The following is a 57,671-nucleotide window of genomic DNA, read 5'->3' as shown; positions in this document are numbered from 1 at the left end:
AAAATTATATACATCCGATAATTCTCAGATTCCCCCATCCACACCGATTAATTTTTACGGGAATATTGACTTGCACCTTGGCCACCATCAATTGGAATCGTAACACCATTAATGAACGCTGCTTCTCCAGAAAGGAGGAATGCAACAAGGAGTGCCACTTCTTTCGGCCTCCCTAACCGTTTAGCTGGAATTCCATCTGCATGTTGAGCAGCTGCAACTTCCCAATTTTCCGGATTAATATTTTTAAAATTATTGATCAACATATTCGTTGCAATTGGACCTGGTGCTATTCCATTGACACTAATGCCGAATTCAGCATATTCGATTGCAGCTGCTTTTGTTAGACCTACCACTCCATGTTTTGATGCTACGTACCCTGGCTTATGGTAAAGTCCCCGAAGGCCTGCAACCGACGCAGTATTCACCACAAATCCTTCTTTCTGCTTTTTCATCACAGCAAGAACATGCTTTAGACCATAGAACACGCCAGATAAGTTAATATCAATTAGCTTGGAAAACAGATCGCTATCATACTCCTCGAATGGCGCACTTGTGTCGACAATCCCTGCATTATTAAAGAAACCATCAATTCTCTCAAAACGACGAATAGTATGATCAACGTATTTCTTCACTAACTCTTCATCGGAAACATCTGCTGTTAAAAGGAGTACCGGGGATTGCTGCGTCTTTTCGGTAATGAGGCTTCTTGTTTCCTCAAGTGCCTCGATGTTTTTGTCAACAAGGGAAAGCATAGCCCCTTCAGATGCTAAATGAATGGCTGTTGCACGGCCTAAGCCAGACCCTGCACCCGTAATTAACACTACCTTTTTTTCAAAACGTTTATACATCTTAGCCTTCCTTTCTAATTTCTTAAACAGAAGAATATTCTGTTGGTCAAAAGACCTTCTTATTCATAAAAGAGTGAACTAGTCACTACTCAGAGGTTACCCCTCCATCAATACTTATCGTTTGACCTGTCATGAAGTTGGAAGCATTGGATGCTAGGAATACTGACATCATGGCAATATCTGAGGGCTGACCTAGCCTTCTAAGTGGAATCAAATTCAGCATCTTCTTTAAGAGTCTTTCATCTGCTATTTCTCCTGTATTGATATCCGTACTGATGAGCCCTGGTGCAATTCCGTTTACTAATATTCCATGACGAGCCCATTCTGAAGCAAGCGACTTTGTCAACTGAATGACCGCCGCCTTGCTGGCCCCATACGGAGCAATCCGTTTAAAAGTTTTGATTCCCCCAATGGAAGATATATTAATGATTTTCCCGCTCCCTTGTTCTATCATGATTTTTGCTGCTTCCTGACAGGCAAAGAACAAGCCCTTAATATTAATATTAAACATCGCATCCCAATCTTCGCTTGTAACTTCAATGGAAGGTTTGGTAATACTGATACCTGCGTTATTTACTAATATATCTAGCCTTCCAAATGTATCCGCTACCATTTGGAACATATTTTGAATTTCGTCTAAATTCGCTATATCGCAGCCAATGGCCAGTGCTTGCCCTCCCTCCCGGATCACATCTTCTGCCACTTCGTTACAATGTTGAATGTTTCGGCTCACAATGACAACGATTGCCCCTTGGTTTGAAAACGCTTTCACTATTTGCTTTCCAATCCCCCTACTCCCTCCTGTAATAAGGGCCACTTTTTCATTCAAATCAAAGAGAGAGTCCAATCTCTTTACCTCCTTAAAAAATAGCAGTTTTCCCTTTTTGATAAAACTCTTATGGGATTGCCACCACTGAGATGGATGTGACTATCTATCCAGCAATGTACTTATTAAAATTTCTTTGTCTCGATAATTTCATTGGCATATTGCATCAAACTATATATAGACTGATCCAATGTTGCAAACCGTTTGTCCTTTGTCTGGCCAAGAGACCATCTATAATAAATTTGCTGCATCACAACCGCAATTTTAAAATAAGTAAACGCCATATAGAAATGCAGTGGAGGGATATCTTGCCCGGTCTTTAAAGAGTATCGGTGTATATATTCATCGCGAGTGATAAATCCAGGTGAGGTCGTCAAGGATGGTAAACTCTGTTTAACAGATTCCCAATCATTCGTTTGGGTCCAATAACCCAAGGCAGCAGCTAAGTCGAATAAAGGATCAGCAATCGCAGCCAATTCCCAATCAAAAACTCCAACTACTTCCCCGACATTTTGTTTGGAGAACATCATATTATTTAGTTTATAATCATTGTGAATAACTGTTGCTCCTAGTGAATGAGGAATGTTCTCAGTGAACCATTTTCCTATTTTATCAAAATAGGGTATATCATGCGTTTTACTTCGCTCAAACCGAGTTAACCAATTGTTAACTTGTCTCTCAACAAAGCCTTCAGGGCGTCCAAAGTTTTCTAATCCTATAGCCTTGTAATCGATTTGGTGAAGCTGTGCCAGCGTATCAACCGCCGCATAGGAAATTTGTTTGGATTTTTCGTCTGTAGCTGTAAAATCTGTCGGGAATTTCGCATCGAATACATAACCCTCTTTCCGTTCCATAATATAAAATGGGACTCCTATTATCGACTCTTCTTCACATAAAAGGTAGGTTTTTGGTACATAAGGGAAAGCTGGATATAATTTCTCTAATAAAGAGAACTCCCGTTTCATGTCGTGTGCTTTAGGAGGAAGAGGTCCTAAAGGGGGACGCCGCATAACAACTTCTGCCTCCCCACATCGAATTAAATAAGTTAAATTGGAATACCCGGCTGAAAATTGAGTCACTTCAAGCGGTTCATTTGGCCACCAATTTAAATGTTTAAGCATATAGGAGTGAAAAGCTTCCCGATTAAAATCTTCCCCTTCACGAACGACTGATATCACATCGCTTTCATGGGATTTCATCTTATTACCGCCTTTCCGCCAATTCACTAGTTTATTTCCATTACTTGAAAACGTTTATGATAGGTGCACCTTACGACTTTATTAATCATTCTAATGATTTAAAGTATACTTAGTCTCTTTTTGATTAAACTGTTTTAATTCTTGTTTTGCCACAGCTTCCCTGTGTACCTCATTGGGTCCATCCGCCAGTCGAACAATACGTGCATATGCCCAGTTTCTAGCAAGAGAAAAGTCTTGGCTAACTCCGCCTCCTCCGTGAACCTGAATGGCTCGGTCGATTATTTTCGTTGTCACTTCTGGTGCAATGATCTTTATCATCGCTATTTCTTTCTTCGCTTCTTTATTCCCTAATTTATCCATCATATATGCTGTTTTTAGAGTTAGTAGACGTGCTTGGTCAAGTTCAATCCTTGAATCCGCTATCCATTGCCGGATAACCCCTTTATCGGAGATAGCGCTTCCAAAAGCGACCCGAGTTTGTGCTCTCTCAATCATTGATTCCAATGCTCTTTCTGCCAAACCAATTAGGCGCATACAATGGTGAATTCGACCAGGCCCAAGTCTTCCCTGAGCAATCGCAAAACCTTTTCCTTCTCCCAATATCATATTTGAAGCAGGTACCCTTACATTTTCAAATAATACTTCTCCATGCCCATGAGGTGCATCGTCGTATCCATACACGTTGAGGCTTCGAAGAACTTTTACTCCTGGAGTATCAATCGGGACCAAAATCATGGATTGTTGCTCATAGGTTGGGGCATTGGGGTTGGATTTCCCCATAAAAATAAGAATTTTACAGCGTGGATCCGGGGCGCCCGATGTCCACCATTTGCGCCCATTAATAACGTAATGGTCTCCATCTCTTTCAATACTTGATTCAACGTTTCTCGCATCAGAAGAGGCCACTGCAGGTTCTGTCATCGCAAAGGCAGATCTGATTTTCCCCTCCAATAAAGGAATCAGCCAATCCTTTTTCTGTTGCTCCGTACCGTATCGTACCAACACTTCCATATTCCCTGTGTCAGGTGCACTACAATTAAAAGCTTCCGGACCAATGAAGGGAGAGCGGCCCATTATTTCACATAAAGGAGCAAACTCCGAATTAGTTAGTCCTGCTCCGTACTCACTTTCTGGAAGAAATAGATTCCATAGGCCCTTTTCCTTTGCTTTAATTTTCATTTCCTCAATGATTGGAGGGATTTCCCACCTCGATGTGCCTTCATTTAACTGTTGCTCATATACGGTCTCATTTGGATAAACATATTGTTCCATAAACTCCGTTACCTGATGTTGCAGATCCTTTACTTTATCCGAGAACTCGAAATTCATCCTAATACATCTCCCTTATTATTAAGATATTTACCTCCTAAACTGCCTTTCTTTCCTGTTAAATTGATACATTTATTAACTTTTTATCAATTAAATCTTACGGGCAATTCGATGACCCTCTAATATTGCATGACTTATCCGCCGAGGTGAGATGGCATCGCCAACTAAGTGAGCCGGAATAGCTACATCCCTAAGTTGCTTGGCAAGAGTGTTTTCTTGACGTCTTCCCGCATCTATGACAAGTAAGTTTGATTCTATGAGTGTTTCTTCCCCACTTAAAACATTACGAACTTTAATATTATTTCCATTAGCTTCTGCGATTTGGTGTAAAATCATAAATTGTACCCCAGCTGTACTCAGTCGATTAAGAAGCAGTTGAATGCTTTCATGCGGAATGCTTGCTCCAATTGTTCGTGACGGTGTCACATATATCACCTTATAACCCTTCGCAGCAAGACATCCTGCCGTACTTAATGATGGCCAAAATCCTGTCCCATCATCTACGACAACCGCAGTTTCACCTACGCCTTTTGACAAATCGTCAGACTTTAGCACATCATAAACCGTCAATACCTTACCTTTAATAGAATCATGAACCTTAGGTTGTTCTGGCACCGCTCCAGTTGCGAGGATAACCGTATCAAAACTGTTTAAGTCATTAACATCTACGGCTTGATTTAAATTTACAGTAACCTCAAGTCTTCGAACCTCTGATTCTAAGTAATGAATGACGTCGATCAGCTCCCGGCGGTTTGGTTCCCTTGCTGCTATTCTCACCTGTCCGCCTAAGGTCGCTTCTTTTTCAAATAGTTCGACTGAATGCCCTCGTAAAGCTGCTACCCTTGCTGCTTCTAAACCCGCTGGCCCTCCTCCGACAACGGCAACCTTTTTTATGTTATTGCTCTTAGGTATTATTCTATCTAACTCATTTTCGCGGCCTGTAGTCGGATTAACAGCACAATATAAAAACGGATCAAATGATCGGCAATCCTGGTTACAGCCGATACAAGGAATAATTTCATAACTGCGACCTGTTTCTGCTTTGAGTGGCCACTCTGGATCGGCAATGAGGGCTCGGGTAATCCCGACTAAATCTGCTGCTCCTTCTGCCAAAATCTTCTCTGCCATATTTGGGTCTTTAATACGTTGACTAACAAGAATGGGTATATTAGTAGCTGAGCGAATTTCCCTTGCTGCGTCTACCGTGACTCCTTGAGGAATGGTCAAATCCTTTACATATCCTCCTCTAATCCCCTTCGTAATGTTCAAATAATCGACAGGACTAATTCCAGACAGCACTTTGACAATTTGAAGTGTGTCAGCTAACTGCATGCCGCCGCTTACCTCTTCCTCCGCACTCAACCGAACACCTATAACAAAATCACTTCCCGTTTCCTTGCGAATGGCTTCCAGTAATTGAAGTAAGAACCGCATTCTTCCTTTTAGGGAGCCGCCATATTCGTCATTACGTTTATTGGTTCCAGATGAAAGAAATTGAGCGACCAAATAGCCATGCGCAGCATGAATTTCAACCCCGTCATACCCAGCCTTTTTTAAATTTAATGCCGATAGTACAAAGGCATCGATGATCTCGTTAATTTCTATATGTGTTAGCTCAATCGGCCGGTAAAGAGCACGAGGTGATTGAATGGCAGATGGTGCTCTTAAAGGATAATCGGATTCTCCTCCAATCATCTCTCTGCCTAAGTGAACCAATTGACCAATCACCTTAGCTCCGTTGGCATGAATCGCCTCAGCCCTGCGTCGAAACATCGGAACAGCTTCTTCCAAATATGCCTCATTTAGCATTCGTCTCCGAAGTCGAGAACTTGGATGAACAATGGTTCCTCCCGTAATTAGGAGTCCTGCACCGCCTCGTGCTCGTTCCTCCCAATACTTAATGTCCTCTTCCATCGGAACACCGTCTGTAATCATTGCTGTACCATGAGCAGTCCCAACAATTCTATTCCTCAAGGTAATACGTCCAAGAGTAAAAGGAGAAAATAAATGTTGGTGCTTCGTCATCGTTTAACATCCTCTCAAAAAATTAGGAATTCAAAAAACGAGTGCCTTAAAAAAAATAATTTACCAATACATGAATCACCTTTCAACATCAATTGTAATAGACCGACTTTTGATTAGTCAATATATTTAGAATATTTTTACAAATAAATATTATATCTTGAGGCTTCCTGTTGAAGTATTCCTTGACTCGGCTACATTTCTTAAACATGAAACATTATAACGTTCTAAATACTTTTACCCTTCTAATTTCATACGACTGTTTTTACTGGTCTAACATCCCGCCATCAACGGTATATAATGATCCTGTTACGAAAGATGATTCCTCCGATAAAAGAAAATTCATTACAGCTGCTACTTCTTCCGGTTCCCCATACCGACCTAAAGGTGTAGACATCTCATTAAGCGTTTTTTGTTTCCTTACATTACCGGAGCTCTCCTCAATCCTCCTCATCATTTGTGTATTTATCGTACCAGGACATACAGCGTTTACTCGAATTCCATATGGTGCTGATTCTTTAGCCACGGAGCGCGTTAACCCTATAACTGCATGCTTAGACATATTATACGCTGAACTTCCAGGTACCCCCATTAGACCTGCAAGTGAAGAAGTATTGAGGATTGCACCTGATTCCTGTTTTTTCATTACGGGAATGACATATTGTAGTCCAAGAAATACCCCTCTTACATTTACTTTATATACTAAATCTAAATCCTCTACTGCTAGGTTTTCAATTACCCCTCTTGGTCCTTCAATCCCAGCATTATTGGCAAAGTAGTCTATCCTTCCAAATTTCTCAACTGTTTTTTGAACAAACATTTTAACATCTTGTTCTCTAGATACATCTGCTTTTACAACTAGAACGTTTGCTTTCTCTAATCCAGTCTCAAACACAATTTCTTGAAGCATTTCTTCTGCCAAGTCCACAAGCACTAAATTTAATTCTCGTTTTGCCAGCCGTTTGATTAAAGCCTTTCCAATTCCTCCAGCAGCACCTGTAACAATGGCTGTAGTTGAATAATTATGAACCATATCAACTTCCCCCTCTTTAAAAGATTCTTTCTACTGACTAACTTAGAATATTAAAAACTATAAATCAAGTAAAATTAGAATCTTTTTAATTTTCTGTTAATTCTTTTGGCGTTATGATACTTTTAATATAACAAACATTAGGAGATGATAGTGTGGGGAAACTGGACAAAAAAGTAGCTATCGTAACGGGGGGAGCTTCAGGAATTGGACTTGCAACTGTAAAAGCATTGATTGAAAAAGGGGCCACAGTTGTAATCTCTGATTTAAATGAGCCCTCAGGAGTATTTACCGAACAAGAGTTGAGGAAGAATGAAGCAGAGGTTCTATTTATAAAAGTTAATGTTGCTGAAGAAAATTCCGTTGAAAATCTAGTAACAGAAACGGTAAATAGATATGGGAAAGTTGATATTTTAATAAATAATGCTGGTATTGGCGGGTTAAATCCAACGCATACACTCACTTTTGAGCAATATAATAAAATTATATCAGTGAACCAACACGGTGTATTTTTTGCGGCAAAACATGTCATTCGTGAAATGCTAAAAACTGGGGGTGGTTGCATAGTAAATACTGCTTCTATCCTAAGTACTGTCGGCCTTCCTGAAACGTTTGCTTACACAGCTAGTAAAGGAGCAGTATTAAATTTAACCAAGACTCTTGCACTCGAATACGCTGATAAAAATATTAGGGTCAATGCCATAAGTCCCGGTTTCCTCGAGTCCGGAACCGTAAATAGGGAAGCTAATAATCTTTCCTATAAGGAGCTTATCGCTAAACACCCGATTGGAAGACTTGGAAAACCGGAGGAAATTGCTCATGCCATTATTTTCTTATGTGAAAATGATTTTGTAACAGGAACTTCGCTAATCGTTGATGGAGGCTATACTGCGAGATAATGATGCTAGCAATTACTTGGGTAATTGGGGCTCTTCTAGAGCTCCCAAAAATTACTCAAGCAAGTGCATTAATCTCATTTCCCCTTACTATTTCAAAAACACAAGGAATAGTATACTAATATTTTTTCACTATAATAGCTCATGCTCCCATACAAACTACTCCCAATATATATATTCATACTTTCATCCCTTAAACCTTCCACAAAAAATTAGTGTTATTTTAAAAATTCTGCTGGTACTTCCTGTTTCTCCGTTTCACAATTTTCACAAATAAATCTTGATTCGTACCTATCACAAAGGACCTATTAAGGGGGTTACCATTTTATTTTCAAAAAAAGTAATTCAAGGAGAAAATCATCCATGCTTTCCTTCGTATGAATGGTGATCTGATTACAAATTGGTTATGTCATCCAAACTTCTCCATGTATTTTTTGGAATAGATAAAGCACCTCCTTTAATCATCGTACCCAGGAGGTGCTACTATTTAACATTTAAATGGAACCCTTATTTTACTACATATTAAATGGCTAACTCTAATACTGTGTATACCAGGAATTTACCATCAAATAGTAGGATGAACCAATAAATTTTAGTTTGAATTCAAATTTTTCTTTGCATTGAAATTTCACAATTATTCCCACCGAGTGTTTTCTATCCTTTTCTGCTTATCCTATTTTATAAAATAGTCTTCTCCAATTCTTCTTTCCCTGTACCTATCGCCGTATTCATGTCTACATTTTCTTGATTCATCGTGGGCGGGTATATATTTCGCTTACCTGAAAAGTTATCCAGTAAGTCTTTCACATCAATGCCTGAAGATTCCTTTAAGGACTCTTGTAGTGTGGACATGAGGTTCGTCGCGTAAGAGGTCACTTTGTTAGCACCCCCATTTACACCATTCCCACCCGTATCCACTACCGTTATTTTATCAATGTTACCCAGTGGAGAAGCTATTTGTTTTGCATATTCCGGGAGCATTTTCAGGATCATATCCATCACGGCCGCTTGACCAAACTGCTCAAATGCTTCAGCAATCTTCTGTTTTGCTTCGGCCTCTGCCACCCCTTTTAAACGGATGATATCGGCATCTGTTGTCCCCTGGGCCCTTTGTGCATCGGCTTTGGCAAGTCCATCCAACCGGATACGTTCCGCTTCCGCTTTTGCCATTGCTTCAATTTTATACTTATCTGCATCAGCTTCAGTTATTTGTTTCATCTTATTTGCCGAAGCCGCTTGCTCCACCGAATAACGGTCAGCATCCGCTTTTTTCTTCACTTCGGAATCATATTGCTTTTCTCTTCGAAGAATTTCTTTTTCTTCAAGCTCAATTTGCTTTTGCCGTTCAATAATCCTGATTTGCATTTCGTGTTCCATTACATCTTGCTTAGAACGGGCTGTTTCAAGATCATATGCTTGGTCTGCACGTGCTTTAGCAATGTCCTGCTCCCGGCGAAATTCTGCAACCTTTAACTTATTGATTTTTTCGGCTTCTGCTATTTCCGTTGCCCGCTCGAGTTCAGCACGTTGGGCCTCTTTTGAAGCTTCCGCCCGTTTAATCCTGGTTTCTTTTTCAGCATCAGCCGTTGCAATATCCGCATCCCTTTTTACTTGGGCAATTCTTGGCTTCCCTAGTGAATCCAGATAACCGTTTTTATCACGCACATCTTTTATTGTAAAAGACACAATGATCAGCCCCATTTTTGCTAAATCTTGAGAAGCGACCCGCTGAACTTCCTGTGAAAATTTTTCACGATTTTTATAAATTTCTTCAACGGTCATGGAGCCAAGAATAGATCTTAAATGTCCTTCTAGCACTTCACGGGCTTCCTGTTCACGATCGTCCTTGGTCTTTCCTAGAAATTGTTCAGCAGCTGTCGCTATATCCGTTATGGAACTACCGATTTTAATGATGGATACACCATCTGCCATAACTGGTACACCTTGTTCCGTATATACTTCGGGCGTAGAAACTTCCAGTTTACTCGATAGCAGGCTTAACGGTTCTGCTTGCTGGAAAACCGGAAGGACAAATGCTCCTCCACCCCGGACAATTTTTATTTTATTTCCTGATTCATCGGCATGTACGTTTTTATTCCCCAAATAACTTCCAGTAATGATTAATGCTTCATCAGGACCAGCCGTACGGTATTTCGTAACAAAGACAGCAATAAGTGCAATAAGTAAAAAAGCAACAATAGCAATAACAATCCATATTAAACTTGTCATAAACATTCCCTCCTCAACCCTCTTTAATTATAATGGGGCAGGACATAGACAACCCCATTTTTCACCTCAATGATCAAGACTTTAGTTTCTGAAGCGATTTGTTCATTTTTGAAACTCGCTGCAGTCTTAGAAATACTGCCACTATTACTCTGTATTAACACTTCACCAAACCCGTCTACCGGAACTGTCGTTAAGACCATTCCCACCCTTCCCCTCAAATCATGATCATGAAAGGTTAAGCTTGACTCCGCCCTTGAAACGGGAATCAAAACAAACACATTCAATAATGTGACGGTTGTTAATGCCAGTAACAAAGAAAGGCTTATACTCACACCGGCATGGAAATCTGTAGCTGATTCAAATAGAAAACCACTTGCAAAAAAGATCGTCAAAAAACTAAGAATCAAAGTAGGATTAAAAATATCCGGAAGTTCTAATCCAGAAAATACATCATTAAACAAAATGATTAAAAATGTCAGTCCTCCAGATATAATTAATCCATATAGATAGACGGTTTCTAGTGGTACTCCATACAAATCCATAATTTCATCCCTTACATAAGGTTTTCTTCCCCCAAAAAATTGAGCATCATTTAATTTAGCCGCTACCTCCTCTTTCTTTTTATTTGATACTCTTTAGATTCTAGGATATAAAAACCATATTATACTTCAATTACCATTAATACGGATGAAAGCAAGAAAGGTTTCACAATTATAATAAATACGGCTTAATTCAGACCTACTACAATTGCCCTATTTGGATAGGAATAAAAAAGGGTCGTCATTTTTTTCAATATTCATTTAGAGGATAACCTATAGGAATAATGTACGGGGAAATTGTTATATTTAATCGTGGCATAGATAAAGCACCTCCTATGATTAATCGTCCTCAGGAGGTGCTGCGTGTTTAATATTCTCTTGTGATTTTTTTATTTTTACCTCTATATGGTCAATTGCCCTAAGTCCCGACTGCTGCACCGGATCCTCACGTATGGTAGAAACTTCAACTTAACGGGGGCTAACCTCGATTTTGAACTTTGTTTGGGACGTATAACTTTCGCCTGCCAAAAGCAGAATATCTCCAAAACCTTCAAATTCCTCCGCTCCTGGAGCAGCTTGGGTTTCAAACGTTATTCCACCATGTTGACTTAATTTTTCTCCATGCATCAGTGGAACACCTTTCACAAAGTTTGCCGTGTAAATGACAACTGCAGGTTCATCTGTGTATACCTCGACTGTTATTTTCCCGTCAGGACTAATTAATTTGGCTGCAATTTGCTGAATTCCTGAAGAGGTAAGGAAAAATGGATGATCGATTCCTTGAACCTTTTCAACCTCTGCGTCAATAGCTTCAAAGGTTGAACGTAATTCCTTTGGCGTACGAAAGTCATAAGGCGTGCCAATCGTGCTTCGCTTTTCCCCAGTTACCGTGGTATCTTCATTTACTGGCGCAAACTCTTCAGAAAAGATTTGTAAGAAATGATTATCGATTGGATTGCTAGGGTGCCCTGTTAAGTTAAAATAGACGTGATTGGTCGGATTAAAAATTGTGTCTTTATCACTTTTTGCTTGATAGTTCACTGACCAAGTATTTAAGTTATCCAATGTATACGTCACACTTACTTTCAAATTCCCCGGAAAGCCATTTTCTCCATCAGGTGAGTGAGTTGAAAAAATGATTGACGCACTTTCATCATTCTCCTCCACTTCATAATCCCATATTTTTTCATCGAATCCGGGATTGCCACCGTGTAATGTATTCCCTAATTGATTGACGGATGTTTTATACCGGGATTCACCAATGGAAAACTCACCATTTTTAATTCTACCAGCCACTCTACCTATTGTAGCTCCATAATATGTTTCTTTTTGATAATCCTCTATCATGTCAAATCCCAATACGATATTAGTGGGACCTGATTCCGTAAGAACGAAAAGATTGACGATTCTTGCTCCAAAGTTTGTAACTTCCATTCTTATACCATGATCATTTTCCATAGTAAACAGCAAAATATTATTCCCAAATGAGCTATGTGATACTTTCATAATATCGGCTCCTACCATATTAAATTCTTTTTTATAATGATAAGTTAATTTTTTTAAAGCGAAAAGACAAAAGCCCGAAGTATTCACTTCGGCCTTTTGTTAGGAATCATAAAAGTTCATGATGTACCTATAGATTATAATGACCAGAGTACCATATGAATTCCTGATTTAACTGGCTCCAAAAATCATAGTTGTAATTTAAGCACTTTCTCCCTTGGCTGGTTTTATTGATCCATTTTTTTCAATTTCCTCTAAAGAATGACCTCGAGTTTCAGGAACACATGTCCGGATAAATAGAACACCAAGCAAACATATAACACCGAATATTGCAAAAACGGCTTCTTGAGAAATCGTTGCTGTCATGATAGGGAATAGCAATCCAACCAAGAAAGATCCAATCCAGTTAAATGATGAAGCTAACCCGGATGCACGCCCGCGAATCGCCAGTGGGAAAATTTCTCCAACGATAACCCATGTTAAAGGCGCCCACGTGAATGAATATAGCGCAACATAAATACTTAAAAAAACAACCATCATCATCGGATTTGCATCAGGAATTAATACATTCAATATTGCGGGCAAAATAAAGGATAGCCCCATAATAGTTCCGCCTATCGTTAATAAAGTACGGCGATTGAATTTATCAGCAATCATTAAGAATAATAATGAACCTAATACAAGTATAACCCCTTGAATAATTGGCCACATCAATACTGAGCTGGCTTCATGCCCTGTTGCTTTTTCTACAATCATAGGAATATAATAAAAAATTGCGTTTGCTCCCTGGAATTGTTGAAACGCAGCTACCCCGACCCCAGCAATTACTAGATAACGGTATTTACTGCTTAAAAGGGTTCCCCATGACGCTTTTTGATTTACTTTCGTTTCCTCTTTGGCAGTGTCTTGAATTTGTTTTATTTCAGAATCAATTTGTTCTTTGTTAGAGCGAATATAGCTCAACACTTTACGTGCTTCATTAATCTTATTATTCTTAATCAAAAAGCGTGGTGATTCCGGTAACCTTAACACCCCGATAAACAAAATCAAAGCAGGTACGGCAGCCAAACTTAGCATCAAACGCCATGCCATGGTACCTGGTAAGTCTTTCAATAGATAAGCAATAATGTACGAAAGTAACATTCCGGAAACAATCATTGTTTGATTAATTCCGGACAACCGTCCACGTAAACGGGCAGGTGCCATTTCAGACATATAGGCTGGGACTAACGCAGAGGCAGCACCAACAGCTATCCCTAATAAAATACGAGCAACAATCATAAATAGAATCCCTTTATGAGGGGATACACCTGCTAAAATAGACCCAAAAGCAAAAATGATAGAAGATATTAGTATCATTTTGCGCCGTCCTAAACGATCTGAAAGTTGTCCAGCCAGGGCACCACCAAAAATAGCTCCAAACATCAAGGAAGAGGTGATCCAACCTACAGCACTAGGGTTGTTTTGAAGATTCCAATCATGTTGCAAAAAAGGCAAAGCACCCGTCATAACGCCGATATCATAACCGAAGAGAATGCCTCCAAATGCCCCAAAAAAATAAATGAATCCACTTGAGATTTTCTTTTCATTAACCATTAATGTTTCCTCCCAAAGGTTATAAAATTACATTCAAAAAATCCCTATACTATAAAAGTATTAATTTCTTTCTAAGAAACCCTAATAGTTTATAACTATTGCTTATAAGGATGAATTCTGTGTCATTATTCAGTCAATAAAACGCTTTCATCTCGCCCAAAAAAATAAAGCACGCCTACAAAATAATTTCAGGGTTTACGAATCTAATTTTCCCCTCCTCGGAAGCCAATCTCCCGTGGAGGGAAAAACATTACTTAATAACTACGTAATCCAAACCTACTAATTTTGCATAAGTTATGATTTGGTCTGTTGTTAAATTCAATGACACAACTGTATGGTGCCCCCCACCATTCTCTAGCCAAGCTTTCACTCCATCTTGGAAGTTTGGCTTAACTTCCCAAAGTACACGGGCCACTGGAAGGTTTGGTGCTGGAACAGATGGTTCAAAAGCAGAAACTTCATTAATTAAAAGTTTATAGTTTGTACCAAAGTCAGCCATGGAAACAACGACACCGTCTCCCGCTTTACCATCGAATACTAAACGTGCCGGATCTTCACGATCGCCTATACCTAATGGAGATACGACCATTTTCGGTTTATTGCTTGCTAAAGTTGGATCGACTTCAAGCATATGTGACTGTAGGATTGATTCTTGTCCGGCAGCTAATTCATATGTGTAATCCTCCATAAAGCCAGTTGATTGGTTATGGCTCATAACTTTCAGTAAGCGATCAAGTGCTGCCGTCTTCCAATCTCCTTCACCCGCAAAGCCATATCCCTGCGCCATCAAACGTTGGACGGCAAGACCAGGAAGCTGTTTCATTCCATATAAATCTTCGAAATTCGTTGTGAATGCCGTATAACCACCGTCATCAAGGAAACGTTTAATTGCAATTTCATAGCTTGCCTGTACCTTAACGCTCTTTTCCCAATCTTCCTTACTGTATGTACCATATTCAAATTCATAAAGTCCTTCATATTCTGCAAATAATGCCTCAATTTCTTCATCCGTAACTGCATTTACATATTGAACAAGATCCCCTATTCCAAAATAGTCAACTGTCCAGCCAAATTGGATTTGTGCTTCAATTTTATCCCCTTCAGTTACGCCAACGTTTCGCATGTTATCTCCAAAACGAGCGACCTTAATGTTGAAGCTCTCGTTATAAGCAACCGCTACGTCCATCCATTGTGCAATTTGTTGTCGCACTTCAGGACGCTCCCAATAACCTACAACCACTTTGTTTTGTTTGTTCAGACGGGCATTGATAAAACCATATTCACGGTCACCATGAGCGGATTGGTTTAAGTTCATAAAGTCCATATCTATCGTAGCCCATGGAATGCTTTCGTTGAATTGAGTGGCTAAATGAAGTAATGGTTTTTGTAATAATTTTGTTCCACGAATCCACATTTTCGCAGGTGAAAAAGTATGCATCCAAGTAATGACTCCGGCAACTTCATCACGATAGTTGGCTTCTTTCATGATGTTTGTTATTCTATCCGCACTAACAGCTAGATCTTGCAAAACAATTGGGTAAGGCAGAATGCCGCATTCATTTAATGCATCGGTTATCGTTTGTGCATGCGCCTTGACTTGCGCTAACGCATCTTCTCCATATAGATGTTGTGATCCAACGACAAACCAAAATTCCTTTGTTTCTGTTGTTAACATAATAACCCTCTTTTCTTAATCTACTGGTTTGATAATTTAATAGAGTTACTCTTACCTTTGACCATAATAAGCATTTTTTCCATGTTTTCGTAAATAATGTTTATCCAAAATATTTTGTGGTAATTCTTTCGCAAAATGATTTAATTCCCTTGTGAATAAATTCATTTTCGAAACTTCATCCAAGACCACACTGTTCATGACAGCGGATTTTGCATCTTTACCCCATGTAAATGGTCCATGACCATGAAGTAATACGCCAGGAACGGCTAAAATATCCAACCCACGCTCTTCAAATGTTTCGATGATTACCTTCCCAGTCTCCACTTCGTACCCACGATCAATTTCCTCTTGTGTTAGATAGCGCGCACAAGGGACCGATCCGTAAAATGTATCTGCGTGAGTAGTCCCCATCGCTGGAACATCAAGGCCTGCTTGAGCCCAGATTGTCGCCCAAGTTGAATGAGTATGAACAATGCCGCCGATTTCTTGGTAATATTTATAAAGTACTGCGTGAGTCGCTGTATCTGATGAAGGCCTCAGCTCTCCCTCAACAACATTGCCATCTAAATCGACAACTACCATATCGCTGGCTTTCATTGTTTCGTAATCAACACCACTAGGTTTGATAACAAATAAACCACTTTCACGGTCAATGGCACTTGCATTTCCCCATGTATATTTCACGAGACCATATTTAGGCAAGTCCAAATTTGCTTGATATACCTCTTCTTTCAGTTGTTCTAACACGCCAACCCCTCCAGTTTTCCAACTCATAACATCAAATTGTCAACAGCTGCCTGCTCAATTACTAAGCCCTTCCTGTATCTTTCAATAAATGTTTCATATCCTTCAATATCTACTTGGTCAGGATAAATTTCTTGCCCATCCATATCTTTGAATACTTTTTGGTCGAGGAAGTCTTCTAAACTTTCTTTTTGATTTTTATTCAACATGTAAGAGGCAAGAATCGCCATTCCCCACGGTCCACCTTCACCTGCTGTTGACATTACCGATACTGGCGTATTCATTGCAGCGGCAACGATTTTTTGTACAACAAGTGGGGTTTTAAATAAACCACCGTGAGCCAAAATACGATCAATCGCAACATTTTCTTCCTTTGTCAAAATACCCATTCCGATATTTAAAGCACCGAAAGCAGTAAAAAGGTGAGTCCGCATGAAGTTTGCTAAATTGAAACGACTCTCAGGCGAGCGTACAAATAGTGGTCGTCCTTTTTCAAATCCTGTAATATTTTCACCTGAGAAATAACCGTAGCTAAGCAAACCACCACCATCTGGATCCGCTTCCAGAGCTTTGTTCAACATTACTTCAAATAATTTATTTGTCTCAACCTTTTGTCCCATTGCCTCAGAAAATTCACGGAACAATCCCAACCATGCATTGAGGTCACTTGAACAGTTATTCGCGTGGACCATCCCAACTGGACTTCCGTTTGGTGTAGTTACCATATCAATTTCTGGATATACTTTTGAAAGCTCTTTCTCTAGTACAATCATGGCAAAAACGGAAGTTCCTACTGAGACGTTGCCGGTACGTTTTCGCACACTATTCGTAGCAACCATTCCCGTTCCAGCATCGCCTTCTGGTGGGCAAATCGGAATGCCTGGTTGTAAATTCCCGGACCTATCCAGGATTTTCGCTCCCACTTCGGTTAATTCTCCCGCTTGCTCACCTGAAACGTAAACTTTAGGAAGGATCTCTTTAAGCATCCAAGGATAACCTTTCGTAGCAATCAATTCATCAAAACGCTTGATCATTAATTCATTGTAATCATGCGTTGATTCATCAATTGGGAACATCCCTGAAGCATCCCCAATGCCAATTGCTTTATTACCAGTCAATAACCAGTGAATGTATCCAGCCAAAGTCGTAATACAATCAATACGCGGCAAATGCTTCTCTTCATTTAATATTGCTTGATAAAGGTGGGCAATACTCCATCGTTCGGGGATATTGAATTGTAATTGATCAGTTAATTCTTTTGCTGCCACACCAGTTGTTGAGTTACGCCAAGTTCGAAACGGAACAAGTAGCTCCCCTGTATGGTCAAAAGCCATATAACCATGCATCATTGCAGAGAATCCAATAGATCCAATTTTCCGAATTGTTATGCCGTAATTTCGTTCAACTTCTTGCTTCATTTCACTATAAGCTGTTTGCAGACCGGTGATTATATCCACTAAATTGTATGTCCAAAACCCATCTTCCAGAAGGTTCTCCCACTCATAACTTCCAGATGCGATTGTTTCATAACGTTTATCTATCAACACAGCTTTTATACGTGTTGAGCCAAATTCGATTCCAAGTGAAGTATCACCCTCGTTAATCGCTTGTATAATTTCTAATCGATTCGATTGCACGTTAATCCCCCTTTCGATAGCGCTTTCAATATACAGGAGGCGCTTGAATTCATTTATGAATACATTATATTTTTTGTACGTACATTTGTCAATAAACAATATTAATTATACTCACAGCTTTTAAGTTGAACCGTCATCCTCACTTCAAAGGCAGTGAATCTAGGATATTAAGTGAATAGGGATAGGGAGTAAAGGATATGGTAAAAAATCAGGTATTAATAGCTTTGTCCACAAACTGAGGTAATTTGTTTTAATCCACTCAGGCTTATGTTAAAATGTGTACGTACAATTCTAAAAGGAAAATAAATAAGAATGCAAACAACCGAAACGAGGTGAGGTTTAATGAAACCAAAGTATCAGGTAATCGTCGATGATTTAAAAAATAAAATCCTTACAGGTGAGTATAGTATAGGAGAACAAATTCCTACTGAGTCCGTTATGCAAGATATGTACAACGTTAGCCGACACACTGTAAGAAAGTCCATTTTAGAATTAGCAAACGAGGGATTCTTAAGAAGTGAAAAAGGTTCTGGGACATATGTTAGTAATCAATATCAATTAAAGTCTGGTGGGAATTTCAAATATAAAACGATTGGTGTCATCACGACCTACATATCGGATTACATTTTCCCTTCTATTATCCGCGGAATTGAAAAAAGATTAAATGAAAATAATTATTCCTTACTATTGGCCAGTACAAATAATGACGTCGAACAAGAAAAAAAAGCCTTGGAAATGATGTTATCTTTTGGCGTAGATGGTTTGATTGTTGAACCTACAAAAAGCAATCTATACAATCCCAACATTGCTTACTACCTAACATTTAAGGAACAAGAGGTACCATTCATCATGATTAACGCTTATTATGAAGAATTAGAAGTTCCTTTCTTTTGCCTAGATGATGTGCAGTCGAGCTATCTCGCTACAAAAGAATTAATTTCCAATGGACACACCCAAATTGGGTTCATATCAAAAATGGATGATTTACAAGGAAAGTATCGAATGAAAGGATATATAAAAGCACTTGGAGAAGCAAAATTACGCTTTCAACCCGAACAATTGCTTTCATATACTACAGAAACGAAGCTAGACTTGCACAAGAACTTGAAGCGGTTCTTAAACGAAAATAGAGACGTGTTGACTGCCATTGTTTGCTATAACGACGAGGTAGGGTTAGAAGTAGTAAATGTATGCAGACAACTTGATATTTCCATTCCGGAACAATTATCAATTATTGGCCAGGACAATTCTTATATAGCGAAAAATGCTAATATCAAATTAACGACTTTAACACACCCACAAGAACAAATGGGTCATGATGCAGCTGATTGGTTGATCAAGAAATTACAAGGAAAGAAGGGCTTACCCAATGAAAACCATTACCAACCAGTCTTAATTGAAGGGGAAACTGTAAAAAAGCTAGATGAAAAATAAATCTAGTCTGGTGTAAATGATTGACTATCTTCACATGGGCCCCGATTATTCCTATGTGAAGGCAGTCAAATGATGAAATCCATTTTGTCTGCTCTTTCATGATTCCATCCTCATTTACAAAGTGGTGAACATACAGCTATACCTGTAATATTGATAAATGTTCGAGTTGAGCTAAATATCAGGCTTATAGATCCCTATATTCTTTACAATCTCCCTTATATGCAATCCAATTTTCTTCCTTCAAACTTCAGAAAAAACAAAAGTTATTGACAGTATTTACATCCTATAATAAAATTTTATTTGTTAACCAAATAATAAATTAGTTTACATTAGGAGGAAACGCTTTGAATACGAGTCATGAAAAATTAAGAATGATGATAATCACAGCCTTATTTGCAGCTATTATCGGAATCCTTTCCCAACTAACCATTCCACTCCCGCTCGTGCCTATTACAGGACAAACTCTGGCCGTTGGACTTGCCGCTACGATCCTGGGTGCTCGTTATGGTACTTATTCGGTAGTTTTGTACTTATTCATTGGTGCAGCTGGTGTTCCTGTCTTTGCAGAAATGTCTGGAGGACTGGCAAAGATTTTCGGTCCTACTGGTGGCTATTTATTGTCTTATATCCCTACTGTTTTCATTACCGGCTGGATTTTGGAAAAAACCCGTTTTACATTTCCCATTGCACTCATAGCTAATATCATTGGCATGATGATAACATTAACCATTGGAACAATATGGTTGAAATATGCAGCTGCATTAACTTGGACAGCTGCCATTGCTAGTGGATTCGCACCATTCTTAATCGTAGGTATCCTGAAAGCCCTCCTAGCATCCTGGTTAGGTGTTTCCATTCGAGCTAGACTTGCTTCAGCTAAAATGCTTCCCAAAAAAAATATCTCTATTTCCTAATAGACAAAATAAAGACAGGTAGATACCATGGATTTGGTACCCCCTGTCTTTATCGTTTAATTAAATATATTTAAAGTCGGGCTTTATTTTTCAGAAAAATAAAAAAAGACTCTTTTTAGAAAAAAGACTCTTTTTTTATATGTATTTACTACGGTCCTATCCCCATAAGCCCGAATTAAATAGCATAGTAAAAGTATGATAAACCCCTTTGTTTACCTACACCATTTTACTATAACAATTAAGATTTGACAACTCTTGAATATATTCTATCACGATTGTTTTTATTTATTAACGACTTTATATACCTTTGTTTTTCCATCGCTATACGTAACTTCCAATTCGAACTCTTGGTAATCCTCTTTTAAGTTAAAGGCTTTAGTCACCTCTTGTATGACCTCATCATCCGTAGAGTCTTGGGTGAACGTCAACTTTTCTAAAATTGGCGTCAATTCTTCCATCGCTTCATCACCATGAACTTCATGTTTATTGGATTCATCATCGATAGAAGCTTCCGTTTGAGCACCCATGGTATCATATTCCGCTTCATAGTCATTGTTATTCCCTTTATAATCAACTTCTAGGTTAAAGGCTTTGAAAGTAAATGGAAGCTTTTCATTGGTTTCTGTTCCCTTTTCAGGATTTGTTTCCGCTTGGTTTTCATTTTCTTGTACCGGCGGATTCTTTACCTCGTCATCTTCTCCACATCCTGCTAATACAAGCATAGCAGCAAATGGGACCGAAAGTACTTTTAAAGATTTCTTCATATGGTTTCCTCCTAAGTCTCTTTTCTTATCTATTACCTAAATGGTAGAATTTAAAACACGAATTTATTTATATAAAGATAATCCCTCTAGTTATAGAGGGATAATATAAAATAAAACTACAAAGAAGTGTGCCACAGATCCTGCAAGCACGAAGAGATGCCATACAGCATGGTGAAAAGGAAAACCACGCCATACATAAAAGATGGCACCGAAAGTATAAAGTAATCCTCCGGCTATAAGTAATTGTATGCCTGCTGCTGGCATGGTGTTGGTTAGCGGGCCCCATGCCAGTACAATCATCCACCCCATTGCGATATATAAAATCGTGGATAGATAAAGAAACTTCTTAACAAAGAAAGCCTTGAAGATGACTCCTACCACTGCCACACCCCATACAACTCCCAATAGCGTCCATCCTAAAGCCCCTTGAATGACGAGCAGCATGATTGGTGTATACGTGCCCGCAATGAATATATAAATGGCCGAGTGATCAAAAATCTCAAAAAGGTCTTTCAATTTCCCCTCAGGAAAGCTATGCACTAAAGTAGAAGCTACATATAAAAGGAGCATAGAAACTCCATAAATGATCGAAATCACAATGAGTGAAGCCGATCCTTGATGAGCAGAGAAAATTATTAATAAAACAAGAGCGGCAATGCTTAATAAGACACCAATTCCATGGGTGATTGCATTGAATACTTCCTCTTTTTTTGTATAAACGTGCGTATTAGCCATCTTACAACTCCTTATTCATTGAACCACTTTTTCAATTTCCTTTTCAATTATATCCTACTTCCAGAATGCATTAAAGTAAGTAATTCCATTCATTAGCCCTTTTCGACTATAACGTTTTTGAGGAAATACTCTTTTATTGAAAAAGGCCTGACCGTAGACGGTCAGGCTTCATGATCAAATGGCAAAATGGTGGCCACCGATAATTTTAACCACTTCTAATTTTTCCATCCACACACTGTCGGATATACTTGGATTCCAAAAATATAATGCATCATTCGTATAGCCGTGAATGGCTATTGCTTCATTTACTGCCCGTACTGCATCTTCTCCAGCAGGTTTGTTAATGCTACCATCATCAACAGGAGAGAATTGATTTTTTTGATAAATCACTTCTCTTACTGTTTCAGGGAATTCGCCACTATCAAGACGATTTAACACGACTCCTGCTACTTCTACCTTGCCTCTATATGGCTCACCTTTTGCCTCAGCATGAACCAATCTAGCTAATAGTTCTTTATCGGTTTCATTCATGAAATGTGGAATAATCAATGTTTTGCCAGGTTCAGCAACATTATTCTTGTTATTATTGACTTCTTTTAACGTTTGAATTGGAACTCCATGCTGCTTAGCGATATCCCATATCGATTCACCTTGTTTAATAACATGTTTTTTAGCACCATTCGAAGCCTTGCTTGTGGTTTCCCAAGGGAATGCTAGTCCAAGTATGATGACACTAAGAGTTATGATCATCGGTAATACAACTGATAATTTCATCCTTTAACCTCCTCGTTAAGCACCTCCCTAGAATAACAGAATAAAAAAGAGAAAACAGCGTCAAATTATTCCCAAGGTAATCCAGGTGTTTTTTTACATTTTTTAAAAAAAGTGATTATCGTTCATTCGTTTCTCGCTTGCCATTCTTCACGTAACATCCCCATCTTGATGGAATCGTAGTAAATCCCATCGTGATAAATGCATTTCCTTATTCTACCCTCAAGTTGCATTCCTACTTTTTCAGCGACCGTCATCATTCGTTCATTTCCAGACCACGTCGTCAATCCTATCCTTTCAATGGTTAAATTTTGAAATAAATAAGGAATGAATAGGCTAATGGCTTCCGTTCCATAACCGCCATTCCAATATCTTGGTTCATATATGGTAATTCCGATTTCTAGCCATCTTGCTGGTTCATTCTCCCAATAATAAACAACCGACCCGATTATTTGGTGTTCCCTTTCTATTAATAATTCAGAGAAAACACCTAATTTTTGATCGTATCTCCGTAGTTTCATCTCATTGTTAATGTACGTAGGATAATCCATAATTTCATTAGCTGAGTATGGTGTATCCCATTTTTTCCACAAAGGATTTTCTTCTCCATACCTTAAACTCCATAAGGTTTTCAAATCGTCCTGTTGGACATTCCTCAACCGTACTTTTTTTCCTGTAATCAAAACATCTATCAAAATTGTTTCCCCCTGCATATCCTTGTCTTACTCAATCAGTTTGATGAAGTAATGACGATCTCTAGGACCATCAAATTCACAGAAATATATACCCTGCCATCTACCAAGGACCAGACTACCTTTATGGATAATAACTTGTTGTGACGACCCTACAGTGCTGGACTTTAAATGAGCAGCAGTGTTCCCTTCCATATGTAAATCCAACGTATGATTCCATGGATAAAGCTCATCCCATCTCCTAAGCATATCTTTTTTAACATCTGGATCCGCATTCTCATTAATTGTAATGCCTGCAGTAGTATGTGGACAATATACAAGCGCTATACCTTCTTGTATTCCCCTTTCCGTTACAAATGCCTGCACTTCTGTCGTAACATCTATCATATCATCTCTTTTGATGGTTTTTAGTGTGTTTTTCTTCAACAAGGTCATCCTTCTCCTTTTTATCTTATTTATATTCTCTACCCAAAAACTAGGGGAAACATGCTTTTTTATGTCTCTATCAATGGCTTATTATTCGTCATATAAAGACTTTTTAAACAATCTATAATATGGCCGAGGAACAACCTTCCCCAAAAGTGAATCATATGGAATCTTTGTACGATTAAAAAGTCTGGAAAATTGAAAAGACGGATTCAAGATTCTTGAATCCGCCAATCTTCAGTTCTGTTTTCTTTTCCAGAATCCCAAGATAAGTCCAGAGATGAGTGAGCCTATTAAAATGGCCAACAAATATAGAAATGGATGGTTAACTAATGGTATTACAAACACGCCCCCATGAGGTGCCGGCAATGTGACATTGAATGCCATCGTTAGAGCACCCGCCGTTGCTGCTCCAATCACACTACTGATAATGACCCTAAACGGATCGGCTGCCGCAAATGGAATCGCTCCCTCTGTAATGAAAAAGGCTCCCATAAAGTAATTTGTCAATCCAGATTTCCTTTCTGTATCGTTAAATTTACTTTTGAAAAATGTAGTCGCAAAGGCAATGGCAAGCGGAGGTACCATACCACCCGCCATAACTGCTGCATGAGGGCCGAAGCTTTGTGCTTCAATAGCAGCAATCCCAAAGGTAAAGGCAGCTTTATTGATAGGGCCCCCCATATCTACAGCCATCATGCCTGCAAGAATCATCCCTAAAAGAACGGCGTTTGTCCCTGATAGACCCTGAAGCCAATTCGACAAACCTTGGTTGAGAGCAGTCACCGGTTCATTAATAACGAATAGCATGATCAAGCCTGTTATTAACATTCCGAACACCGGATAAAGCAATACCGGTTTAATCCCTTCGAAAGCCTGTGGCAAATTAGAGAATAATTTCTTCAATCCTAAAACAACATACCCGGCAAGAAAACCTGCAATCAGGCCACCTATGAAGCCAGCATTGGCCTGGGCTGCCAACAATCCTCCTACCATACCTGGGGCAAAGCCTGGACGATCGGCGATACTTGAGGCAATGAAGCCTGCCAGGACTGGGACTAGAAAGAAAAAGGCCCCGCTTGTACCTCCCCCAATATCACTTAATGCTTTGGCTATCGGATTATATTCCGGTTTCGTCGGATCGGATGCATCTAATCCAAAAAAGAAGGATAGTGCAATTAAGATCCCTCCACCTACAACAAATGGAAGCATATTACTTACGCCATTCATCAGATGCTTATAAATATCGATTTTTCCTTTTGTTGAAGGTTCATCTTCTCGACTATCCTTTTTGGTCCCTTTGTAAATGGGTGCGTCCCGGTTAACAGCCCGTTTAAGTAACTCCTCCGGCTTCCTGAGCCCATGAGCAACGGGAACGATGATAACCCGCTTACCGTCAAAACGGTCCATCTCTACTTGTTTATCCGCTGCAACAATAATGACATCCGCATTGGCAATTTCCGCTGGATTCAACCTATTTTTTACACCTGTCGATCCATTGGTTTCAACTTTGAAATCAAGACCCATTTCTTTCGCCTTAGCCTTTAAAGCATCCGCTGCCATATAAGTGTGGGCTATTCCTGTCGGGCAGGCCGTAACGGCCAAGATTTTTGCAGCATCCCTAATCGTACTTGTTTCCTGTTCTTCATTTTCGTTTTCGTCTTGATCTGCTTCTTGTTCTTTTTGATCGATAATCTCCAACACTTCTTCAGCTGATGTGGCAGAAACCAATTGAGACCTGAATTGAGCGTCCATTAATAATGAAGACAATCGAGATAGGGTCTCTAAGTGAACCTGATTAGCTGCTTCACTTGCCGCAATCATGAAAAATAAATGAGCTGGCTGCCCATCAAGCGATTCATATTGAATACCTGAAACTGATTTTCCAAAGCAAATGGCCGGCGTTTTCACAGCACTCGTTTTTGCATGTGGGATGGCGATTCCCTCACCTATCCCTGTCGTACTTTGCTCTTCACGTTTCAAAATGGCGGCCTTGAATCCACCTTCATCATGTAAACGTCCAGCTTGTGCTAACTTGGCGGATAATTCTTCTATCACCCCAAGCTTTGTCTCGCTTTGCAAATCTATAAGAATGGTATCCAATTTTAACAAGTCTGTAATTTTCATAGAGTTACCCCCCTTTTATCTCACTGATACTAATTTGCGGCAATACTTTTTCCATTAATTCCAACGTGCAAAGGTCCGATGAAAAAGCTGTCGCACTTCCCGCGGCGACACTATATTGGAAAGCGGTTATAACATCTTCCGTTTTTTCATAGATCCCGATAAATCCGGCCACCATAGAATCACCGGCCCCCACTGAATTGATGACCTTTCCTTTCGGTATATTTGCAGCATAAGATTTATCTCTTGTGATAAGTACAGCCCCATCTCCTGCCATCGAAACGATTACATTTTGAGCACCTGCTTCCAACAACTTCCGCCCATACTTATTTGCATCCTTCACAGTTCTGATTTCAGTCGAGTAAAGACTCGCTAATTCGTGATGATTAGGCTTCAAGAGAAAAGGCTCATATTGAACGACATCCAATAATTCTTTCCCACTAGTATCAACCACCACTTTTACTTTCCTCCCCAAACATATTTTCATCATCGTTTCGTACACATCACGTGGGAGGCTTGTTGGAATACTACCAGATAAAACGAGCCAATCATTTGGCTTGAGTTCACCAATTAAACTAAGTAAATGATGGTAATTCTCCATGGATATTTCAGGACCATGACTATTAATTTCCGTCTCCACTCCAGTTTTTAATTTAATATTGATTCTCGTATCACCTGTTATTTCCGTGAAATTAGTCCTAATATGATCTTTTTCTAAACAGGCTTTTACAAATTCCCCAGTTTGGCCACCTAAAAAGCCTAAAGCAGTCGTATCGTTTCCTAGCCTATTCAATACACGTGATACGTTAATTCCTTTGCCCCCCGGATATTTCTTATCCATGCATGTTCTGTTCACCAAGCCCATTTGGAAGTTTTCCACCTCGACCAGGTAATCTATTGAGGGGTTGAGCGTTACGGTATAAATCATTAAATCGTCACGACCTTTATCTTGGGATTTTTCAAGAGCTGTTCGACGGCAGCTTCATTATTGTTATCCGTCAGCAAAATGACTTCACTTACATCTGCCACTTTTGCGAAGGTGACTTCATTTAATTTTGAACTATCTGAAAGCACATAACTTTGATTAGAAAGCCTTATTGCCGTCTTTTTCAATAGCGCTTCTTCAGGATCTGGTGTAGTCAAACCTAATTCAGGATGAATGCCATTGATCCCTAGAAAACATTTATCGAATCGGTAATCACTTAAAAAATCGACAGCTGTACTACCTACAACCGCATTGGTGGAAGCCTTGATGGTTCCACCAACGATAACCGTTTTTATTTCCAATTCCATCAACTTTTGTATATGCATGAGACCGTTGGTTAAAACGGTTACATTTTTATCTTTTAAATAAGGGATCAGTTCAGAGATGGTCGTACCTGCATCAAGATAAATACAGTCATCATTCTCGATAAAAGTTGACCCCAGCTCTGCTAGGAGCTTTTTTTCGGATAACGCTTTGTTTTGCTTCTCCAAGGTTGTCGGTTCCATGCCTTTTCTTTGAAGCAAGGCAGCTCCACCATGAACACGTTTTAAAAGCTTTAGTTCCTCAAGTTGGACTAAATCACGCCGAATGGTAGATTCTGAAGCTTGCAAATGATCGACAAGTTCTTGCATCTTTATAATGCCTTTTTTCTTAATCAACGTAAGGATTACGTCATGCCTCTCGGTTGTCAACAATTACCTCACCCCCAATATATTTCCATAATAACTTCATTTTTCAGATTAATCAATCATTATCGTTCACTTTTATTCAAAAACATTCATTTATATTAAAAAACCAATCATATTCCTGCAAGTGATGATATGATTATCTCTTTATCTATGAACTTTTCTACAAAAAAAAGCCCCCATCACCATGACAGGGGCTTTTTCATTATATAGGATTTATTAATTTTGTAATAAAAGTTGTTCAGGATCTTCAAGCATTTCTTTGATTGCCACTAGGAAACCAACTGCTTCTTTTCCATCAACGATACGGTGATCATAAGATAATGCAAGGTACATCATTGGTCTGTTTTCGATTTGATCGCCAACAGCAACAGGACGAGTCTTGATAGTATGCATACCTAGAATACCAACTTGTGGTGCATTCAAGATAGGTGTCGATAATAGGGAACCGAATGTACCACCATTTGTGATGGTAAAGGTACCACCAGATAAATCTGATAGCGCTAATTTGTTGTTACGTGCTTTAACAGCTAGGTCCGCAATGTTTTGCTCGATTTCAGCGAAACTTTTACGATCAGCATCTCTTACAACTGGAACAACTAAGCCTTCTTCAGTCGATACGGCTACACCGATATCATAGAAGTTCTTTTTAAGGATATAATCTCCTTTGATTTCAGCATTCAATAAAGGATACTTTTTCAATGCCCCAATGACTGCTTTTGTAAAGAATGACATGAAACCAAGTTTAACGTCATTAGCTTTAACGAATGATTCTTTATGACGGCTACGTAATTCCATAACTGCAGAAAGATCGACTTCGTTGAAAGTTGTAAGCATTGCCGCTTCAGATTGGACTTGAACTAAACGTTTAGCAATGGTTTGACGACGGCGTGTCATTTTCACTACTTCTATACGGTCATCGTTGGCTTCAATAGGAGCTGCCGCTTGTTTAGTAGCTGCAGGTGCTTTTGGAGCTGCTGCAGGCGCTTTACTTGCTGCTTCCACGTCTTGTACACGTACACGGCCTAGTGGATCAACAACAGGTACTTGAGTTAAGTCAATTCCTTTTTCACGAGCTAATTTTCTAGCAGCTGGTGATGCAATAACTTGTTGAGTGGAAGATGCTTCTTTCGTTTCAGCCTTTGGAGCTTCTTTGGCAGGTGCTGCTTGTTCCACTTTAGCTGGTTCTTGTTTCACTTCTTCAGCTTTTGGAGCTTCCTTAGCAGGTGCTGCTGCCGATCCATTTTCATCCACGATGGCAACAGCTTGTCCAACTTGAACAGTGTCGCCTTCTTCAGCTAAAAGTTCAGTAAGGGTCCCAGTGTAATCAGAGATGATTTCCACGTTTACTTTATCTGTTTCCAGTTCAAGGACATAATCTCCCTTTTCAACATGGTCACCAGGTTGCTTTAACCATTGCGCAATAGATCCTTCAGAAATTGATTCTGCTAATTCAGGCACTTTTACTTCAGCCATTTTATTTATCCCCCTCATTATTGCGTGTAATTGCTTGACTCATAATCCGTTGTTGTTCATTTTTATGGACAAGTGGATCTCCCTCAGCCGGGCTTGATCTACGTTTTCTACCGATATACGTTACAGAAAGATTTCCAGGAGCAGCCGCATTTAAGCGAGGTTCAACAAATGTCCAAGCTCCCATGTTTTTCGGTTCTTCTTGAGCCCAGTAGATTTCTTTAAGGTTCGTATATTTTTTCAATGCTTCTTGAACGCCAGTGAACGGGAATGGATAAATCTCCTCGATACTGATGATTTGCAACCAATCGGTATTTTGTTCAGTAGCTACTTTATCACGTAGTTCTACAGCTAATTTACCGCTTGCAAATACAATGCGCTCAACAGCTTTAGGTTTTTTGCCTAGCGTTTTCGTTTCAATGAATGATTCAAAACTTCCTGTGCTGAACTCTTCTGGAGTAGATGCCATCACTTGGTTACGAAGCATACTCTTCGGTGTCATGATAACAAGCGGACGCACTTGTTCCTGATCAAGTATTTTAGCTTGTCTTCTAAGGACATGGAAATACTGAGCTGCAGAACTTAAGTTAGCAACGGTCCAGTTATTTTCAGCTGCTAATTGAAGGAAACGTTCCAGGCGAGCACTTGAATGTTCTGGTCCTTGTCCTTCGTATCCGTGTGGAAGTAGCATAACAAGTCCAGATTTTTGACCCCATTTTGCACGGCCTGCCGCAATGAATTGGTCAAAGATTACTTGTGCCGTATTGGCGAAATCACCGAATTGGCCTTCCCAAAGTACAAGTGTTTCTGGAGCAAAAACATTATATCCATATTCATAAGCAAGTACTGCCGTTTCAGTAAGCGGACTGTTATGGACAGCGAAAGATGCTTTGGCAGATTCAAGAGTATGAAGCGGTGAATATGTTTTGCCGTTCACGCTATCATGCAGCATGATGTTACGTTGTGCGAATGTTCCACGTTCTGAATCTTGACCAGTTAAACGGATTGGTGTGGCATCATTTAAAATCGTTGCAAATGCAAGCGTTTCAGCATGTGCCCAGTCAATTTTACCGTTTTCACCAAACGAATCCAGACGACGGGACAAGATTTTACCTAATTTTTTATTAGGCGTAAATCCTTCTGGCCATTTCACAAGTTGTTCATTGATTGAAATAAGTTCTTCCTTAGATACAGCTGTATCAATCGTAGGAATGCCTTTTTCAATTATTCCCGGAGGATTTACTTCTTTGGAAGCTTCCGGTTTGTTTCCAGAAATTTTGGCATAGGCTTCTGCAAGTTTAGTATCCACTTGTTTTGCCATTTCTTTCACTTCATTTTCTGTAAACTCTCCAGATTCAATCAGTTGTTTACCGTAAATTTCTTTAACTGTTGGATGCTTATGAATCAAAGCATACATTTCAGGTTGTGTGACCAATGGCTCATCCATTTCATTATGGCCGAAACGTCTGTAACCGATTAAGTCAATCAAGAAATCTTTTTTGTATTTTTCACGATATTGGATGGCAAGATTAACTGCAGCCATACATGCTTCGGGATCATCAGCATTAACGTGGACGATAGGTACTTCAAAACCTTTTGCAAGATCACTCGCATATCTAGTTGAACGTGAATCTTCACTTTCGGTAGTGAAACCAATTGTGTTATTAGCGATGATGTGGATTGCCCCACCAACTTGGTAACCGCGTAGACGGCTTAAGTTAAACGTTTCAGGTACGATACCTTCACCTGGGAACGCAGCATCACCATGAATAAGGATTGCTAGCGACTTATCAATATCTTGCACTGGGAAGCCTTTTGCTGTCCTGTCTTCTTGAGCCGCACGAGAGTAACCTTCAACGATTGGGCCAACTACTTCCAAGTGACTTGGGTTATTGGCAAGCGTAATTCTTGCTTTCTGTACGCTTTCTTTTGTAATTTGTTTATCCAAACCTAGGTGGTATTTAACATCGCCAGTCCAACCATAATTAATGCCGGTTGAGCCTTCTGATGGGACTAAATCCTTATTAGGTGAGTGTTGGAATTCAGAGAAAATCACTTCATATGGTTTTCCAAGGACATGTGCCAGGACATTAAGACGTCCGCGGTGAGCCATGGCAATATTCACATTGCCAGTTCCATTTTGGACAGTCTGTGAAATCATCTCGTCTAACACTGGAACCAATGCATCTAGACCCTCAATAGAGAAACGCTTTTGCCCTACAAATGTACGATGTAGGAACTTTTCAAATCCTTCAACTTCATTCAGACGTTTTAGCATTAATGCTTTTTTCTCTTTTGAAACTTCAGGGAACATTTTACCAGATTCGACCATATCAGTAAGCCATTGCTTTTCATCCAAGTCATTTACATGGTGAAATCCAAAGGCTATTGTTTTTGTATAAAGTTGTTTAAGATATTGGAAAGCTTCGTATCCGTCTTTTACGTTTTCAGGTGATTGCGCACAAATAAGATCAGCCGGTATTTTCCGTAAATCCTCAACCGTCAAATCGTATTTTTCAAAGTGGATTTGCTCTGTATCTGGCTTGTCTTCAATCAATGGATAAATGCTTGAAGCAAGATGTCCATATGCACGAATATTTTCTGCCAATTTTACTGCAGACATAATTTTCTTCATTGAAAGGACTTCACCAGTCTGTGGTGCACTTTCCATTACAGTGCCTGCCTCTACTTCAAATGAAGGAGGACCAGCAACCTCAAAAAAGTTTTTCAGTTCCGGATCTACTTCTTCCGGATTAACTTGAAATAAATCGTATTGCTCCATGACATACCCAAGGTTTGGACCAGAAAAAGATTTCCATGGGTCGTAAGCCTTAGCATCCTTGATGGTCATTTTTGTAAACCCCCAAATTTTTCTCATAATTTCGTTTTATCCATCCCCAAATTCCTTCTTCTAACATTTCCCCAAATAGATAATTTATAATAAATAACTTGGTCATTGAATAATAAAATTTTAAAGGATAAAACGTTTTCAGATGCTATATTAACATGTTTTTGTCGAAATATCCAAGGGTTTCACCTCTTTATACACCCTTTTCCAAACTATTATTCTGTTTAATTCGCCTTATTTCGTCTTAAATAGACCTTTTATCTTTTTTAAGTCTATTTTTTCTAAAAAAAGATTTTTCTATTTTCGTATATTAATTCAAACAAGCTAGATTTCGCACGATTGAAAACCCTTTCAACTCAAGCAAACTCCCAAGCTGTCAAACTTAAGTTTCCATACTGAAAACTACGATGCAACATTTTTGCCTTTTTATTGGAATCTCCTGCTCCCATCGCAATGATCAAGGGAATGAAGTGACCTTTAAATGGCACCGCCTCGGAACTATATGGCCCTATTCTTTCATAATCAAACAAGGATTCCAAATCCCACTTCTCTACCTGTTCTTCCACCCAGTTTTCAAAACGGATTGCCCACCCCTCCGCAACATGCACGTCTGGCTGAATCTGGTTAAAATTATGCACAATCCCACCGCTACCAATTATAAGGACGTTATTCCGTTTGAGAGCCCCCAGCATTTTCCCGATTTCATACTGTTTTTCAAACGGTAGGTCGGAACTGATCGATAATGAAACTATCGGTATATCAACTTTAGGATACATGAGATGCAACAGCCCCCATGCCCCATGATCGAGAGGACGCCTTTCATCAAGCTCCCCCCATATGCCAACTCGTGACAACAGGGTTAAAATCTTATCGGAAAGCTCCAAATTTCCTGAAGCGGGATAGGATACCTGGTAAATTTCTTCCGGAAAATCGATATAATCATAAAGGATTTCATGCTTCTTGACAGCTGAAACCAACTGTTCATCACTTTCCCAATGGGCTGACAGAATGACTATTGCAGTTGGCTTCTCAATTTCTTTTGTATAAGCTTTTAAAAACTCGGTGTAGCTATTCTCTTCCAAGGCTAATAATGGCGTTCCATGTGATAAAAACAACGATGGCATCATAAAAACTTTAAATCCTTTCCAAACTATGATCTTTAAATTAAAATCCAATTACCTTTAATTTACTATAGTTGAGCTTGGCTTTCACTAATTAAATTGAACCTTTGGGGTTGTCTCATCTATCGTATCAAAGATATAGCCTTCTTTTTTTAGGATTTCTATTATCTTCGGCAGCGCTTTAACGGTATTTTTCATACTGTTGATATCATGCAGCAGGATATTAGCCTGTTTTTGATTTTTCAAGCCTCTTTGCACGGATGTGATGATTTGATGTTCGCTTATAGTAGGACTGATTCCATCCGTTGAATCTATATTCCAATCTGTATATATATACCCTTTATCCGTTAGCTGCTGAAGTATTCCATTAATGATTGGTTTTGTGCTTGCTTGTTGTCTCAGACGATTTCGTGATCCACCGGGAAGACGAACGATTCGGCTTTTTATTCCATAATCTTTTTCTAACATCGTTTCAAGACGATTTAAATCCTCAAAAAAACTATTCGTGGAACGATACACGATTGAATAGTCATGTGTATAGGAATGTAAGGCAATTTTGTGGCCTCTTCCTATCATTTCTTCATAGCATTTTTTTGCATATGGCTCTTCATTACCTTTAACAAAAAATGTTGCCTTTACTTGATACCGGTCTAAGATGTCCAGGATATCCATTGTATTCGTAGAAGGCCCGTCGTCAAAAGTTAAATAAACTGTCTTTTGGTTTTCTTTACTTTTGACGAGCGGAGTTATTTCTTCCGGAATTATTGCATGTACGGGTCCGGCAAGTGTTTCACTTAGGATCATTGAAAAACAGAATACTACCGTATATAAGTGCAATAATTTCTTCATAATTCTCCCCCTTGCTTTTTACCATTAAGGTGTACTATTCCAGGGGTTTCATGCATCAAATTTTTTTAGAATATAGGCATGGAATTATGGTCTTTAACAACTTCACTTCCTGTATCAGGAATTTATTCTTAATGTGCTCTCGAAATTAACTCGCCATAATCAATAAGACAGCGGATTTAACCGCTGCCTTACTTATCTATCGACATTAAAATATCTAGCTTCAGGGTGTGCAAACACTATGGCGGAAACAGATGCCTCCGGTTCCATCATGAAACCTTCAGTCAATTCTACCCCAATATCCTGAGGCTGTAATAAGCGGAAGATTTTTTCCTGGTCTTCCAGATTCGGGCAGGCTGGATACCCGAAAGAAAATCTTTGACCAATATACTTGGCAGCAAATCTCTCTTTCATGGTCATTTCGATAGAATCGCTAATTCCCAAATCGTCACGCATCATTTGATGGATTCTTTCAGCAAATCCTTCAGCCGTTTCGAGAGCAAGGGATTGTAGGGCATGATTTTTTAAGAAATCTCCCTCTTTCTTGAACTTTTCAGCCCACTTTCTAATGCCTCTTCCTGCTGTAACCAGGAAGAAACCAACATAGTCCATTTTGCCAGAAGAAATAGGCTTCGCAAAATCAGCCAGACAAAGGTTTGGACTTGTATCTTGCCTTGGAAAATCAAAAGTTTCCAATACTTCCTGATGATCCTCGGGATTGTATACCACTAATTTGTCACCATCACTTTGGGCGGGGAAAAATTGATAAACTGCATTTAATCCATATTCAGGTTCGGATTTCAGGAATTCAATCAGATCGTCAACCAAATCATTCAATTGTATAGCTTTATCGTTACCCTCCTTCAGTAATTCAGCCACCTTCCCTTTTAGACCCAGATGATGCCCAATCAACATCTGTCTATTGATATAGGGCTGAATGACTTCGAGTGGATATTTTTTTAGTATATGCCTTTTGACATCATGAGGTTTTTGAACCGGTACATTCCTTAGTGGAACCGCACTTACTGGCTTACGTTCCGGTTTTTCAATTAATGCGGCGATGACAGCATTGGCTTTTGCCTTTTCACGTTTATTTTTCAGTTCCTCAAGGTATACCATTTTTCTGTTCGTATCATGTAGGATATTCGTAACGGCCAAACCATCCATCGCATCCTTAGAATATAGAACAGGCCCATCGTATTCGGGTGAGATTTTAAAATCGGTGAACTTACGGGATAATGCGGCACCACCCACCAAAATTGGGGTGTCAATCCCAGCCTGTTTCAAATCCTGTGCTGTTAAGATCATTTGCTGAGCTGACTTTACAAGCAGGCCCGATAAACCGATAATGGTAGGTTCATGTTTCCGTACTTCCTCAATGATTTGCTGCGGTGCAACCTTAATTCCAAGGTCCACTACTTCATAACCATTATTGGAAAGAATGATATCGACAAGGTTTTTACCGATATCATGGACATCCCCTTTGACAGTGGCCAAAAGAATTTTGCCTTTTTTAGCATGATCCTCTGAATTTTCCATAAGCGGTTCAAGATGTGAAACAGCGGCTTTCATTGCCTCGGCACTTTGAAGCACTTCTGCCACAATTAGTTGGTTATCATTGAATAACCGCCCCACTTCGCTCATTCCATCCATCAATGGTCCATTAATGATTTCCAGTGGAGCATCACCACGCTCTATGGCTTCATTCAAGTCCTCGATCAATCCTTCTTTTGTACCCTCGATTATGTAGTTACCTAGCCTTTCATCTAATGGAAGAATAATTCCATCATCTTTCTTTTCAGCTTTTTTACCACGATAAAATTCAGTGAAGGTCGCCAGTGTTTCTGTTGAGGTATCAAATAAAAGTGCTTCAGCAAGCTTCACTTCCACTTCTGGTATTAAAGCAAACCGTTCGAGTTTTTCCGTATTCACAATCGCGTAATCTAGTCCAGCTTTCGTACAATGATAAAGAAAAACGGCATTCAATATTTCCCTTCCACGTGAAGGCAAGCCAAACGAAACATTTGAAATCCCAAGAATCGTCAAACATTCAGGGAATTTTTCCTTGATTGCTTTAATTCCTTTTACTGTTTCCAATGCGGAGCCAATATATTGTTCATCTCCTGTACCGACTGGAAATACAAGGGGATCAAAAATCAAGTCACTTTTCTTTAGGCCGTATTTGTTTACAAGTAAATCCACTGAGCGAGTAGCTACTTCTATTTTTCGTTCGGCGTCTACCGCCATACCAATTTCATCAATCGTTCCTACTACGACAGCCGCACCGTATTGATGAATAAGTGGAACGATTTTTTCAAACCTCTCTTCACCATCTTCGAGATTGATTGAGTTTATGATGGATTTCCCTTGGGAATGTTTCAAGGCTTGTTCAAGAACGGCTTCATCAGTTGTATCGATGACTAAAGGGACCTTTACCTTTTTGACGACCTCTTCAATGAATTCTTTCATGTCACCGAACTCATCTCCATCAGGGTCTGCCAGACAGATATCAATGACATGCGCACCTTTCTTAACTTGTGCCCGGGCAATCTCCGCTGCTGGTTCGTATTTCTTGGCACGAATCAATTCCTTGAATTTACGAGATCCAATGACATTCGTTCGCTCTCCGACAAACAGGGGTCGCATTGAGTCGTCATAAATAAGCGGCTCGATGCCAGATACGGCATGACCATGTGCAGCCTCAGGTAATTTCCGTGGTTGAATATCTTTAAGTACTCTTGAGAGCTCTTTAATGTGTTCAGGAGTGGTACCACAACAGCCACCAATGATATTGACCCAGCCTTTTTCTGCAAATTGTTTCATTTTCTCGGCTAGGGAAGTGGGAGATTCATGGTAATGCCCCTCTTCATCAGGCAATCCTGCATTTGGATAACAGCTAATCGCATTGTCGGATAGATCTGCTAGAGTACGGATATGGTCAATCATAAACTCTGGGCCTGTCGCACAGTTCAAACCGACAGCCAGAGGGTTCATATGCTCTACCGATAAATAAAATGCCTCTATGGATTGACCGGCTAACGTCGTTCCCATCGGCTCGATTGTTCCTGAAATCATTATCGGTACTTCCTTGCCGGTTTTAGCGATGGCCGATCTAATTCCAGAAAAGGCCGCCTTTACATTGAGCATATCTTGACAGGTTTCCACGAGTAATAAGTCTACCCCACCGTCTATAAGGCCAAGTGCCTGTTCTTCATATGAATCGGTCAATATATCGAAAGTCGTTCCACCTGTAACAGATAAAGTTTTTGTCGTTGGTCCCATGGAACCCGCTACATACCTGGGCCAATTATCACTTGAATATTTTTCACATGCTTTTACGGCAAGCTCTGCCGATACTTTATTAAGTTCATATGCAAGCGTGCTTAATTGATATTCTTCCAGCACTAAGCTTGTGGCACCAAAGGTATTAGTCTCTATAATATCGGCACCTGCCGCTAAATATTTTTCATGGATGGTTTGAATGATTTCAGGACGGGTTAACGATAAATACTCATTACACCCTTCGTATTGTTCTCCACCGAAATCCTCGGCCGTTAAATCTTCAGCTTGAATCATGGTGCCCATTGCTCCATCAAGAAGAAGAATCTTTGATTGTAATTGCACGTTAATTTCCCTTTTACTCATGTCCTGCCACCTCAGATGTTTGTTTACGATCATGATCCTTAATATATGTAGTAAGTTCCGCTGTCATTTCATAGCGTAAGAAAGGCGTTATTAAGTAAATTCCCTTGAACCTCTCTTGGGCTGCGTCTACCAATTCCCTTGCTATATTTATAGCTTCAATCCTTGATTTTACTGGATCAGCTCCCGCTGAGGCCATTGCTTTCCGTACACTGTCAGGTAATTTAATCCCCGGTATTTCATTATGGATGAATTCGGCATTCCTCGTACTGGTAAGGGGCATTATCCCCATGAAAATCGGTGTTTCCAAATGTTTTGTCGCCTGATAGACTTCTTCTATTTGTTCTACTGAATAAACTGGCTGTGTCAAAAACGAATGAGCACCGCAAGCGATTTTCTTTTCCATTCTCTGAACAGCCTTATCGAGATATTTCACATTTGGATTAAAAGCTGCGGAAATCTTGAAATTAGCCCGTTTCCCTAGACTTTGTCCGGAATAGGAGTAGCCCTCATTGAATTGCTTAACCAGACTTATCAAATCGAATGAAGATAAATCATAGACAGACGTTGCCCCCGGGAAATCACCAATCTTAGAAGGATCCCCAGTGATAACTAAAACTTCATCCAGCCCGACCGTATGCAATCCCATTAAATGGGATTGCAACCCAATAAGATTTCGGTCCCTGCACGTAATATGGACCATCGGATTCACCCCTAATTCAGCCTTTAATAAATTGGCTAAGGTCGAATTCGATATCCTTGGTGAAGCAAGTGAATTATCAGCTAAAGTAATGGAATCCACCCCAGCTTTTTTCAAGGCTTCAGCTCCTGCCATAAACGTTTCGATTCCTAACTTTTTCGGTGGATCAAGCTCAACTAGGATCGTTCTATCCGTTTTTGCCTTTTCATGAAGAGCTAATTCTTGTTTTTGGTTATTCACTTCAATAATTTCTATATGTCGAGCTTTCGTAATTTTTTCCTTGACTGGCGCTAAAGTGCCAATCATTTCGTTCACAGCTTGTATATGTAGTGGTGTCGTACCACAGCAACCCCCTATAATGGTTGCTCCTTGTTTTCGTAATTCGAGTGCACTTGAACCGAAATATTCTGGTTCCGCTTTATAGACCAGTCTCCCATCCACATAATCTGGAAGACTTGCATTAGGATAGATGGCAATCGACGCCTGCATAGGCAATTTCACTTCTTCCAGTGCCCTTATCATATGATGGGGGCCCAGACGGCAATTCACCCCAACGACATCTGCACCTAGGTACTCTAGCTTTTGAAAAGCTTCATTCAAATGAAATCCATTTTGAAGATTTCCAAGTTCATGCATCGATACATTTGCAATAATCGGCAGGTCCGTTTCCTTTTTAGCAATTTGAAGCACCGTTTCAAGCTCTTCAAAATCATAGAATGTTTCAAGAAGAATTCCATCGGGATCTTCCAGGAGCAAACTGTATAATTGTTCTCGAAAACCCCGTTTTATTTCTTCTATACTTAAATCCGATTTACGTATACTACGCTGGGCCCCAATTGTACCAAAAACATAAGCCTTCCCTTTCGCTACTTGTTTAGCAAGGCTGACTCCTTGGCGATTGATCCGACTGACTTCTTCCTCCAGCCCATACCGTTTCAATTTATTGAAATTGGCACCATATGTATTGGTTTGCAGAATATCTGCACCCGCTTCTAAATAGGCCCTATGTATAGACTCAATTTTATCAGGATTGGTGCAATTTATTTCCTCATAACATTGATCGATTCCATAGGAGTACAACAACGTACCCATCGCGCCGTCTCCAACTAGCATTCTTTCCTTCAATTCACTACGAAAATCCAATTAGTACACCCTCTCTTAAAAACACTATGGTTTTTGTCGGTTTCTATGAGTGTGAGAGTAAAGAAAAAAAACCTTCTCAAAGAAGAAGGCTTTTTTCGAAACATTCTCCTCATCTATCAAGCTCTGCTTGCTGGATTTAGCACCTTTGCCTAGGCTGGTTGCTGAGGTTTCATCGGGCCAGTCCCTTCACCTCTCTCGATAAGATTTATTAAGTTTAATTTTCTAAACATTTCAAAATTTATTTATATTTAATTTACATGAATCATCTGATAATTTCAAGAGTATATTTATCATTTTTTCATTTTCTTCAGACTTTTTAACGATACATCCTTTTAGAAAGCAAGGCTCCCCATTCTTCCGACAAGGATTCAATGGAAAGCAAGGACATTGCCCCCTCCTCCCCATCACGCTTATGAAGGATGACATCCGTTGCATAAAGTACCGTAACCTTATCTTGAAGCCGATCCAATAACACGATATCATCTTGTTGGCCAATTACCCCTTCTTGTATAACCCTAGCAAAATAGCCAGTTAGATTAGTGTCCATCACCAATTTCAAAAACTCTGGCTCTTTGTTAAAGTGGGAGATGGTCGAGCAAGGAATACGCCCCTGTGTAATCTGAATAACGGTCCCGCCAATGCGATAGATATCGCCTATAAACGTTTGACGTTCAGTCATTCCAGCAATCGTCAAATTCTCCCCAAATGCAGGGATGGAAAGCTGCTTATTGAATGTTCGATTCCATAAATCATAATGCTCAAAGGGATAAAAACATAGAGCACGGTCAGGCCCTCCATGGAACTTTCTGTTACCCACTCCATCCCCATCAATCCCTGATTTTGTTACGGTGATATAGTCGATGGCCTTCTTATCCATTGCCGTTTTGATCTTTACCCCCGAAAGCTCCTCCTCTTTTGGCATCCCAATTTGAAGAGACATGATTTTACGATTTTCCATTGGACATCTTCCATTTCTTTTAAATTTCCAGATTGCAATAAAGAAACATTCTTTATATTCAATCTATTCAATTATTTGATTATACCAAACAAAAGCAATAACCTCTTTACTAGGATAAAATTCGATGTGAAAAGAGAATGATATAAAAATAATCCCTTTGTTTTAGTAATTTAGTTGCTATTTCCAAATTAATTATGATAGAATATGAACACAATATATAGTCGAAAAAGACAATCCGTCGCCTATATGTTGATTCACGATTAATTTCCTCATTGTCGCTCTTTAGGGGGCGAATTTTTTTGTCTCCTTTTAAAAAGGGTGGAAAACAGTAGATCCTTACTAATTATTTATACCTAACAGGTAGCTACCAAATTGAACAAGAGACCTTCTTTTAATGAAAATTTATAGGTACGATCATTACTTTCCTCACAGTACACCACTTTTTTGATAATTTTGGTGATTTTCTTATGCCTTCATTTTCCCCTTAGCTTCTATTTTTTCGCCCCTTATATTCCAGGTATCGTAACAGCCATGCCGATATCGTTAGCCAAGCAGCTCCGGCAACAAAACCTGCCACAACATCGCTCGGGTAATGCACCCCTAGATAAATGCGGCTCCATCCAATGACCAATGAAGCCAAAAAAGCCAAAAACCATATAATGCCGTTCATATATTTACTTTTGACGATTCGTAAACATACAACTGCAATGCTTCCGTAAACGATAACCGAAGCCATAGAGTGACCACTAGGAAAACTATATCCTGAAACGGATAATAATGGAGCGATATCGGGTCTTTCCCTTTGAAAAAGATATTTTAGCCCCCAATTAAATACCCCACCCATTGCTGAAGTGATTATTAAGTATAAAGCAAGCTGTTTTCTTCTGTATAAGGCCAAAATCAAGGCAAATATACCAATTAGTACGACTATCCATGTCACCGACCCAAAAAATGTGAGCGTAGTCACAAAGCTGATAAATTGTTCACTAAAGGGCACTTGGATGAAATTGATAAGGACTTTATCAAATTCGATTAACTCCCCTTCCTTCAGTTCTTCCACAATTTCAATAAAAATGAAAAAATAAACTAGGATTAAACCAGCCATCATGGCAATATAAAGAAGTTTTTTTGAAATATGTATGCTAAAAAAGTTATGCATTCTCGGACACCACCTTTTCCCTCATTTACCACGCTACCTCTAGGATAAAACAAAAAAAGCCTAAGCGATAGATTTCGCTCAGGCTTTTTTTACGCTTGTTTCTTTTTAGGCTCCGCTCTTTTGCGTGTCGTCTTTTTCTTTACAACCATTTTCTCCGGCTTCGTCCTGTCAATGGACGCTTGTAAAGCTGCCATTAAATCCGTCACATTATTGGCCACGGGTTCTTTAGATTTTGCTGTAATGGTTTTCTCGCCAGTTTTCTTTGATTCAATCAATTCAAGCAAAGCTGTTCGATAATCATCTTTGTATTTAGTCGGATCAAACGTCGATGTCAACTGATCAATTAATAATATGGCCGTATCGATTTCTTTTTTTGCAATGGCATCATTAGCAGGAATATTAGGAACGTCGGTTGCAGAACGAACCTCATCAGGGTAATGAATGGTTTCCATCAACAATGTGTTATCCACTACCCGAAGGATAGCCATTTGTTCTTTGGAACGAATGATGATTTTAGCGAGACCAACCTTGCCTGACTCCAAGAGTGCTTCCCTCAAAAGAGAATAGGCTTTTGTACCGCCATCGTTTGGAGACATATAATAGCTTCGGTTGAAATAGATTGGATCAATTTCCTCTATTTTAACAAAATCAATGATTTCCACTGCCTTATCTTCATTTTGTTTTTTTAATTGCTCAAGTTCATTGTCTTCTAGGACAACAAACTTTCCTTTTGTATACTCAAACGCACGAACAATATCATCCTTGCCTACTTCTTTCTGGCAAACTGGACAAACCTTTTCATATTTTATCGGTGAATGGCATTCCTTATGCAAAGTTCGTAAGGATATATCCTTATCTTCCGTTGCCGCATGAAGCTTTATCGGGATATTCACCAAACCAAAAGAAATGCTGCCTTTCCATATTGTATGCAAATTCCTCACCTCATCGTTGATTAATTGATTCACTATTATTATCATTCCCATTTCTTTCAAAAAAATTATATCTCAACTCTTAAAATTAAGATTTTATGGGGAAAATACTAATAAACGCATTGAACGGAGGGAAAAATGTGATAAAACCAATGTTGCCCACCTATCATCCAGAAGCTCCTTGTTCTAAGGAATGGATATATGAAGTCAAATATGATGGCTTTCGGGCCATTTTAACGATTGAAGAAAGTAAAGTGGCAAAGCTGACGAGCCGGAACGGAAAAGAGTTGCTGCCTCTTTTTCCGGAAATCGGTGAATTCCTAGAAACCTTGAACCTCGAAGGTATACTTCCCCTTCAACTAGATGGAGAACTAGTTTGGCTAACGAATGAAGCCAAGGCAGACTTTTCCGAGATACAGTGGCGTGGACGTTTGAGAAACCAAACATTGATATCCGAGGCTTCCACCCTCTCCCCATGCCGATTCATAGTGTTTGACTTACTAACCTTAAATGGAAAAGACATTACCAAACAAAACTTGTCGGAACGGAAAGCTATGTTGAAGGGCTTAGGAAAGAAACTTCATTTCCCAGAAAATCCTAGCCCCCATGAAGAAAGCCCAATCCAACTGATTGGAAACTATGATACTGCAAATGAAGCAATGAACAAGGTCATTCTCATGGATGGGGAAGGGATTGTAGCCAAGAACATCAACAGCATATGGCACGAAAAACGGTCAACCTCCTGGATCAAGGTGAAAAATTGGAGGGTATTCCCCTGCTTTATCACCGCTCTTCATAAAGAAAACGGATATATTTCAATTTCCGTTTATAAAGACGGTGTAATTACCCCGATTGGGAGCGTCAAAAATGGCATGAGTGCCCAGGATAAAACCATTTTACACGAATTGATTAAAAAAAATGCCGTCGAAGAGAATGCGAAGTTCTTTTACCTCCATCCTTCCATTTGTATCGAAGTGCAATTTCTGCATGTTCATGAAGAAAATGAATTACGGGAGCCTCAGTTTTCCCAGTGGCTGTTGCAAACGATACCAAGTGAATGTACTTGGGAGAGGTTCCTTATCAGTCAATTTACTTTTCCGGAGTCGGTCCATATAACATCCCCAGATAAACCGATTTGGGCATTTAAGGATAGAAAGGTGATAAAAGTTGAATACCTCCAATATTTACGGGAGGTGTCATCTCATTTCTTGCCTTTTCTAGCCGACAAACTTCTGACAACAATTCGTTACCCTCATGGCGCAATGAACCCTGAACGTTTTTTTCAAAAAAATAAGCCAGAGTATGCGCCCGCATCGATTCAAACGTTCCTGAATGAAGACATCGAGTATATGCTATGTAATGAACTGGAAACATTGCTTTGGTTTGGCAACCAACTTGCCTTGGAGTTCCATGCACCATTTCAGAAAGCTGGCTCTACTAAACCAGATGAAATTGTATTGGATCTTGACCCTCCCTCGATTGAGTATTTTAACTTGGCGATTCATGCCGCTCTTGAAATAAAGAAAGTCTTGCTTCCATTACATATAGAAGCATTCGTAAAAACTTCAGGAAATAAGGGATTACAGATTCATATTCCACTACCGGAAGATACTTTTACTTATAAAGAGACACATATTTTCACTGATTTTCTTGGTCAATACTTAATAAGCTCCTTTCCAAATGACTTTACCTTAGAGAGAATGAAGAAAAATCGACAAAATCGACTTTATCTCGATTTTGTCCAACATAGTGAAGGGAAAACCATTATCGTCCCTTATTCCCCTCGTGGAAATCATTTCGCCGGGGTAGCCACTCCCTTATCATGGGAAGAAGTGAATGAAAACCTTAGACTGGAAGATTATACAGTGGAAACTGTACCTAACAGGATCAAAAGGTTGGGCTGCCCCTTCAAGAATTACAGGCAGATTGATAACGGCCCAGCATTTCTAGAGGTTTTATCCTTCCTTAAACAACAAAAGGGGCCTTATAAGTCCAAAAAATAAAACAGGTGAAGAAAAACGAATCGTTTTTCTTCACCTGTTTTTCTTTTTTTATAATAATTTACTGATTTGACAGCCTTTTGTCCCTTACCATTTCGTTTTCAAAAAGCTTTGTACTTCATCCTGCATCTTTGCATATAATTTTGTTTCCTCTTCATATTCATGTTTTTCAAGCACTGTGAAAACCTCTGGCTGATCGATGTCTATTTCAAGCAACGCTTTGAACTCATAGGTTGCATTTCCAATCAGGTCAATGGAATACGCATTACTCTCTTCATCATGGTGAACGATACATTTCACTTTTCCACCGTTGTTATAAACGGAAATTTCCTGTTCAAGCGAATTAAGTCCAATCGAGCAAGTAACCAGACTTGAAGCCGACATCGCAGTTCCACAAGCATTCGTGAAGCCTACACCTCTTTCGAAGGTACGAACATAAATGCTCCCAGGTGTCAGTTCTTTTACAAAACTGACATTGACCCCATCCGGAAACAGGTCATTCGGTTGGTTCACTTTCGTGGCAAGCTCTTCCTGTAAATTACTTTGCAATACATCGCTATCCACTAAGGTGATCAAGTGTGGATTTGGGACAGCCAATGCCGAAAATAGGAGGGAATCATGCAACTCAGGGAGCAATTCATTTAACAACTGATCCTTTTCTATTGCAAGCGGAAGATCCTTGACCCTAAAGCTGACCGGAGAAATTTCCACTTTGAATGTTGGAATTCCCGCATAAATATCATCCGTTTTTTCGACGAGTAAATTCACTTTCATCGTCTCAACAGTCATTTTATCAAGCCCTAAAACGTCATTCGTATACCTGGCCACACACCGAAGTCCATTACCACACATGGATGCTTCTGATCCATCTGCATTAAATACCCGCATTCTGGCATCTGCATGCTCACTTTTCATGACAAATAGAATGCCATCCGCTCCAAGCTTTTCTCTATTGCAAAGGACCTTCGCTAATTTTTCGCGTTCTGCCTCTGTAAAGGTCAGAGTTGTTGTTAATTCATCAATAATTAAAAAATCATTGCCCGATCCATGAATTTTAAAACCTTCAATTAACATCCTGTCACATCCTCAATGCTGTTCATTTATTTTAAATATTCTTTATCATAGCATTATAAGTTCGAACATGTCATCGGGAAAATTCCAATTAAGCGAATATTCCATCAAGAAAGCCGAGTTGCCATACAATAAAAAGCCTGTGGAGGCAATTCTACCCACTCCACAGACTCTTCAATTCATATTAACCTATTATAAAATAGATAATAAACAATATAGCGCTAACATACATTGGACCTGAAACTTCTTTCGCCTTACCTGTGACCACTTTCAGGAATGGGTATAGAATAAACCCGAAAGCCATTCCATCTGCAATACTGTAGGTAAATGGAATGAAGGTAATGATTAAAAGTGCGGGGATGCTTTCTGTATAATCGCTAAAGTCCATTTTCTTAATATTTTCAAGCATGAGCATGCCGATAATGATTAAAATTGGCGCAATGGCACTATCCGGAATCACCTTAATTACCGGAATAAATAAAAGTGACAGAAGAAACAAGAACCCCGTGATGACTGATGTTAAACCGGTCCTGCCCCCTGAGGCGATGCCTGCAGCGGTCTCAACAGTGGCTACCGTCGGACTGGAACCGATAGGGCCAGAAAGAAGAACGGAGACACTCGTTGCCTGTAGAGACTTCTTATAAGCCTCCGGACGTTCGATGCTGTTCACATGTCCGTGTACAAGACCAATGTTTTCAAAGATTAGTACCATGGTCATCGCAAAAACACTTATCCAAAATTCAATTCGCCCCACCTCGATAAATGTCAGTGAAAAAAAGAGTTCACTATAAGAGGCTGTATCCAAACCAGAAAAGTGGATATTCGAGATTTCAATCGTGCCAAAAAAGTACGCTATACAGCTACCTATGATGATCGTGATCATAAAGTTTCCTGGGACATTTTTAATAAATAAAGCAATGGCAAGTAAAAATGTCAAAATCGTTGCTAGAACAGATGGGTCACTCAAATGACCAAGTCCAAGAAGCGATGAAGAACCCCTTGTAATAATCCCACCCTTTTCCAAACCGATTAACAGCAAAAATAAACCAAGACCAACAGAAATGGCGTCTTTTATGGAACCTGGAATGGAATCATTAATCAATTTCGAGAACTTTGTAAAAGCCACGATTACAAAAATGAGGCCCGAAACAAAAACAGCTCCAAGAGCCGATTGGAAGGATAAGCCCATTCCTTGAACCATTGTGTACGCGAACAGGGCATTGACGCCCATACCGGGGACGATGATTATTGGTACATTAGCCCACAACCCAATCAAGATACAACTCACTGCGGAAAGGATAATGGTTGCAATCACCGCTCCATTAATAGGTATACCTGCTTCAGATAAAATCAGGGAATTCACGACGAGAATATATACGATTGTGAAATAACCAACCACACCGGCAAGAATTTCACGTTTTCCATTTGTTCCATATTGGGAAAAATGAAAAAACGTTTCTAAATTTGTTTTCTTCATGTAGTATCCTTACTATGTTGTCCCTCGCCCACCCGCTTGTATAAGTGACAAACTGCACTTCGTGATTTTAACAAATATTCATTTAAAAATAAATAGAAACTCTTAAAAATGAAAAAGCTGATGGTATGATTCCATCAGCTTTTGGTACATTGTTTTTATTATTTTTCTATGTGGTCATAACCGTTAACGACCAGTTCCAATTTGCCTTTATCCGGAGAAATGATAAGTCCATGGACAGGAACATTCTTTGGAATCAGAGGATGGCTTTTAATAACCTCTACACTATTTTTTAAACTTTCATAAACGTCATCAAATCCACGAAGCCAACTCTTGATATCGATGCCTGAAGCTCCGATTGTATCGATTGTTTCCTTTTGAATGCCACGTTCTACCATTTTTTCTACCGTAACATCAGCATTGACAGAAGCCATGCCGCAATCATGATGAGGGATGACAAACACTTCATCCGCCTTCAATTCATATATAGCAATCAAGATACTACGCATGACGCTACCAAACGGATGAGAAACAATCGCTCCGGCCGTTTTCAATATTTTCACATCACCATTTTTGACATTCATTGATTTTGGTAACAGCTCAACAAGGCGAGTGTCCATACAACTGACGATAACCATTTTCTTTTCAGGGAATTTGTCTGTTTTGTACTTAACATATTCCTCTTTTTCAACAAATTGCTCATTATAATCTAGAATTTCATTAAGTAAACTCATACCTTCACCCTTTTTCTATGTATTCTATTATGTATTACTATTTGATTATATCAAATCTTTAGACTATTAGCCAAAAAAATTGCCTAATGCTAACCTGATGCTAAAAGGAACGATGATGATGTACGGCTACACAAACCCCAGCATACGCAAAGGGAAACTAAGAAGAGGTGCATTTGACTTGAATATCGTTTCCCAATCCTTCGACAGCACCATACTTGATAGCCACCTTCTTTCCGGTGCCACTCATAATTTCAAAAGAATAAGAACCCTGCTGAAGTTTGTATGGATATCCATTCATTCTTGTCATAATTATAAATCATTCTATTGATCTTCACGAGGGGCTTTGTACCGTTTTCTTCATAATAACCAATGAGTTCGCCTCTTCGGTTCATGGCCGATACTTTATTGATAACCCCTCCTTTTTATTATACTCGGCTAGTAAATGACCCTTGTTCCATCATAAAAAAAGGGATCCGCCTAAGCAGAATCCCCCGATGTAAAACTTATAAAATCCTAAATATGAAGGGAATGCGATAGTCGACCCCTTCATAAGCTCTGACTGCAGCTATAATTGTAAATACAACTAAAGCTATACCTATGACCGGTAATAGTACTGCACCAATCAATATGATTACAAGTAGACCAGCGACGATGGAATATACAGTATAAGAGATAAAGAAGTTCAAATATTCCCTTCCGTGATAATCTACAAATTGGGATGAATCCTTCTTAACTAACCATATGACTAAAGGACCGACAAAAGCGGTAAAAAAGCTAATTACATATATTAGGGCAGCAAACACTCTTTCATCTTTAGTGGGCATGTGTTCTGTTCCTCCTTTCTTATATGAAATAATACGATTCAAAAAGCAATTAGTTTCATTTCTTACATGTTTTTTTAAAAAAAGTAAGTCTTTTTTCCCCCATCTTAAAACGTTAACGGATAAAAAACCGAATAAGTTGGCCCTTCCCACGCATACAGATTAAATAGTGGATTGTCCACGTAAGAATGGAGGGATATATTTGCTAAATGAATTCCAGGCCTTCATCCTTGGAATCATCCAGGGCTTAACTGAGTTTTTACCGATTTCAAGTACAGGCCATTTATATCTGGGGAGGCACATTTTCCATCTTGACGAAGCTGGCATCTTTCTAGATACTATGCTACACATTGGAACTTTACTTGCTTTATTGGTCGTTTACAAAGATGAAATCATATTCTTATTGAAAAATCCATTCTCAAAATTGACGCTTCTTCTGGTAATAGGAACGCTTCCGGCTGTTATTGCCGGTCTCCTTTTAAGTGATTGGTTTGACAGCCTTTCAAAAACAGGGTTGACGATTGGTTGGGAATTCCTCGTAACCGGAATGATTCTATGGTGGGCCGATGGAGTCAATAAAGGGAATAAGAAACTAGATGATATCTCCATAAAAGATTCCTTTATCATCGGTACCTTTCAGGCGGCTGCAATCATGCCTGCCTTATCACGTTCCGGATTGACCATCGCAGCTGGTCTTTTTTGCAGGCTTGACCGGGCAACAGCCGCCTATTTTTCTTTTTTACTTTCCATCCCTGCCATTGCCGGAGGAATCGTCTTTCAGATGAAACCCATTTTCACGGGAGAGGTTGAAAGGATCCCTTTCATGGCTCTTTTGATTGGGACCCTCGCTGCCGCAATCTTTGGATATATAGCCGTAGTCTGGATGATTGATTTCTTAAAGAAACGATCTTTGAAGATGTTTTCCATGTACGTCTGGGCACTCGGTACGATAATTTTATTCATGCAATTCACTGGACGATTTTAACAAAATAAAAAAGCAACTTTTCTTAGTGAAATGCTGACAATCGGGCTCAAAATCAAGTTGAATACCAACCAAAACCTTCCCAATTTCCACCTTCAAAAAAAAGTTGGAAATTGACGAAAAAAAAAGGCAAAAAACCTATTCCCAAACCGTTTATTTTTTAGTATTATACCTTCGTAAGGTTCTTTAGATTTAAATACTTTCTGAAAATAAAAATAGGGAAGGCAAATGGTGCGCCACCGGTTTCCGGTTCTAGTGGGTTCGATTCCCACCCCGAAATTTTTTGATGAACGACTTAAAAAATTTCGAGGGTGGGCAGCGGCTACGCATAAGGACTGCCCTCAAACGGAGGGACGGAAATGTTAAAAAAGAGAGATTTTGCAGATTGTTTTTCTCTTTATGAACACATGACTCATCCAGATGTCTTCCCTTTCGTGCGCCATAAAGTAGATTCATATGAAGAATATGTATTCATTACTAAGCAAACGATTGAGGCTGAAGAAAAAGGTGAGCTCATTTCACGAACAATCTTAGATGAATGGGAAAATCCCGTTGGTTGTATTTCTTTATACGATATTGAAAACGGAGCTGGGTTCCTAGGTACATGGCTTGGAAAACCTTTTCATGGTAAAGGGTATAATGCCGTTGCCAAAGACGCCTTCTTCAAGGAATTATTTTTTGAGCTCGGCATGGAAACGGTTTTTATGAGGATTCGCAAAATAAATATCCGTTCCATTAAAGCAGCCGAAAAGCTTCCTTATGCGATCAAGGCAAATGAAACCAGAAAAGCTCTCTATGATCAAATAAATCAAGAGGAAGACATTTATGATTTATTTGAAATTCCCAAGGATTTATACACCTTGCATATCCTAAGACAGGATAATGATGAAGACCAGCAATTACTTGAAGCTTAATCTTAATAAAGGCATGCCAACTCTTTCTTATGAAAGAAAAGGTACCCTATCATTTATATACAGAAAACGGAAGCGTCCCGGATTTGGGACGTTTTTTTATGTTTATTTACATTTCCCCCTCTTTTAGCCATATGGAGTACAATTTTTCTGGGCCGAATAAGCATATACCCTATTAATTTACTCAATCTTTTTCTATAATAAATACAATTGACCAATTACTAAATACATTCAAATAGTCATGGAAAGGATCTAATTATGAAAAAAATCATTCTTTTTATCATCCAGCTTTTCCTGTTGGTTATTATTTGTGAACTAGGGATTTATTTATCCAATTTCTTCAGTTTGCCCATTCCAGGAAGCGTAATTGGCATGCTTATATTATTCATTTTATTACAAACTAAAATTTTAAAAGTGGAGTGGGTTGATATTACATCAACCTTTTTAGTCAAACATCTGGCCTTTTTCTTCATTCCGATTTCTGTAAGCTTAATGACCATGGGTTGGCTCTTTCTAAAATACGGACTTCCCTTAGCCCTAACACTGTTAATCAGTTTGATTATCGGATTCATCGTATCATCCCTGGTCGTCCAAAAGTTCTCCCGTAGAGAAGAGGTTAAACAGCGTGACAACATTCATCACACTTTATAGTATAATGATTACGATCATAGCCTATGCTATCGGTAGGAAAATATACAGTACACATCCTTCACCTTTTACGACGCCTGTTTTTTTTGGAACAGTCACTATTATTCTCGCGTTGCTAATAAGTGGGTTGGATTTCAATGACTATACCCCAGGCAAAGACATCATCACGTATTTCTTAGGACCGGCTACTGTTGCGTTGGCCGTTCCTCTTTATAAAAATAGAGCCATAATCGCAAAATATGCGATACCAGCAATCAGCGGTATGGTTCTGGGTCTTGCCGTGACATTAACCCTTGCCTTAACCATCGCCAAAGCCTTAACACTTCCGCTTTATATCCTTCAGGGATTGGCGGTTAAGTCCATTACAGTTCCTATTGCCGTGGAAATCACCAAAATTTATGGCGGAAACCCTAATATTTCTGCAGCTTTCGTCATTTTAACCGGTGTTTTAGGCACGATGATCGCACCTAAATTGATGGATAAACTGAACGTCACGATGCCTTTCGCCCGTGGCATTGCTTATGGCACAATTGCACACGGACTTGGGACTGCCCAAGCAACACAGGAAAGTGAATTTACAGGAGCGGTCGCAGGTGCGGCAATGGCCCTTTCCGGCATCATCATTTCATGCTTATTTCCACTAATTAATCATTTTCTCTAGTATGATAAAAAATCCACATCGTCATTTGCCGATGTGGATTTTTTATGAAAAGATTCTGACTGAGGACCTAGCCTATTTCCCATCATTCCCAGGCAATTTTGAACTTTTAAACGGATGGTAATCAAGTGTACCAGCGTTGGTCAGGTTAACTGTTATGTTAATTTGGTCAATTGAATTTCCCTTCAAATAATCATTTGGTTCCTTAAAGCCTTTAGCTTGCCAAAATTTCAATTCTTTACGGTATAGAGTTCTCCCCAGACCCAGTGGATCTCCATTCCGTTTTAAGCCTATTTTATATGTCTTTTCAATTTCTTTTCTTATATAGTCTTGAACTACATTTTCAAAGTTCTTTAAAGGTTCTGTATTTGACATTTCCAAGATACTCCCATTAATATGTATATCCAGGTTGTATTTAGCTTCATTATCTTTAATGAACGGTTTGATTTTCACTTTAGGGTGGGATAATGAGATGTAATTTGTGCCGTCACCTTTTTTAAATTCAAGTGGTGTTCTATTCGTATCTTCCGTTACCCAGCGCAATCCTTTTAAATCATCAATGGAATACCAATTTAACGATTTTTTATAATACAGGACAAAAGCTCCGTCAATCATGAAAGTCCTGCGCTTTTTCTTGTCCTCGGTCCAATCCTTTTCACTAAAAGAAATCGTCGGAAGGATCGTAGTTATCGAAACGTCCCTGTAAGTGGAAATAAAGGTTCTCAATGAAATCGGTTTAATATAGGAAATGTTTTCATAAACCGCTTTTGGAAAATGCAGCTCTGAATATAAAGGCGTTAAATTGAAAAAACCTTTAATAGCAAACAATTCCTTCAATGGCTTGTTCGTCGCAAAAATATTACTTGAATACCGAATCAAATTATATCTGAAAGCGGCATCAATTATATCATTTATATTGTGCTTTAACGCCCTATCCGTCAACACAAAGGTAGAAACTTGACCAAGGTATAATCGTTGTTGTGCCGACTGATACAAATGGTTTATTGCCTCCGCAATGGATTTCCCTGAATGTTTCCCGACATACACTTTTCCCGGTTCTGTACTCTTGTTTTCTTGCTTGGCCACACCAGATAAGTCAACCAACTGTACATATACCTCATACTTGCCATCAAGATAATCCACTCCTAAAGTAGTCACGTAATGGATGTCCTGAATATCCTTATAATCCCAACATCCCGTTAAAAGTGTAAAGGCCGATAAGATGAGAAAAAGCTTCGACAATCGTCGTGTCACTGTTTACTCCCCCTTTTCCGTTTGGTCTAGAGCGCCTTTAGTTCTTTTCTTAACATTCCATGGGATTTTTATAAAAGCATCTGAAACTTTCGAAAGACTTGGAGGTGAAAGTTCATTCATATAAGGTACTCCAAACGACTCGAGAGAGGAAACCCAAAAAGTAACGAATATAAATCCAATAAGTAAACCATAAATACCTAGTATAGAACTAAGTATTAAGATTAATAAACGGATGATTGATACGACCCCTGTCAAAGATTGATTAACCAAGGTATAGGAAGCCACTGACGTGACTGCAGCGATGACAAGCATTGTTGGAGATGTCAATCCGGCACGAATGGCTGCATCACCGACGATCAAACCACCAACGACTGCAACAGTCTGGCCAACTGCTTGAGGTAACCGTACTCCCGATTCACGGAACAACTCGAATAACCCTAGCATGAGAAACATTTCAAGCGCAACAGAGACAGGTAGTCCCAATCTGGAGATACTGACTGTTGCAAGTAAAGGAAAAGGCAATTGTTCTATGTTATACGCTGATAATGCCACCCAAAAACCTGGAAGCAATATAGAACACACCAATCCAAAGACTCGTAGAAGCCTTTCTAAAGAAACGAATATGAAAGGAAGGCTTGAATCTTCGGCCGCTTTAATCTGAAGCAATAATGTGGTCGGTGCTATGATGACGGTGGGTGAACCATTCATAAGTACAATGAACCTGCCTTGGTTTAATGATCCGACGCAAAAATCGGGTCTACTCGTATAATGAGTCAGTGGGAACAGCCTGAAATTTGCCTTTGAGATCAACTCCTCAAGCTGTTGATTACTAATCAATACATCAATATCAATTTCATTCAGTCTTTTCCTTACCAGCTTAACAAGTTCAGGATTTATTATGTTCTCTATATACATTAGGGCGACTTTTGTTTGGGTGCTCTTCCCAATTGTAAACTCTTCATAGGATAGCGAAGCTGTTCGCATCCTTTTACGTATGAGAGCCACATTCGTTGCAAGATCTTCCACAAACCCATCCCGTGGGCCCCGAAGAGAAATTTCAAATGATGATTCCTCCGGACTCCTGTTTGGAATGTCTGGTAAAGGTAATGCAAAAAGCTGCTGTGTTACTTGGAAAAAAATAAGGATTTCCCCGCTGAATACCCGTCTACTTATGTCCTCTTTATCAATCGGACTGCAAGAAAGCTCTGTCAAAGTCAAAGAAGGATGAAATGGAGGCTCGAGCTTTTCATAATCATCCTTTTGCTCCAGCATAACGTGAATGTATTGCAATACATTATTATTCAATTCAATTGTATCTACCATTCCGGGGTAATAAAATAAGAGGATGTTCGCTTTTTTATTCTGTTCACTTTCCATTACCCTAAATAAAATATCCGAACTATTCCTGAAAAGTTCTCGAAAAACTTCTTCCGTATAATAGTATGGTTTATCATGGGCGCTTTTGAATCGTTTCATCAGGAACCACCTTTCGTTTAGGTTTCATCTTGGCTGCCACTGTAAATAAAAGAATAAGAATAATGAGCAAAAAGAAAGTACCCAGAAAATAATAGTTCTTTAAGAATGTATAAAAATGAATATCGCTTAAGGGAATTACATTGATAATAATCATCATTATTGCCAGGACTATCAGGATCCCTTTCTTCATATTCGCTGTTTTTACTCTTAATAAATCCGGAAGTAAAAACATCGCCATTGATACCCGAATAAAGGCGCCAGCAATCCATTGATATATGGAAAAAAAGTCTGTATGGGCAATGTACTTCCCGATAGTCAACAAGCGCCATTGTTCATAAGCCGGATATCGCATTTCGCTAGAAAGAATTGGGCCGAACTCAATAATGGCACCGGTAAGCGGGCCAAGGATTAATACCGTGATGATGCCCATCATCCCCAATACCGTTTTCAGTTTAATGGCCTCTCCATTTGAAAGATGATGCTGAAATAATATAACGATAATCAACTCCAGATATCCATTTGCAATGTAGTACATTGATTTAATCCCAAAAAAATAACCCTGCTCAAATAGTGGAAAGAGAAAATCATAGTTTTTTTCGGGTATATTACCAGTAGCTACAAAGATACCTAAAACAATCACAATGGGTAATAAAATCGCTGAATTAATGGCAATGGTCTTAAGGTTAGAATACGCAAGCACGGCACATATACACGTAAAAGGTATAATAATGGCGATTGAAGGTGTTTCTGGCAAGGACGTGGTACGGACCCAGTCAACCATATCTTTAGCCGTCGTCAAGATGATCGTGATCAAATATACTGAAAGCACAAAACATATTACCTTTGTAAACCGTTTTCCCATTCGATTTGCCAACCAGGGAAAAAGATGCTCCGTTTTTTTCTTCTTTAAAATCCAATACAGTAGGAACGCCCAACCAATAGATAAGACACCTGTGAGAACAGCAAATATCCAAGCATCTCTTCCTGCCACATCCAATACCAAAGGAATGATCATAACGTGGTTCAGAAGTCCGACCGAAAGGATGACTATCGGTAGTGAAGAATTAAAATTAATCTTTTTCATATTTAAACTCCATAAGGGAAAAGTTTTATCCATAACTATAAAGCATTCATTGTTTTGGAATAATAAATAGCATTTGCAGTGTAATAGGAATATATCCAAAAAGATATAAGGTCTATTTTTAAAAGACAAGAAAAACATAAAGGAGCCGCAACGTAGAATACGTTGCGGCTCCTTTATGTTTTTTCTTTTTTAGTGAGTTCATATAAACGTCTTAACTCATAGGTTTTATACAATTCTAACTTTCTTCGTTCAATAGGATGATAACTGATTCCTGCAGTTTTTAACTGCTGAATGAACCATCCTTTCGAGTATTGGTGAGCCATCCTTCCCCCTCCTCTTTTCGAAAAAAGATATGCTTGAGGAAGGGAAATAATAACCTACTTTTTACTTTTCATTACATTCGTCAACAATTCATACATTTCCGCCGCAGTTTTGAACGGACGCTTTTGACGCATTTTCGTTTGGTATGCGTCGGAATTATTGACTAGATCAAGAAGTGCCTGGTTAAAGACTTGATCTGATAATTCCTCTTCCTGAATCACCTTACAGAAGCCTTGCTTTTCAAAGCTTGCAGCATTTAAAATCTGATCCCCACGGGATGCGGCCGCACTAAGCGGAATAAGTAGCATTGGCTTTTGTAGGCCGAGGAATTCAAAAATTGAATTCGAACCTGCTCTTGATACAACAACATCAGCACACGCTAGCAAATCGAATAGTTCTTCATGTACGTATTCAAATGGGGCATACCCTCTTTGCTTAAGTTCCGACTTGACATTATCTTTTCCGCAAATATGAATAATTTGATAATCCTTTAATAATTGATCCAAGTTATCCGTTATCAAGTTATTTATTTTAACCGCTCCAAGGCTGCCGCCCATGACCAATAATACGGGCCTGCTATTCGTGAAACCACAAATGGTCTTGCCTTTTGAAGGTTTACCTGTGAATATCCCATCACGTAGTACCGCCCCAAGGTACATGGCCTTATCTTTTGGCAAGTCCTTTTCCGTCTCTTCAAATGTCGTGAATATTTTAGAAGCAAGCGGCATGGCAATTTTATTGGCTAGCCCTGGTGTATAGTCAGATTCATGAATCGCTATGGGGATTTTCAACATCCTTGCTGCCAATACGACCGGAACCGAAACAAATCCACCTTTTGAGAAAATGAAGTCAGGCTTAGTTCGTTTTAAAATCTTTCTTGCGTCAAAAATCCCCTTTATTACACGGAAAGGATCTTTTGCATTTTCTACAGAAAGGTACCGCCGGAATTTACCAACTGAAATCGTTTCATATCGAATTTCAGGAAATTCCTTTTCAATGATATCTTTTTCAATCCCTTTTTTAGAACCGATATAAGTAACATCCCACTCATGTTTTAAAAATTCCGGGATGATTGCTGCATTAACTGACACATGACCGGCTGAACCTCCACCGGTAAACACTACTTTCTTAGTCAAAATTTCCACCTTCCAAACTTAAAAAATCACTTTCCATCCATAGTACCACATTTCAAGGGTATATTTACTCGAAAATGCAAACAATGATATAGAATAACGTAATAAATGCAATGAGCGATTATTTTTTCATTTTCACTCTGAATATATTATAATCTTAGTATTCTACAATTCTACAGAATACATTGGAGGAACATTACATTGCAAGAAGTTTCTGAATCTCTTAATCAATTTGAAGGAATTGATGCATGGACACAACTAGGAATTTCTATCATTATTTTCCTTCTGGTCCTTTTGTTAAGGAAAGCATTCACTACTTATATTTTCAAATTTTTCCTTAAAATCGCAAAAAAAAGAAAAATTGAATTTGCCGCCAACCTAATGCTAGCCATTGAGCAACCAGTAAGATGGCTCATCGTTTTGATAGGGATCATCATTTCGATGCACTACTTTCCAATTGACATCCCATCAGAAATTATGAGGTCGAAGATATACCGTTCGGTCTTTGTCTTCTTGTTCTTTTGGACGATTTTCAATATCAGCTCGATTTTAACCATCTTGTTCCCTAAGTTAGTTAGTAAATTCGGACTTGAAGTCGATCAAATCGTGATGCCGTTCTTAACGAAAATCATTAAATTGATTATCTTGGCACTGGGAGCATCCATCATTGCGGAAGAATGG

At 39.2% G+C, this 57,671-nt stretch carries 48 protein-coding genes and 1 riboswitch (1 of these 49 only partly in view); of the genes, 9 read left to right on the top strand and 39 right to left on the bottom strand.

The features are described from left to right. Positions 1-47 precede the first annotated feature (47 nt). From ACIQXR_RS02885 to ACIQXR_RS02860, 6 genes are all read right to left on the bottom strand, one after another. Positions 48-848 carry an SDR family oxidoreductase gene (locus ACIQXR_RS02885; protein WP_402868823.1) on the bottom strand — a complete coding sequence of 267 codons (801 nt, stop codon included), beginning with the start codon at positions 846-848 and terminating at the stop codon, positions 48-50. An 85-nt stretch (positions 849-933) separates the two neighbouring features. Then, the gene (locus ACIQXR_RS02880; protein ID WP_402868824.1) at positions 934-1,695 is read right to left on the bottom strand and encodes an SDR family NAD(P)-dependent oxidoreductase; all 762 of its coding nucleotides are present in this window, start codon (positions 1,693-1,695) and stop codon (positions 934-936) included. Between the two features lie 104 nt (positions 1,696-1,799). Then, on the bottom strand, positions 1,800-2,873 hold the full coding sequence (locus ACIQXR_RS02875; RefSeq protein ID WP_402868826.1) for a phosphotransferase family protein: 1,074 nt from the start codon (positions 2,871-2,873) through the stop codon (positions 1,800-1,802). Positions 2,874-2,963: 90 nt separating this feature from the next. Next, positions 2,964-4,202 (bottom strand): acyl-CoA dehydrogenase family protein, encoded by a 1,239-nt coding sequence (locus ACIQXR_RS02870; RefSeq protein ID WP_402868828.1) that lies wholly within the window; start codon positions 4,200-4,202, stop codon positions 2,964-2,966. Positions 4,203-4,292: 90 nt separating this feature from the next. Further along, on the bottom strand, positions 4,293-6,227 hold the full coding sequence (locus ACIQXR_RS02865) for an oxidoreductase (RefSeq protein ID WP_402868830.1): 1,935 nt from the start codon (positions 6,225-6,227) through the stop codon (positions 4,293-4,295). Between the two features lie 262 nt (positions 6,228-6,489). Further along, the gene (locus ACIQXR_RS02860; RefSeq protein ID WP_403079454.1) at positions 6,490-7,257 is read right to left on the bottom strand and encodes an SDR family NAD(P)-dependent oxidoreductase; all 768 of its coding nucleotides are present in this window, start codon (positions 7,255-7,257) and stop codon (positions 6,490-6,492) included. Positions 7,258-7,409: 152 nt separating this feature from the next. Here ACIQXR_RS02860 and ACIQXR_RS02855 point away from each other — a divergent pair, with 152 nt between their 5' ends. After that, a complete protein-coding gene (locus tag ACIQXR_RS02855; protein WP_402956943.1) occupies positions 7,410-8,153 on the top strand; it encodes an SDR family NAD(P)-dependent oxidoreductase in 744 nt (247 codons plus the stop codon). A gap of 675 nt (positions 8,154-8,828) precedes the next feature. Here ACIQXR_RS02855 and ACIQXR_RS02850 read toward each other — a convergent pair. From ACIQXR_RS02850 to ACIQXR_RS02820, 7 genes are all read right to left on the bottom strand, one after another. After that, complete coding sequence (locus ACIQXR_RS02850; RefSeq protein WP_403079451.1) at positions 8,829-10,379, bottom strand: flotillin lipid rafts scaffold protein FloT; 1,551 nt, start codon at positions 10,377-10,379, stop codon at positions 8,829-8,831. A 23-nt stretch (positions 10,380-10,402) separates the two neighbouring features. Continuing rightward, positions 10,403-10,921, bottom strand: coding sequence for an NfeD family membrane protein (locus tag ACIQXR_RS02845; RefSeq protein WP_402868838.1), 519 nt, complete (start codon positions 10,919-10,921; stop codon positions 10,403-10,405). A gap of 465 nt (positions 10,922-11,386) precedes the next feature. Then, positions 11,387-12,424: an aldose epimerase family protein gene (locus ACIQXR_RS02840; protein ID WP_403079449.1), complete on the bottom strand. Its 1,038-nt coding sequence runs from the start codon at positions 12,422-12,424 to the stop codon at positions 11,387-11,389. Positions 12,425-12,622: 198 nt separating this feature from the next. Further along, complete coding sequence (locus tag ACIQXR_RS02835; RefSeq protein ID WP_402868842.1) at positions 12,623-14,017, bottom strand: sugar porter family MFS transporter; 1,395 nt, start codon at positions 14,015-14,017, stop codon at positions 12,623-12,625. A 250-nt stretch (positions 14,018-14,267) separates the two neighbouring features. Continuing rightward, positions 14,268-15,692, bottom strand: coding sequence for an L-arabinose isomerase (gene araA, locus ACIQXR_RS02830; RefSeq protein WP_402956935.1), 1,425 nt, complete (start codon positions 15,690-15,692; stop codon positions 14,268-14,270). Between the two features lie 51 nt (positions 15,693-15,743). After that, positions 15,744-16,439, bottom strand: a complete 696-nt coding sequence (locus tag ACIQXR_RS02825; protein WP_402868844.1) for an L-ribulose-5-phosphate 4-epimerase — start codon at positions 16,437-16,439, stop codon at positions 15,744-15,746. Between the two features lie 23 nt (positions 16,440-16,462). Further along, the gene (locus ACIQXR_RS02820) at positions 16,463-18,073 is read right to left on the bottom strand and encodes a xylulokinase (protein WP_402956931.1); all 1,611 of its coding nucleotides are present in this window, start codon (positions 18,071-18,073) and stop codon (positions 16,463-16,465) included. 342 nt (positions 18,074-18,415) lie between these two features. Between ACIQXR_RS02820 and ACIQXR_RS02815 the strand changes: the two genes are divergently transcribed. Beyond that, entirely contained in the window at positions 18,416-19,507 is a 1,092-nt protein-coding gene (locus tag ACIQXR_RS02815; protein ID WP_402868848.1) for a GntR family transcriptional regulator, read from the top strand. Positions 19,508-19,881: 374 nt separating this feature from the next. Then, complete coding sequence (locus ACIQXR_RS02810; RefSeq protein ID WP_403079472.1) at positions 19,882-20,421, top strand: biotin transporter BioY; 540 nt, start codon at positions 19,882-19,884, stop codon at positions 20,419-20,421. A 281-nt stretch (positions 20,422-20,702) separates the two neighbouring features. On the opposite strand, the gene ACIQXR_RS02805 is transcribed toward ACIQXR_RS02810, so the two are convergent. From ACIQXR_RS02805 to ku, 17 genes are all read right to left on the bottom strand, one after another. After that, positions 20,703-21,185, bottom strand: a complete 483-nt coding sequence (locus ACIQXR_RS02805) for a YusW family protein (RefSeq protein WP_402956929.1) — start codon at positions 21,183-21,185, stop codon at positions 20,703-20,705. Positions 21,186-21,275: 90 nt separating this feature from the next. Beyond that, positions 21,276-21,920: a PAQR family membrane homeostasis protein TrhA gene (trhA, locus tag ACIQXR_RS02800; RefSeq protein WP_402868854.1), complete on the bottom strand. Its 645-nt coding sequence runs from the start codon at positions 21,918-21,920 to the stop codon at positions 21,276-21,278. A gap of 174 nt (positions 21,921-22,094) precedes the next feature. Further along, positions 22,095-22,694, bottom strand: coding sequence for a cell wall hydrolase (locus tag ACIQXR_RS02795; protein ID WP_402868856.1), 600 nt, complete (start codon positions 22,692-22,694; stop codon positions 22,095-22,097). Positions 22,695-22,816: 122 nt separating this feature from the next. Further along, a complete protein-coding gene (locus tag ACIQXR_RS02790) occupies positions 22,817-23,386 on the bottom strand; it encodes a GNAT family N-acetyltransferase (RefSeq protein ID WP_403079447.1) in 570 nt (189 codons plus the stop codon). A gap of 27 nt (positions 23,387-23,413) precedes the next feature. After that, the gene (locus tag ACIQXR_RS02785) at positions 23,414-23,818 is read right to left on the bottom strand and encodes a secondary thiamine-phosphate synthase enzyme YjbQ (protein WP_402868860.1); all 405 of its coding nucleotides are present in this window, start codon (positions 23,816-23,818) and stop codon (positions 23,414-23,416) included. Positions 23,819-24,046: 228 nt separating this feature from the next. Further along, positions 24,047-25,936 carry a PTS fructose transporter subunit IIABC gene (locus ACIQXR_RS02780; RefSeq protein WP_403079446.1) on the bottom strand — a complete coding sequence of 630 codons (1,890 nt, stop codon included), beginning with the start codon at positions 25,934-25,936 and terminating at the stop codon, positions 24,047-24,049. 4 nt (positions 25,937-25,940) lie between these two features. After that, positions 25,941-26,861, bottom strand: a complete 921-nt coding sequence (pfkB, locus tag ACIQXR_RS02775; RefSeq protein ID WP_402956923.1) for a 1-phosphofructokinase — start codon at positions 26,859-26,861, stop codon at positions 25,941-25,943. Further along, positions 26,861-27,613 (bottom strand): DeoR/GlpR family DNA-binding transcription regulator, encoded by a 753-nt coding sequence (locus ACIQXR_RS02770; RefSeq protein ID WP_403079444.1) that lies wholly within the window; start codon positions 27,611-27,613, stop codon positions 26,861-26,863. Before ACIQXR_RS02770 ends, pfkB begins: the two co-directional genes overlap by 1 nt. Before the next feature lie 210 nt (positions 27,614-27,823). Then, positions 27,824-29,080, bottom strand: coding sequence for a 2-oxoglutarate dehydrogenase complex dihydrolipoyllysine-residue succinyltransferase (gene odhB / locus ACIQXR_RS02765; RefSeq protein ID WP_403079441.1), 1,257 nt, complete (start codon positions 29,078-29,080; stop codon positions 27,824-27,826). A 1-nt stretch (position 29,081) separates the two neighbouring features. Next, positions 29,082-31,928 (bottom strand): 2-oxoglutarate dehydrogenase E1 component, encoded by a 2,847-nt coding sequence (locus ACIQXR_RS02760; protein WP_402956917.1) that lies wholly within the window; start codon positions 31,926-31,928, stop codon positions 29,082-29,084. A gap of 353 nt (positions 31,929-32,281) precedes the next feature. Continuing rightward, entirely contained in the window at positions 32,282-33,052 is a 771-nt protein-coding gene (locus ACIQXR_RS02755) for a dioxygenase family protein (RefSeq protein WP_403079437.1), read from the bottom strand. A gap of 84 nt (positions 33,053-33,136) precedes the next feature. Beyond that, positions 33,137-33,895 (bottom strand): polysaccharide deacetylase family protein, encoded by a 759-nt coding sequence (locus tag ACIQXR_RS02750; protein WP_403079436.1) that lies wholly within the window; start codon positions 33,893-33,895, stop codon positions 33,137-33,139. Between the two features lie 192 nt (positions 33,896-34,087). Then, positions 34,088-37,537, bottom strand: a complete 3,450-nt coding sequence (metH, locus tag ACIQXR_RS02745) for a methionine synthase (protein WP_403079434.1) — start codon at positions 37,535-37,537, stop codon at positions 34,088-34,090. Then, a complete protein-coding gene (locus ACIQXR_RS02740) occupies positions 37,530-39,377 on the bottom strand; it encodes a bifunctional homocysteine S-methyltransferase/methylenetetrahydrofolate reductase (protein WP_402956911.1) in 1,848 nt (615 codons plus the stop codon). Before ACIQXR_RS02740 ends, metH begins: the two co-directional genes overlap by 8 nt. A gap of 106 nt (positions 39,378-39,483) precedes the next feature. Further along, positions 39,484-39,582, bottom strand: a riboswitch (SAM riboswitch). Between the two features lie 111 nt (positions 39,583-39,693). Further along, the gene (locus tag ACIQXR_RS02735) at positions 39,694-40,335 is read right to left on the bottom strand and encodes an MOSC domain-containing protein (RefSeq protein ID WP_402868880.1); all 642 of its coding nucleotides are present in this window, start codon (positions 40,333-40,335) and stop codon (positions 39,694-39,696) included. 484 nt (positions 40,336-40,819) lie between these two features. Beyond that, positions 40,820-41,494: a phosphatase PAP2 family protein gene (locus ACIQXR_RS02730; protein WP_402868881.1), complete on the bottom strand. Its 675-nt coding sequence runs from the start codon at positions 41,492-41,494 to the stop codon at positions 40,820-40,822. 89 nt (positions 41,495-41,583) lie between these two features. Then, the gene (gene ku / locus ACIQXR_RS02725) at positions 41,584-42,426 is read right to left on the bottom strand and encodes a non-homologous end joining protein Ku (protein WP_402868883.1); all 843 of its coding nucleotides are present in this window, start codon (positions 42,424-42,426) and stop codon (positions 41,584-41,586) included. 137 nt (positions 42,427-42,563) lie between these two features. Between ku and ligD the strand changes: the two genes are divergently transcribed. Further along, entirely contained in the window at positions 42,564-44,426 is a 1,863-nt protein-coding gene (gene ligD / locus ACIQXR_RS02720) for a DNA ligase D (protein ID WP_402868885.1), read from the top strand. 84 nt (positions 44,427-44,510) lie between these two features. On the opposite strand, the gene dapF is transcribed toward ligD, so the two are convergent. The 4 genes from dapF to ACIQXR_RS02700 form a co-directional block, all read right to left on the bottom strand. After that, the gene (gene dapF, locus ACIQXR_RS02715; RefSeq protein ID WP_402868888.1) at positions 44,511-45,497 is read right to left on the bottom strand and encodes a diaminopimelate epimerase; all 987 of its coding nucleotides are present in this window, start codon (positions 45,495-45,497) and stop codon (positions 44,511-44,513) included. A gap of 181 nt (positions 45,498-45,678) precedes the next feature. Then, the gene (locus ACIQXR_RS02710) at positions 45,679-46,971 is read right to left on the bottom strand and encodes an NCS2 family permease (protein WP_402868890.1); all 1,293 of its coding nucleotides are present in this window, start codon (positions 46,969-46,971) and stop codon (positions 45,679-45,681) included. A gap of 158 nt (positions 46,972-47,129) precedes the next feature. Continuing rightward, positions 47,130-47,702, bottom strand: coding sequence for a beta-class carbonic anhydrase (locus tag ACIQXR_RS02705; protein ID WP_402868892.1), 573 nt, complete (start codon positions 47,700-47,702; stop codon positions 47,130-47,132). A 503-nt stretch (positions 47,703-48,205) separates the two neighbouring features. Then, positions 48,206-48,526, bottom strand: a complete 321-nt coding sequence (locus tag ACIQXR_RS02700; RefSeq protein WP_402868896.1) for a DUF4870 domain-containing protein — start codon at positions 48,524-48,526, stop codon at positions 48,206-48,208. Positions 48,527-48,725: 199 nt separating this feature from the next. Here ACIQXR_RS02700 and ACIQXR_RS02695 point away from each other — a divergent pair, with 199 nt between their 5' ends. From ACIQXR_RS02695 to ACIQXR_RS02680, 4 genes are all read left to right on the top strand, one after another. Beyond that, positions 48,726-49,508, top strand: coding sequence for an undecaprenyl-diphosphate phosphatase (locus ACIQXR_RS02695; protein ID WP_402868899.1), 783 nt, complete (start codon positions 48,726-48,728; stop codon positions 49,506-49,508). A gap of 356 nt (positions 49,509-49,864) precedes the next feature. Next, the gene (locus ACIQXR_RS02690) at positions 49,865-50,419 is read left to right on the top strand and encodes a GNAT family N-acetyltransferase (RefSeq protein ID WP_402868901.1); all 555 of its coding nucleotides are present in this window, start codon (positions 49,865-49,867) and stop codon (positions 50,417-50,419) included. A gap of 255 nt (positions 50,420-50,674) precedes the next feature. Continuing rightward, positions 50,675-51,067, top strand: coding sequence for a CidA/LrgA family protein (locus ACIQXR_RS02685; protein WP_402868903.1), 393 nt, complete (start codon positions 50,675-50,677; stop codon positions 51,065-51,067). Then, positions 51,042-51,725, top strand: a complete 684-nt coding sequence (locus ACIQXR_RS02680) for an LrgB family protein (protein ID WP_402868905.1) — start codon at positions 51,042-51,044, stop codon at positions 51,723-51,725. The genes ACIQXR_RS02685 and ACIQXR_RS02680 overlap by 26 nt, the downstream gene beginning before the upstream one ends. Before the next feature lie 72 nt (positions 51,726-51,797). On the opposite strand, the gene ACIQXR_RS02675 is transcribed toward ACIQXR_RS02680, so the two are convergent. From ACIQXR_RS02675 to ACIQXR_RS02655, 5 genes are all read right to left on the bottom strand, one after another. Beyond that, the gene (locus ACIQXR_RS02675) at positions 51,798-52,976 is read right to left on the bottom strand and encodes a Ger(x)C family spore germination protein (RefSeq protein WP_402868907.1); all 1,179 of its coding nucleotides are present in this window, start codon (positions 52,974-52,976) and stop codon (positions 51,798-51,800) included. Positions 52,977-52,979: 3 nt separating this feature from the next. Beyond that, complete coding sequence (locus tag ACIQXR_RS02670) at positions 52,980-54,452, bottom strand: spore germination protein (RefSeq protein ID WP_403079432.1); 1,473 nt, start codon at positions 54,450-54,452, stop codon at positions 52,980-52,982. Continuing rightward, positions 54,427-55,536, bottom strand: a complete 1,110-nt coding sequence (locus tag ACIQXR_RS02665) for an endospore germination permease (protein ID WP_403079430.1) — start codon at positions 55,534-55,536, stop codon at positions 54,427-54,429. Before ACIQXR_RS02665 ends, ACIQXR_RS02670 begins: the two co-directional genes overlap by 26 nt. Before the next feature lie 173 nt (positions 55,537-55,709). Further along, the gene (locus tag ACIQXR_RS02660; protein WP_402868911.1) at positions 55,710-55,859 is read right to left on the bottom strand and encodes a YflJ family protein; all 150 of its coding nucleotides are present in this window, start codon (positions 55,857-55,859) and stop codon (positions 55,710-55,712) included. Positions 55,860-55,913: 54 nt separating this feature from the next. Next, complete coding sequence (locus ACIQXR_RS02655; protein WP_403079428.1) at positions 55,914-57,002, bottom strand: undecaprenyldiphospho-muramoylpentapeptide beta-N-acetylglucosaminyltransferase; 1,089 nt, start codon at positions 57,000-57,002, stop codon at positions 55,914-55,916. A 189-nt stretch (positions 57,003-57,191) separates the two neighbouring features. Between ACIQXR_RS02655 and ACIQXR_RS02650 the strand changes: the two genes are divergently transcribed. Beyond that, positions 57,192-57,671, top strand: partial view of a mechanosensitive ion channel family protein gene (locus tag ACIQXR_RS02650; protein WP_402868914.1) — the beginning only. Its footprint extends 633 nt past the window's final position; 480 of the gene's 1,113 nt are visible here — the first part of the coding sequence; it begins with the start codon at positions 57,192-57,194; the stop codon falls past the right edge of the window.

The sequence above is a fragment of the Peribacillus sp. NPDC097224 genome (assembly GCF_044761985.1).
GTDB lineage: Bacteria > Bacillota > Bacilli > Bacillales > DSM-1321 > Peribacillus.
The sequence above is the reverse complement of the archived record's forward strand: the minus strand, read 5'-3'. Positions and strand labels throughout refer to the sequence as shown.

Coding starts and splice junctions, on each gene's coding strand:
- ACIQXR_RS02885 (WP_402868823.1), bottom strand. CDS start 848: ATGTATAAACGTTTTGAAAAAAAGGTAGTGTTAATTACGGGTGCAGGG.
- ACIQXR_RS02875 (WP_402868826.1), bottom strand. CDS start 2,873: ATGAAATCCCATGAAAGCGATGTGATATCAGTCGTTCGTGAAGGGGAA.
- ACIQXR_RS02870 (WP_402868828.1), bottom strand. CDS start 4,202: ATGAATTTCGAGTTCTCGGATAAAGTAAAGGATCTGCAACATCAGGTA.
- ACIQXR_RS02865 (WP_402868830.1), bottom strand. CDS start 6,227: ATGACGAAGCACCAACATTTATTTTCTCCTTTTACTCTTGGACGTATT.
- ACIQXR_RS02860 (WP_403079454.1), bottom strand. CDS start 7,257: ATGGTTCATAATTATTCAACTACAGCCATTGTTACAGGTGCTGCTGGA.
- ACIQXR_RS02850 (WP_403079451.1), bottom strand. CDS start 10,379: ATGACAAGTTTAATATGGATTGTTATTGCTATTGTTGCTTTTTTACTT.
- ACIQXR_RS02845 (WP_402868838.1), bottom strand. CDS start 10,921: ATGGATTTGTATGGAGTACCACTAGAAACCGTCTATCTATATGGATTA.
- ACIQXR_RS02840 (WP_403079449.1), bottom strand. CDS start 12,424: ATGAAAGTATCACATAGCTCATTTGGGAATAATATTTTGCTGTTTACT.
- ACIQXR_RS02835 (WP_402868842.1), bottom strand. CDS start 14,017: ATGGTTAATGAAAAGAAAATCTCAAGTGGATTCATTTATTTTTTTGGG.
- araA (WP_402956935.1), bottom strand. CDS start 15,692: ATGTTAACAACAGAAACAAAGGAATTTTGGTTTGTCGTTGGATCACAA.
- ACIQXR_RS02815 (WP_402868848.1), top strand. CDS start 18,416: ATGAAACCAAAGTATCAGGTAATCGTCGATGATTTAAAAAATAAAATC.
- ACIQXR_RS02810 (WP_403079472.1), top strand. CDS start 19,882: ATGATAATCACAGCCTTATTTGCAGCTATTATCGGAATCCTTTCCCAA.
- ACIQXR_RS02805 (WP_402956929.1), bottom strand. CDS start 21,185: ATGAAGAAATCTTTAAAAGTACTTTCGGTCCCATTTGCTGCTATGCTT.
- trhA (WP_402868854.1), bottom strand. CDS start 21,920: ATGGCTAATACGCACGTTTATACAAAAAAAGAGGAAGTATTCAATGCA.
- ACIQXR_RS02795 (WP_402868856.1), bottom strand. CDS start 22,694: ATGAAATTATCAGTTGTATTACCGATGATCATAACTCTTAGTGTCATC.
- ACIQXR_RS02785 (WP_402868860.1), bottom strand. CDS start 23,818: ATGACCTTGTTGAAGAAAAACACACTAAAAACCATCAAAAGAGATGAT.
- ACIQXR_RS02780 (WP_403079446.1), bottom strand. CDS start 25,936: ATGAAAATTACAGACTTGTTAAAATTGGATACCATTCTTATAGATTTG.
- pfkB (WP_402956923.1), bottom strand. CDS start 26,861: ATGATTTATACCGTAACGCTCAACCCCTCAATAGATTACCTGGTCGAG.
- odhB (WP_403079441.1), bottom strand. CDS start 29,080: ATGGCTGAAGTAAAAGTGCCTGAATTAGCAGAATCAATTTCTGAAGGA.
- ACIQXR_RS02760 (WP_402956917.1), bottom strand. CDS start 31,928: ATGACCATCAAGGATGCTAAGGCTTACGACCCATGGAAATCTTTTTCT.
- ACIQXR_RS02755 (WP_403079437.1), bottom strand. CDS start 33,052: ATGATGCCATCGTTGTTTTTATCACATGGAACGCCATTATTAGCCTTG.
- ACIQXR_RS02750 (WP_403079436.1), bottom strand. CDS start 33,895: ATGAAGAAATTATTGCACTTATATACGGTAGTATTCTGTTTTTCAATG.
- metH (WP_403079434.1), bottom strand. CDS start 37,537: ATGAGTAAAAGGGAAATTAACGTGCAATTACAATCAAAGATTCTTCTT.
- ACIQXR_RS02735 (WP_402868880.1), bottom strand. CDS start 40,335: ATGGAAAATCGTAAAATCATGTCTCTTCAAATTGGGATGCCAAAAGAG.
- ACIQXR_RS02730 (WP_402868881.1), bottom strand. CDS start 41,494: ATGCATAACTTTTTTAGCATACATATTTCAAAAAAACTTCTTTATATT.
- dapF (WP_402868888.1), bottom strand. CDS start 45,497: ATGTTAATTGAAGGTTTTAAAATTCATGGATCGGGCAATGATTTTTTA.
- ACIQXR_RS02710 (WP_402868890.1), bottom strand. CDS start 46,971: ATGAAGAAAACAAATTTAGAAACGTTTTTTCATTTTTCCCAATATGGA.
- ACIQXR_RS02705 (WP_402868892.1), bottom strand. CDS start 47,702: ATGAGTTTACTTAATGAAATTCTAGATTATAATGAGCAATTTGTTGAA.
- ACIQXR_RS02700 (WP_402868896.1), bottom strand. CDS start 48,526: ATGCCCACTAAAGATGAAAGAGTGTTTGCTGCCCTAATATATGTAATT.
- ACIQXR_RS02690 (WP_402868901.1), top strand. CDS start 49,865: ATGTTAAAAAAGAGAGATTTTGCAGATTGTTTTTCTCTTTATGAACAC.
- ACIQXR_RS02685 (WP_402868903.1), top strand. CDS start 50,675: ATGAAAAAAATCATTCTTTTTATCATCCAGCTTTTCCTGTTGGTTATT.
- ACIQXR_RS02670 (WP_403079432.1), bottom strand. CDS start 54,452: ATGAAACGATTCAAAAGCGCCCATGATAAACCATACTATTATACGGAA.
- ACIQXR_RS02665 (WP_403079430.1), bottom strand. CDS start 55,536: ATGAAAAAGATTAATTTTAATTCTTCACTACCGATAGTCATCCTTTCG.
- ACIQXR_RS02660 (WP_402868911.1), bottom strand. CDS start 55,859: ATGGCTCACCAATACTCGAAAGGATGGTTCATTCAGCAGTTAAAAACT.